At 66.8% G+C, this 57,042-nt stretch carries 50 protein-coding genes and 1 tRNA gene (2 of these 51 cut by a window edge); 23 read left to right on the forward strand and 28 right to left on the reverse strand.

Annotation, left to right across the window (positions count from 1 at the left end; all coding sequences use genetic code 11):
- From ACSQ19_RS02425 to ACSQ19_RS02440, 4 genes are all read left to right on the forward strand, one after another.
- Positions 1–1,966, forward strand: the 3' portion of a protein-coding gene (locus ACSQ19_RS02425) for a M13 family metallopeptidase (RefSeq protein WP_435999765.1). 53 nt of this gene lie to the left of the window's left edge; only the last 1,966 of its 2,019 coding nucleotides appear in the window; its start codon lies beyond the left edge, outside the window; it ends in the stop codon at positions 1,964–1,966.
- A gap of 154 nt (positions 1,967–2,120) precedes the next feature.
- Positions 2,121–3,458 carry an AAA family ATPase gene (locus tag ACSQ19_RS02430; RefSeq protein WP_435999767.1) on the forward strand — a complete coding sequence of 446 codons (1,338 nt, stop codon included), beginning with the start codon at positions 2,121–2,123 and terminating at the stop codon, positions 3,456–3,458.
- A complete protein-coding gene (locus ACSQ19_RS02435; protein WP_435999769.1) occupies positions 3,455–3,931 on the forward strand; it encodes a hypothetical protein in 477 nt (158 codons plus the stop codon). Before ACSQ19_RS02430 ends, ACSQ19_RS02435 begins: the two co-directional genes overlap by 4 nt.
- Positions 3,928–4,851: a tetratricopeptide repeat protein gene (locus tag ACSQ19_RS02440; RefSeq protein WP_435999771.1), complete on the forward strand. Its 924-nt coding sequence runs from the start codon at positions 3,928–3,930 to the stop codon at positions 4,849–4,851. The genes ACSQ19_RS02435 and ACSQ19_RS02440 overlap by 4 nt, the downstream gene beginning before the upstream one ends.
- A gap of 3 nt (positions 4,852–4,854) precedes the next feature.
- Here ACSQ19_RS02440 and ACSQ19_RS02445 read toward each other — a convergent pair whose 3' ends face one another.
- Together ACSQ19_RS02445 and ACSQ19_RS02450 are read right to left on the reverse strand one after the other, a co-directional pair.
- A complete protein-coding gene (locus tag ACSQ19_RS02445) occupies positions 4,855–5,517 on the reverse strand; it encodes a rhomboid family intramembrane serine protease (protein WP_435999773.1) in 663 nt (220 codons plus the stop codon).
- Positions 5,518–5,560: 43 nt separating this feature from the next.
- Positions 5,561–5,899, reverse strand: a complete 339-nt coding sequence (locus ACSQ19_RS02450) for an MGMT family protein (RefSeq protein ID WP_435999775.1) — start codon at positions 5,897–5,899, stop codon at positions 5,561–5,563.
- A gap of 41 nt (positions 5,900–5,940) precedes the next feature.
- Between ACSQ19_RS02450 and ACSQ19_RS02455 the strand changes: the two genes are divergently transcribed.
- Positions 5,941–6,351, forward strand: coding sequence for a hypothetical protein (locus ACSQ19_RS02455; RefSeq protein ID WP_296282565.1), 411 nt, complete (start codon positions 5,941–5,943; stop codon positions 6,349–6,351).
- 81 nt (positions 6,352–6,432) lie between these two features.
- Here ACSQ19_RS02455 and ACSQ19_RS02460 read toward each other — a convergent pair whose 3' ends face one another.
- Together ACSQ19_RS02460 and ACSQ19_RS02465 are read right to left on the reverse strand one after the other, a co-directional pair.
- Positions 6,433–7,554 (reverse strand): anion permease, encoded by a 1,122-nt coding sequence (locus ACSQ19_RS02460; RefSeq protein ID WP_435999777.1) that lies wholly within the window; start codon positions 7,552–7,554, stop codon positions 6,433–6,435.
- Positions 7,555–7,566: 12 nt separating this feature from the next.
- On the reverse strand, positions 7,567–8,193 hold the full coding sequence (locus ACSQ19_RS02465) for a DUF47 domain-containing protein (RefSeq protein WP_056878267.1): 627 nt from the start codon (positions 8,191–8,193) through the stop codon (positions 7,567–7,569).
- A gap of 280 nt (positions 8,194–8,473) precedes the next feature.
- Here ACSQ19_RS02465 and ACSQ19_RS02470 point away from each other — a divergent pair, with 280 nt between their 5' ends.
- Together ACSQ19_RS02470 and ACSQ19_RS02475 are read left to right on the forward strand one after the other, a co-directional pair.
- Entirely contained in the window at positions 8,474–9,778 is a 1,305-nt protein-coding gene (locus ACSQ19_RS02470) for a hemolysin family protein (RefSeq protein WP_435999784.1), read from the forward strand.
- A 1-nt stretch (position 9,779) separates the two neighbouring features.
- Positions 9,780–10,406 carry an exopolysaccharide biosynthesis protein gene (locus ACSQ19_RS02475; protein WP_435999786.1) on the forward strand — a complete coding sequence of 209 codons (627 nt, stop codon included), beginning with the start codon at positions 9,780–9,782 and terminating at the stop codon, positions 10,404–10,406.
- Between the two features lie 102 nt (positions 10,407–10,508).
- Here ACSQ19_RS02475 and ACSQ19_RS02480 read toward each other — a convergent pair whose 3' ends face one another.
- Genes ACSQ19_RS02480 through ACSQ19_RS02490 form a run of 3 tightly spaced genes read right to left on the reverse strand, consistent with a single transcriptional unit; the run spans position 10,509 to position 14,412 of the window.
- Positions 10,509–12,629 (reverse strand): putative bifunctional diguanylate cyclase/phosphodiesterase, encoded by a 2,121-nt coding sequence (locus ACSQ19_RS02480; protein WP_296282531.1) that lies wholly within the window; start codon positions 12,627–12,629, stop codon positions 10,509–10,511.
- Positions 12,626–13,555: a phosphate/phosphite/phosphonate ABC transporter substrate-binding protein gene (locus ACSQ19_RS02485; protein WP_435999788.1), complete on the reverse strand. Its 930-nt coding sequence runs from the start codon at positions 13,553–13,555 to the stop codon at positions 12,626–12,628. The genes ACSQ19_RS02480 and ACSQ19_RS02485 overlap by 4 nt, the downstream gene beginning before the upstream one ends.
- Positions 13,556–13,605: 50 nt before the next feature.
- Positions 13,606–14,412 (reverse strand): RNA methyltransferase, encoded by an 807-nt coding sequence (locus ACSQ19_RS02490; protein ID WP_435999790.1) that lies wholly within the window; start codon positions 14,410–14,412, stop codon positions 13,606–13,608.
- 95 nt (positions 14,413–14,507) lie between these two features.
- On the opposite strand from ACSQ19_RS02490, the gene ACSQ19_RS02495 reads away from it, so the two are divergent.
- Positions 14,508–15,329: an inositol monophosphatase family protein gene (locus ACSQ19_RS02495; protein ID WP_296282533.1), complete on the forward strand. Its 822-nt coding sequence runs from the start codon at positions 14,508–14,510 to the stop codon at positions 15,327–15,329.
- Positions 15,330–15,547: 218 nt separating this feature from the next.
- Here ACSQ19_RS02495 and secF read toward each other — a convergent pair whose 3' ends face one another.
- The 6 genes from secF to ACSQ19_RS02525 all read right to left on the reverse strand — a co-directional run bounded on the left by secF (position 15,548) and on the right by ACSQ19_RS02525 (position 21,807).
- A complete protein-coding gene (gene secF / locus ACSQ19_RS02500; RefSeq protein WP_296282534.1) occupies positions 15,548–16,531 on the reverse strand; it encodes a protein translocase subunit SecF in 984 nt (327 codons plus the stop codon).
- Between the two features lie 16 nt (positions 16,532–16,547).
- A complete protein-coding gene (gene secD, locus ACSQ19_RS02505) occupies positions 16,548–18,431 on the reverse strand; it encodes a protein translocase subunit SecD (protein ID WP_296282535.1) in 1,884 nt (627 codons plus the stop codon).
- A 98-nt stretch (positions 18,432–18,529) separates the two neighbouring features.
- Positions 18,530–18,868: a preprotein translocase subunit YajC gene (gene yajC / locus ACSQ19_RS02510; protein ID WP_296282536.1), complete on the reverse strand. Its 339-nt coding sequence runs from the start codon at positions 18,866–18,868 to the stop codon at positions 18,530–18,532.
- Positions 18,869–19,148: 280 nt separating this feature from the next.
- Positions 19,149–20,285: a tRNA guanosine(34) transglycosylase Tgt gene (gene tgt / locus ACSQ19_RS02515; protein ID WP_435999794.1), complete on the reverse strand. Its 1,137-nt coding sequence runs from the start codon at positions 20,283–20,285 to the stop codon at positions 19,149–19,151.
- Positions 20,282–21,316 (reverse strand): tRNA preQ1(34) S-adenosylmethionine ribosyltransferase-isomerase QueA, encoded by a 1,035-nt coding sequence (queA, locus tag ACSQ19_RS02520; protein WP_296282538.1) that lies wholly within the window; start codon positions 21,314–21,316, stop codon positions 20,282–20,284. Before queA ends, tgt begins: the two co-directional genes overlap by 4 nt.
- Positions 21,317–21,375: 59 nt before the next feature.
- Positions 21,376–21,807 (reverse strand): Lrp/AsnC family transcriptional regulator, encoded by a 432-nt coding sequence (locus ACSQ19_RS02525; RefSeq protein WP_192269829.1) that lies wholly within the window; start codon positions 21,805–21,807, stop codon positions 21,376–21,378.
- 118 nt (positions 21,808–21,925) lie between these two features.
- On the opposite strand from ACSQ19_RS02525, the gene ACSQ19_RS02530 reads away from it, so the two are divergent.
- A complete protein-coding gene (locus tag ACSQ19_RS02530; protein ID WP_435999796.1) occupies positions 21,926–23,422 on the forward strand; it encodes an aminotransferase class III-fold pyridoxal phosphate-dependent enzyme in 1,497 nt (498 codons plus the stop codon).
- Positions 23,423–23,534: 112 nt separating this feature from the next.
- Here ACSQ19_RS02530 and ACSQ19_RS02535 read toward each other — a convergent pair whose 3' ends face one another.
- The 3 genes from ACSQ19_RS02535 to ACSQ19_RS02545 form a co-directional block, all read right to left on the reverse strand.
- Positions 23,535–24,116: an inorganic diphosphatase gene (locus tag ACSQ19_RS02535; RefSeq protein ID WP_436001064.1), complete on the reverse strand. Its 582-nt coding sequence runs from the start codon at positions 24,114–24,116 to the stop codon at positions 23,535–23,537.
- A 65-nt stretch (positions 24,117–24,181) separates the two neighbouring features.
- Positions 24,182–25,570: a metallophosphoesterase gene (locus ACSQ19_RS02540; RefSeq protein WP_435999798.1), complete on the reverse strand. Its 1,389-nt coding sequence runs from the start codon at positions 25,568–25,570 to the stop codon at positions 24,182–24,184.
- Positions 25,567–26,721, reverse strand: a complete 1,155-nt coding sequence (locus tag ACSQ19_RS02545; protein WP_435999800.1) for a phytase — start codon at positions 26,719–26,721, stop codon at positions 25,567–25,569. Before ACSQ19_RS02545 ends, ACSQ19_RS02540 begins: the two co-directional genes overlap by 4 nt.
- A gap of 168 nt (positions 26,722–26,889) precedes the next feature.
- Here ACSQ19_RS02545 and ACSQ19_RS02550 point away from each other — a divergent pair, with 168 nt between their 5' ends.
- Together ACSQ19_RS02550 and upp are read left to right on the forward strand one after the other, a co-directional pair.
- A complete protein-coding gene (locus ACSQ19_RS02550; RefSeq protein WP_435999802.1) occupies positions 26,890–29,265 on the forward strand; it encodes a TonB-dependent receptor plug domain-containing protein in 2,376 nt (791 codons plus the stop codon).
- A 113-nt stretch (positions 29,266–29,378) separates the two neighbouring features.
- Positions 29,379–30,011, forward strand: a complete 633-nt coding sequence (gene upp / locus ACSQ19_RS02555) for a uracil phosphoribosyltransferase (RefSeq protein ID WP_436001066.1) — start codon at positions 29,379–29,381, stop codon at positions 30,009–30,011.
- Between the two features lie 83 nt (positions 30,012–30,094).
- On the opposite strand, the gene ACSQ19_RS02560 is transcribed toward upp, so the two are convergent.
- From ACSQ19_RS02560 to rsmD, 6 genes are all read right to left on the reverse strand, one after another.
- Entirely contained in the window at positions 30,095–30,985 is an 891-nt protein-coding gene (locus ACSQ19_RS02560; RefSeq protein WP_435999804.1) for an MBL fold metallo-hydrolase, read from the reverse strand.
- 19 nt (positions 30,986–31,004) lie between these two features.
- The gene (gene ggt, locus ACSQ19_RS02565; protein WP_436001068.1) at positions 31,005–32,705 is read right to left on the reverse strand and encodes a gamma-glutamyltransferase; all 1,701 of its coding nucleotides are present in this window, start codon (positions 32,703–32,705) and stop codon (positions 31,005–31,007) included.
- Between the two features lie 94 nt (positions 32,706–32,799).
- Positions 32,800–33,048, reverse strand: a complete 249-nt coding sequence (locus ACSQ19_RS02570) for a YfhL family 4Fe-4S dicluster ferredoxin (protein ID WP_055940809.1) — start codon at positions 33,046–33,048, stop codon at positions 32,800–32,802.
- A 145-nt stretch (positions 33,049–33,193) separates the two neighbouring features.
- Complete coding sequence (locus ACSQ19_RS02575; RefSeq protein WP_296282543.1) at positions 33,194–33,688, reverse strand: hypothetical protein; 495 nt, start codon at positions 33,686–33,688, stop codon at positions 33,194–33,196.
- Positions 33,689–33,732: 44 nt separating this feature from the next.
- Positions 33,733–34,242: a pantetheine-phosphate adenylyltransferase gene (coaD, locus tag ACSQ19_RS02580; protein WP_296282544.1), complete on the reverse strand. Its 510-nt coding sequence runs from the start codon at positions 34,240–34,242 to the stop codon at positions 33,733–33,735.
- On the reverse strand, positions 34,239–34,883 hold the full coding sequence (gene rsmD, locus ACSQ19_RS02585; RefSeq protein WP_435999807.1) for a 16S rRNA (guanine(966)-N(2))-methyltransferase RsmD: 645 nt from the start codon (positions 34,881–34,883) through the stop codon (positions 34,239–34,241). The genes coaD and rsmD overlap by 4 nt, the downstream gene beginning before the upstream one ends.
- 168 nt (positions 34,884–35,051) lie before the next feature.
- Here rsmD and htpG point away from each other — a divergent pair, with 168 nt between their 5' ends.
- Positions 35,052–36,950 (forward strand): molecular chaperone HtpG, encoded by a 1,899-nt coding sequence (gene htpG / locus ACSQ19_RS02590; protein WP_435999809.1) that lies wholly within the window; start codon positions 35,052–35,054, stop codon positions 36,948–36,950.
- A 208-nt stretch (positions 36,951–37,158) separates the two neighbouring features.
- On the opposite strand, the gene ACSQ19_RS02595 is transcribed toward htpG, so the two are convergent.
- The gene (locus tag ACSQ19_RS02595; protein WP_299342711.1) at positions 37,159–37,458 is read right to left on the reverse strand and encodes a hypothetical protein; all 300 of its coding nucleotides are present in this window, start codon (positions 37,456–37,458) and stop codon (positions 37,159–37,161) included.
- Between the two features lie 120 nt (positions 37,459–37,578).
- Here ACSQ19_RS02595 and ftsY point away from each other — a divergent pair, with 120 nt between their 5' ends.
- The 3 genes from ftsY (at position 37,579) to ACSQ19_RS02610 (ending at position 40,194) form a co-directional block, all read left to right on the forward strand.
- A complete protein-coding gene (ftsY, locus tag ACSQ19_RS02600) occupies positions 37,579–38,775 on the forward strand; it encodes a signal recognition particle-docking protein FtsY (protein WP_435999812.1) in 1,197 nt (398 codons plus the stop codon).
- Between the two features lie 96 nt (positions 38,776–38,871).
- Positions 38,872–39,921: an A/G-specific adenine glycosylase gene (gene mutY, locus ACSQ19_RS02605; protein WP_435999814.1), complete on the forward strand. Its 1,050-nt coding sequence runs from the start codon at positions 38,872–38,874 to the stop codon at positions 39,919–39,921.
- Between the two features lie 3 nt (positions 39,922–39,924).
- Positions 39,925–40,194: an oxidative damage protection protein gene (locus ACSQ19_RS02610; RefSeq protein ID WP_296282550.1), complete on the forward strand. Its 270-nt coding sequence runs from the start codon at positions 39,925–39,927 to the stop codon at positions 40,192–40,194.
- Between the two features lie 13 nt (positions 40,195–40,207).
- On the opposite strand, the gene ACSQ19_RS02615 is transcribed toward ACSQ19_RS02610, so the two are convergent.
- Positions 40,208–40,657: a DUF6491 family protein gene (locus ACSQ19_RS02615; protein ID WP_435999817.1), complete on the reverse strand. Its 450-nt coding sequence runs from the start codon at positions 40,655–40,657 to the stop codon at positions 40,208–40,210.
- Positions 40,658–40,835: 178 nt separating this feature from the next.
- Here ACSQ19_RS02615 and ACSQ19_RS02620 point away from each other — a divergent pair.
- The 3 genes from ACSQ19_RS02620 to ACSQ19_RS02630 all read left to right on the forward strand — a co-directional run bounded on the left by ACSQ19_RS02620 (position 40,836) and on the right by ACSQ19_RS02630 (position 42,786).
- Positions 40,836–40,911, forward strand: a tRNA-Phe gene (locus ACSQ19_RS02620).
- Positions 40,912–41,030: 119 nt separating this feature from the next.
- Positions 41,031–41,741 (forward strand): rRNA pseudouridine synthase, encoded by a 711-nt coding sequence (locus ACSQ19_RS02625; protein WP_435999819.1) that lies wholly within the window; start codon positions 41,031–41,033, stop codon positions 41,739–41,741.
- A gap of 724 nt (positions 41,742–42,465) precedes the next feature.
- A complete protein-coding gene (locus ACSQ19_RS02630) occupies positions 42,466–42,786 on the forward strand; it encodes a hypothetical protein (protein ID WP_436040760.1) in 321 nt (106 codons plus the stop codon).
- A 7-nt stretch (positions 42,787–42,793) separates the two neighbouring features.
- On the opposite strand, the gene ACSQ19_RS02635 is transcribed toward ACSQ19_RS02630, so the two are convergent.
- The 4 genes from ACSQ19_RS02635 to ACSQ19_RS02650 form a co-directional block, all read right to left on the reverse strand.
- Positions 42,794–43,837, reverse strand: a complete 1,044-nt coding sequence (locus ACSQ19_RS02635; protein ID WP_435999821.1) for an alpha/beta hydrolase — start codon at positions 43,835–43,837, stop codon at positions 42,794–42,796.
- A gap of 147 nt (positions 43,838–43,984) precedes the next feature.
- The gene (locus ACSQ19_RS02640) at positions 43,985–45,439 is read right to left on the reverse strand and encodes an MFS transporter (protein WP_296282555.1); all 1,455 of its coding nucleotides are present in this window, start codon (positions 45,437–45,439) and stop codon (positions 43,985–43,987) included.
- 124 nt (positions 45,440–45,563) lie between these two features.
- Positions 45,564–48,107, reverse strand: coding sequence for a glycoside hydrolase family 3 N-terminal domain-containing protein (locus ACSQ19_RS02645; RefSeq protein WP_435999823.1), 2,544 nt, complete (start codon positions 48,105–48,107; stop codon positions 45,564–45,566).
- A gap of 126 nt (positions 48,108–48,233) precedes the next feature.
- Complete coding sequence (locus ACSQ19_RS02650; RefSeq protein WP_435999825.1) at positions 48,234–51,005, reverse strand: TonB-dependent receptor; 2,772 nt, start codon at positions 51,003–51,005, stop codon at positions 48,234–48,236.
- Positions 51,006–51,282: 277 nt separating this feature from the next.
- Between ACSQ19_RS02650 and ACSQ19_RS02655 the strand changes: the two genes are divergently transcribed.
- From ACSQ19_RS02655 to dxs, 5 genes are all read left to right on the forward strand, one after another.
- A complete protein-coding gene (locus ACSQ19_RS02655) occupies positions 51,283–52,671 on the forward strand; it encodes a glycoside hydrolase family 30 protein (protein ID WP_435999827.1) in 1,389 nt (462 codons plus the stop codon).
- Positions 52,672–52,754: 83 nt separating this feature from the next.
- Positions 52,755–53,228 (forward strand): LEA type 2 family protein, encoded by a 474-nt coding sequence (locus ACSQ19_RS02660; protein WP_436001070.1) that lies wholly within the window; start codon positions 52,755–52,757, stop codon positions 53,226–53,228.
- 40 nt (positions 53,229–53,268) lie between these two features.
- Positions 53,269–55,062, forward strand: a complete 1,794-nt coding sequence (locus ACSQ19_RS02665) for an acyl-CoA dehydrogenase C-terminal domain-containing protein (RefSeq protein WP_299342691.1) — start codon at positions 53,269–53,271, stop codon at positions 55,060–55,062.
- A gap of 94 nt (positions 55,063–55,156) precedes the next feature.
- The gene (locus ACSQ19_RS02670; RefSeq protein WP_299342689.1) at positions 55,157–55,810 is read left to right on the forward strand and encodes an HNH endonuclease; all 654 of its coding nucleotides are present in this window, start codon (positions 55,157–55,159) and stop codon (positions 55,808–55,810) included.
- A gap of 270 nt (positions 55,811–56,080) precedes the next feature.
- Positions 56,081–57,042: the 5' portion of a 1-deoxy-D-xylulose-5-phosphate synthase gene (gene dxs / locus ACSQ19_RS02675; RefSeq protein WP_435999829.1), read on the forward strand. The gene runs 946 nt beyond the window's last position; 962 of the gene's 1,908 nt are visible here — the first part of the coding sequence; it begins with the start codon at positions 56,081–56,083; the stop codon falls past the right edge of the window.

A 57,042-nucleotide genomic window follows, 5' to 3' on the forward strand; every position in this document is an offset into this window, starting at 1 on the left:
TGTCATCGCCCTGGGTGTCCCGGATGCCGATGCGCAGCGCAAGAAGCGCAATGCCGCTCCTGCGGTGAGCGCACAGTGCACGGACTTCTACAGCGCCACCAATGCGGACTGGCTGAAGAAGAATCCGGCGTCCGCCGAGGCCGGTGCAGTGAGCGTGCTGGGCGCCTTCCGCGAACGCACGCTGGATCAGCAGCGCGCCCTGCTCGATGCCGCCATGAGGGCACCACAAGGCAACGTGCAGAAGCTGCTGGGCGACTTCTGGGCCAGCGGCCTGGACGAAGCGGCGGTGGAGGCCGACGGCTCCAAGCCGATCGCGCCGCTGCTGGACCGCATCAATGCCATCAAGAAGCCGAAGGACGTCGCGCCGGCCATCGCCGCGCTGCACCAGGTCGGCGTGCCGGTTGCCTTCAACTTCAGTCCCGACGTGGACCTGCAGGCGCTGGACCGCCACATCGGCTACTTCATGCAGGGCGGCCTGGGCCTGCCCGATCCGGCCTACTACACCCGTACCGACGCGGACACGCGCGAACTGCTCGGCCGCTACCGCACCTACGTGAAGCAGGTGCTCGCGCTCACCGGCACGCCCTCCGCCCGCCTGGATGCCGATTCGGCGCTGGTGCTCGACGTGGAAACCAAACTGGCGCAGGTCTCCAAGCCGCTGGTCGACCTGCGCAGCCCGTTCGCCAACTATGCGCCGGTGCCGACCAAGGAACTCGGCAAGCAGTACCGCAACCTGCAGCTGGATGCGTTCCTGAAAGCGCAGGGCGTCAGCGACGACACCGTGTCGATGGCCGATCCGGCGCTGTTCAAGCGCCTCGACAGCCTGGTCGGCGGCCTCAAGCCCGAGCAGTGGAAGGCCTACCTGCGCTGGCGCGTCGGCGATGCGATGGCGCCGTACCTTGCCAAGCCGTTCCGCGACGCCGAGTTCGACTTCCGTGGCCGCGTGCTGCGGGGCGAAACCGCGCCGGCGCCGCGCTGGCGCCAGGTGTTGGATGCGATCAACCTGGCCGCAGGCCCGATGCTGGGCAAGGAATACGCCGAACGTTACGTGCCCGCCGACCACAAGCGCCGCGCGGAACAGATCGCGGGCCAGGTGCGCGATGCGCTGGGCCGTGGCATCGAGCGCAGCACGTGGTTGAGCGACGCCGCCAAGGCCGAAGCCAAGGCCAAGCTCGACAAGCTGAAGATCGAAGTCGGCACGCCGAGGCGCGATCTCGACTACAGCGTGCAGCCGATGGGTCGCGGCAGCTTCGGCGGCAACATCCTGATCGCCTCGACCTGGCGCCATCGCGAGGAGATGAAGCGCATCGGCAAGGGCAACGCCGACCGCCGCTGGGACGTGCTGCCTCAGCAGCCGGCGCTGGCCTACGACCTGGCGCAGAACCGCCTGATCGTCACCGCGGCCGTGCTGCAGGAAGAGATCTTCGACGCGAAGCAGCCGGCCGCCGTGCAGTACGGCGCGTTCGGCGCGCTGGTCGGCCACGAGCTGAGCCGCGGCTTCGACGTGAAGGGCCGCATGGTCGACGCCAAGGGCCAGCTGCGCGACTGGTGGACGCCCGCCGATGTCGCGGCGTGGAACGCACTGGGCGACAAGGTGGTCGCGCAGTACAACGCCTATGCCTTCCCCGATCTCAAGAACGTCAAGGTCAACGGTGCGCTGACGCGCGACGAGAACCTGGCCGACCTTGCCGGCGTCGAACTCGCATGGGATGCCTTCGCCACCGCCGAGCCGCAGGCCAACGCCGCCGCCAAGCAGTCCTTCTACAAGGCGTGGGCCACGCTGTGGGCACAGAATCTGTCGGAAGCCCAAGCCGCACAGCGTGCCGCCGTGGACGTGCACGCCCCGGGCCAGTGGCGCGCCAACGGCCCGCTGACCCAGCAACCGTCCTTCGCACAGGCGTTCACCTGCAAGGCCGGCCAGCCGATGCAGGCCAAGGAGGCGGATCAGGTCAAGATTTGGCGCTGAGCCTGCGTCAGCCGGATAACGGAACGGCGCGGAATCTCCGCGCCGTTTCTGTTTACGTCGCTCCCGCCGACGCCATGGTGGATTGCTCACCCCTCCCCTGAAATGACCCCCTCCGCTGGGCTATGCTGCGGACTGCCCCTATCGCCGTAACCGGATGACGACGATTCCCCTTGATGGCCTGTTCGCGGCGCTGCACGCCAGCCCGGAGAACCTCGCCCTGCGTGCCGTGGTGCTGCAGGCATGCCTTGAGCGACAAGAGAGCACGGCACTCGTGCGCTTGCTGGACCTCTGCGGCGACCTCGACATGGACGCGGCGCAACGACGTGCGGCGCGCTCATTGCTCGCGGCCTGCGACCGTATTGATCTCCGTCAACGCCTGGAAGCGCCGGATCCTGCCGAGGACCTGTTGGAAGAGGCGCGACGGCTGGCCGATGGTGGCCACCTATCCGAGGCGAGCGACGCATATCGCCGTGCGCTCGCCCTCAACCCCACGCTCGATGATCCGGTACTGAGCGCGCGCCTGACCGGAAAGATCGTGCCATTCGGCGCGGCTCGCGGCCGCGAGCCCGTGCCCAGCCTGGCCAACGACGATACCGATGCGCTGGATGCATCCCGGCTGCTGCAGCCTGCGGCGGCACGGGTGGTGTTCGACGACGTCGGCGGACTGGAGGCGGTCAAGCAGGAAATCCGCCGGCGCATCATCACCCCATTCCTCAAGCCTTCGCTGTTCCAGCGTTTCAAGCGCCAGGCGGGCGGCGGCATCCTGATGTACGGTCCTCCCGGCTGTGGCAAAACGCTGCTGGCGCGCGCGACCGCTGGCGAATGCGGCGCACGCTTCTACAACGTCGACGTCACCGATGTGCTCGACATGTACATCGGCGAATCCGAGCGCAAGCTTCATGCGATCTTCGAGCAGGCACGCCGCACGGCGCCCGCCGTTCTGTTCTTCGATGAGATCGAAGCGCTTGGCGGCAAGCGCCAGCATGCCCGCGAGGCGACGTCGGCCAAACTTGTCAGCCAGTTCCTGACTGAACTCGATGGCTTCGCGCAGAAGAACGAAGGCGTACTGATTCTCGGCGCAACGAATGTACCTTGGGCGGTAGATCCGGCCTTCCGTCGCTCCGGCCGCTTCGACCGCGTGTTGTTCGTGCCGCCGCCGGACCTGGCTGCGCGACGCACGATCCTGGAACGCTTGCTGGCGGAGCGTCCCGGATCGGAAGACATCGACGCGAAGGAGGTCGCGAAGCGAACGTCTGCGTTCTCAGGCGCGGATCTGCGCAACATCGTCGACAGCGCAGCGGACGAGGCAATCGAGCAGTCGATCGAACGCGGGCTGGAAGTGCCGATATCGATGGCACACATCGGCGCCGCCCTCCAGCAGGTCCGTCCGACCACGCTGGAATGGCTGACCACGGCCCGCAACCACGCCCGCTACGCCAACCAGGGCGGGCAGTACGACGCGGTGCTCGACTTCCTCAAGGATCATGGATGATGCAGGCACGCTATCGACTTCCCGACGAACCGCTGCCGTCGGGGCTCTCACGGTTCGCCGTCGACCCGATGTGGCCCCTGCTCGCGTTGATGCTGGCCGGCCGCGGCGTCGGACTTGCGTGGTTCGCCTTCAACAGCGCGGCCCTCGGCAGCCCCACCCGCACACGCGAGTGGCTATACGTCGCAGCCGCGTTACTCGGCAGCGCCCTGCTGTTGTTGTTCCTGGGCGTCGCGGCTTCGCAGGCATGGCTGGACCCCCGGCAACTCCGCTATGCCGCTTTGTCGCTGCTCGCCCTCAAGATCACGCTGGCCTACATGATCTACATGCTCCAACTGCGGCCGCACGAACTGTGGACCTACCACGGGGGTGAGTCCGCGAACGGCCTGCCGACACTGGTTCTGCTGGGCCTGCTGGCAAGGCCGTTGCTCGCCAGCACCGAGCTGCACCCGCTGCTTGGCGGAATGCTGCGATGAGCCAGCATCACCTGATGGAGCGCGCCCAGCGCCTGTACGACAACGGCCAGATCGACGCTAGCATCGATCTGCTGACGCGGTTCTTGGGCGAGCACCCGGACGATGCAGATGCGCATGCACTGCTCGCCCTCTGCCTCGTCCGTCGCAAGCGCTTGCATGCCGCACGGTCGGAGGCCGGCCTGGCTGCAACCCTGGACCCCGAAGCGGGATTCGCGCACTTGGCGCAGGGCGTCGTACTGACGGCATCACGCGATTTCCGTGCGGCCGAAGAACACCTCAAGACCGCATTGGCGTTGGAACCAGAGTTCTCATACGCGCACGTCGCACTGTCGCGACTGTACGACCTGTGGGGCGAGCCGAGTCGGGCTGCGGAGCACGCCGAGCGGGCCTGTGAGCTTGCACCGGATGCATCCGGTCATTGGGCGCATCGTGCCTGGCTTGTCTGGCAACGCGGCAACCGGCAGCAGGCCATCGCGTATGCCCACACTGCTCTGCAGCTGGATCCGGAGGACATCTCCGCCATCGTGCTGCTGGGCCAGTGCGAACTCGCCAACGGTAACGTCGATGCGGCACGCGAGCATGCCGCCTGGGCGTTGCAGAACGACGCCACCGACGAGGCCGCACTGGCCTTGCTGTGCGGCATCAAGGCCCGGACCAGCGTTGTGCTCGGGGCCTGGTGGCGCTTCCAGACATACGTGGCCGCCGGTTCGAACCGTCGCGCACTGCTGATGCTGGTAGGTATCTTCCTGCTCTATCGCGTGCTGCTGCTCGTGCTCGACGACACAGGGCTGCCGCAATGGGGTACCGCCGTCACCCTCGCGTGGATGGGCTTCTGCGTCTACACGTGGTTCGCACCGACCCTGTTCTGGAAATCGGTCAGGCGTGAGCTGGAAACCGTCCGCCTGCGCCCGGACTTCTGAAGGCTACTTGACCACCCGTAGCTGCGGCCCCTTCTTCTTCCTCGGGCCGCCGAACGGCGGCTGTCGCCGCCAGTAGCGGATCACCAGCCATCCGAACAACATGCCGCCGAGGTGGGCAAAATGTGCCACTCCGGCCTGTGTCCCGGTTATCCCGTAGAACAGCGCCAGCGCGCCATAGATCATCACCAGCGTGCGGGCAGGAATTTCGGCAGGGAAAGGAAACAACACCATGCGGCGGTTCGGGAACACCATCGCGAACCCCAAAAGCACGCCATATACGCCACCAGAAGCTCCCACCGTGCGGATGATGGAACCGTCCCAAGCGGCCATCCCGCTGCTCACCAGCAACTGGCACAGGTTGCTGCCAACCACGCAAATGAGGAAGAAGGTCATGAAGTCGCGGTATCCCCAACGCTCCTCCAGTGCCGAACCGAACATCCAGATCGCAAGCATGTTGAAGGCGATATGCATGACGCCGTCGTGCATGAAACCACTGCTCAGCAGCTGCCATGGCTGGAATCCGTAGCCTGCCGACGACGCGAGCGCGCTCACTGGCCAGAGCTTGAAATACTCAAGAGCCTGGTCCGCAAGGAAGAACTGCAGCAGGAACACCGCCGCGTTGGCGATAAGCAGGGCCTGTACGGCAGGCGTCAGTCGGGGAAACATGGCAAACCTCGAAACGGTCGCGTTACATCATACGGGCAGCGCATCACCGCGCACCGGGACCCCACAGTGCCGCATCCAGATCGTCCGCCTTCGGCGGGCGCTTCACGCGTCCGTTCTCCACCTTCACGCCCTCGGCGCGCAGGCGCTGGCTCTGTTCGCGGAACGCTTTCGAGCCCTCGGGGAAGGCGATGCGCCCGTCCGAGCGCAGCACGCGATGCCACGGCAGCGAAGGGTCGGCGTTCTGGCTGAGGATGCGCGCGGTCAATCGCGCACGGCCCGGCAAGCCTGCCCGCTGCGCCACTTCGCCGTAGCCGGCGACCTGACCGTGCGGTATCGCACGGATTGCGGCAAGAATGCGATCTTCGGGAGACTTGGCGCCCATGCGGGATTAGCATAGCGGTATCGGCAACAGGGGAGCATCCCATGCAGAACTTCGAACAGGTCCGCGGCCACCTGAGTTCCTCCGGCTACAAGGTGACCATGCACGACCCGTATGTCGCCTGCGTGGAGTTGTCGCTGGACAATGGCAAGCGCCACCAGACGATCTACCTGTCCGAACTGGGCAACGATGACGAACGCGGCTATCTGCGCGTGAGCACGGTGATCGCCCCGATGACCGGCATCGACGCCAGGCGCGCATTGAAGTTCAACTGGCAGAGCAGCGTCGGCTACCTCGCCATCGGCGAACTCGATGGCGTGCCCTACCTGCAGCTGTGCGAGAACCGTCCGTACGAAAGCCTCAGCCCGGCCGAGGTGGACCGCCTGGTGCTGGAGATCGGCGGCTTGGGCGACAGCATGGAGCGCGCCCTCTCCGCGGAGGGCGATCTGCTGTAGCCCCGGCCCGCCATCGCGGCACCGGAAAGAAAAACGCCGCGCAAGCCCGGCGTTTTCTGTTCCAACGGATGCGGGGCCACGTCACGCCCAGCCGATCGATTCCAGCAACCGCAGCAGGCCGTAGGCGATACCGCCCGCGGCGGGAATCGTCAGCACCCACGCCCACAGGATGCGCTCGATCACGCCGAACTTCAGCGCGCGCGGGTTTTTCGCGAAGCCCACGCCCATGATCGCGGTGGAGATGCTGTGCGTGGTCGAGACCGGCATGCCGAAATGCGCGGCAACGGTCAGGATGGTGGCCGAGCTGGTCTCCGCGGCGAAGCCGTTGATCGGATGCAGCTTCACCATCTTGTGACCGAGCGTCTTGATGATCTTCCAGCCGCCCGACGCGGTGCCCAGCGCCATCACGATGGCGCAGGTGATGACGATCCACATGGCGATGTCCTGCTCGCCCGCACTGCCCGGATGCAGGAACGCCAGCCAGCCCGGCAGGTTGTCGAGCGCGCCGCTTGCCTCGGCACCGAACAGCGTCAGCGCGATGATGCCCATGGTCTTCTGCGCATCGTTGTGACCGTGCGCGTAGCCCATGTAGGCAGCCGACAGGATCTGCGCCTTGCCGAAGAACTTGTTGACGAAGTGCGGACGCGCCAGCCGGCCCAGCCAGCCGCCGAGCTTCGACAGCAGCACGATCAGCCCCCACAGCAGCACCATCACCACGATGCCGAGCACGAAGCCCGCCACCGGCGACGAGATCATCGGCAGCACGACCTTCCACAGGATGCCCTTGTTCTGCGTCCAGTCACCGGCCGCCTGCGACCAGATCAGCGCGCCCCAGTCGTTGTGCGCGGCGGCCAGCGCGGCGCCGCACAGGCCGCCGATCAGCGCATGCGACGACGACGACGGCAGGCCCTTCCACCACGTGATCAGGTTCCAGATGATGCCGCCGAGCAGGGCGCAGAGGATCACCTGCGAGGTCACCTGCACCACGTTGGTATCGACCAGGCCGGAAGCGATCGTCTTCGCGACGGCCGTACCGGTCAGCGCGCCGATCAGGTTCATCACCGCGGCCAGCATCACCGCCTGGCCCGGCGACAGCACCTTGGTGGCGACGACCGTGGCGATGGAGTTGGCGGTGTCGTGGAAGCCGTTGATGAACTCGAAGACGAGCGCGGCGAAGATCACCACCAGCACGAGGGTAAGCATGGGCGCGACCCGTCAGCTGTTCTTGAGGACGATCTGGTACGCCACCACGCCGGCCTCGCGGCAGCGGTCGATGGCCTTTTCCAGGATCTCGAAGAACTCCTTCAGCAGGAACATCTGCAGGTGGTCCAGGCGACCGGAGTAGATGTCGCGGTACAGCTCCAGCATGAGCCGGTCGGCCTCGTTCTCGATCGCGCGCAGCTTCTCGTTGAGCGACGTCATGCGATCGATGTTCATCTTCTTGATCTCGTGGACCATCTCCACGACCACCGACGCCGCCTGCTCCAGCATCGCCGCGCGCGGCGCGAAGTCGATGCCGTCCAGGTGCTGGATGGCCAGCGAATAGCGGTCGGCGAACTTCTCCACCTGCTTCGGGATCTTGTACAGCGCCGAGCCCAGCGCCTCGATGTCCTCACGCTCGATCGGGGTGATGAAACTGTCCACCAGCGCCTTGCCGATCTTGTCCGAAGCCGCGCGCTCGCGCAGGCGCGCCAGTTTGAAGGCATCGAGCGCCGGCTGGCGGTCGGTGGCCTTCATCATGGTATGCAGGGCCTTGGTGCTGTCGTGGGCGGCTTGGGCGGCCTCGTCCAACAGCGTGTAGAACTGCTGGCCGGAGCCGAAGATCGTCTGGAGGGAGAACATCGGGCGGTCCCACCGTCACGGGATGGACGGCTTCAGGGGCGGAATTATGACCGTTCCGTGACGGTTGCGGACAGCCCGAGCCGGTGGCCAGCGCGCCCGAGGGACTCCCCATTAGCCGAATGTCTCGTTCAGCTTCACGCGTCCGCGCGTCGGTCGTTTGCTAAACTCGCGCCGCGCCTCCGGGTGCACCCTATGGACGACGACCCTACCTCCCCCCACTGTCCCCCGCGACAGACCCCGCCCGCCCTGCCGGCCCTCCCCGCTCTGAACGGAGGCTCCCGTGCTTGAGCTGCTGATCGTTTTTGCCCTGGTGCTGTTGAACGGCTTCTTCGCCATGTCCGAGATGTCGGTCATGACCTCGCGCAAGAGCCGGCTGAAGCAGATGGCCCAGACCAGCCATCGCGCGCAGCGCGCACTCGACCTGTCGGAGAAGCCGGAGAACTTCCTGTCGACCGTACAGATCGGCATCACGCTGATCGGCGTCCTGACGGGTACCTTCGGTGGCGATGCCATCGGCAGCGCGATCGGGGCATGGCTTGTTTCCACCGTTCCGGCCTCCGCGCCCTATGCGTCCAAGATCGGCGTGGGCGTGGCGGTCGCGCTGATCACCTATCTGACGCTGATCTTCGGCGAGCTGGTGCCCAAGCGTCTGGCAATCACCCGTCCGGAAACCATCGCGGGTTTCGTCGCCGTCCCGATGGGATGGCTGGCCAAGCTGACCGCCCCTGCGGTTGCGCTGCTTGCCTTCAGCACGCGCCTGGTGCTCCGCGTATTCGGCTTGGCGGACGACAACAAGGAAGCGGTCACCGAAGAGGAAATCCGCATGCTCGTGTCCGAAGGACACGAGGCAGGCGTGATCGACGCCGACGAACGCAACATGATGAACCGCGTGCTGCGCCTGGGCGATCGCACGGCCGACAGCCTGATGACCCCGCGCAAGAAGATCACGTGGCTGGATGCGGCGGCACCGTACGAAGACAACCTGCGGACGATGCATGATTCCGCGTTCTCGCGCTTCCCCGTGTATCGCGGCAACGACCAGGACGTGGTCGGTGTGCTGGAAGTGAAATCGCTGCTGGACCGCTTCGGCATCGCCCAGCCCGACCTGTTCATCAAGCTGCGCGAGCCGCTGTTCGTGTCCGAATCCACGCACGCGATGAAGCTGCTGGAAATCTTCCGCGAGGAACAGCAGTCGCTGGCGCTGGTGGTCGACGAGTACGGCGAAATTCAGGGCCTGGTCACCCAGAGCGACCTGATGGGTGCCGTGGTCGGCCGCCTGCAGGCAACGGAGAACACCGAAGACGCGCCGCTCGTCGTGGTGCGCGAGGATGGATCGCTGCTGGTGGACGGCTCGCTGCCCAACGACGACCTGCGCGAGTTGATGGGTGGGGTGGCGCTGCCGGACGACGACGAATACAACACGGTCGCCGGCCTGATGATCGAGCGCTTCGGCCGCATCCCGCATGTCGGCGAACGCCTGGACTGGGCCGGCTGGCGGTTCGAGGTGGTCGACCTGGACGGCGCACGCATCGACAAGCTGCTGCTGCAGAAGCTGCCTGAAATCGACGAAGACCTGGCCATCTGACATGGCCGTCGACGAAACACCGCACCACACCAGCACTGCCGCGCTGCTCGACGGCTTCGCGGCCGGCGACCCCGACGAGGTGCTGCGGATCGGCGACCTGCTCAAGGATTTCGGCCCGGCGGCGTTCGGCATGCTGCTCTTCATCGGCGTACTGCCGGCCTTCATCCCGGTGCCGGGCGTCGGCGGCGCCATCGGTGGCCCGATGGTGGTCCTGGTGGGCGTGCAGTTGCTGCTCGGCATGCGCAAGGTCTGGCTGCCGGCCTTCCTGGCCCATCGGGGGCCGCACCGCAGCACGATGATCCGCTTCCGCCAGCGCATGGCGCCGTGGCTGCGCCGCCTGGAGAAGCTGGTGCGACCGCGCATGGCAGGCTTCCTCGACAACCGCATCGCGCTGAGCTTCACCGGCTTGCTGCTGGTGTTGCTGGGCATCCTGCTGGCACTGCCGATTCCCTTCACCAACTACGTGTTCGGCTTCCTGCTGCTGCTGTTCGCGCTGGCGCTGCTCGAGCGCGACGGCGCGCTGCTGCTGGTGGGCTGGATCGCAGGCGGCATCGCGGTGGTCGTGTTCGGCTTTCTGTCGGGGAACCTGTTCGAATCGCTGGCCCGGCTGGTCGACAGCTGGTTCTGAACAAGTCGCGCTGCTGTGGGAGCGACGTAAGTCGCGAGCCTCTCCTCAGCGGCACGTCATCGCGACTGACGTCGCTCCCACGGCGGCCCCGGCGGACGTGCTTCAGGCGATCAGCTGCGCGAACTCCGCCGCAGTCACCGGATATCCCAGCCAGTAACCCTGTGCCAGGTCGCAGCCGCGCTCGCGCAGCAGGTTGAACTGGCCTTCCTTCTCAACACCCTCGGCGACGACGGTGATGCCCAGCGAGTGCGCCATGGCGATGATCGCGGTGGTCAGCGCCAGGTCGTCCGGGTCGCGCAGCATGTCGGCGATGAAGCTGCGGTCGATCTTCACGCCGTCCACGGGCACGCGGCGCAGGTGGCTCAGCCCGGAGAAGCCGGTGCCGAAGTCGTCCAGCCACACCTTCACGCCGGTGCGGTGCAGCGTGGCCAGCAGCGCGCTGGCGTGCGCCTCGTCGCTGATGACGGCGGTCTCGGTCAGCTCCAGGTGCAGGCGCGATGCCGCCAGGCCGGTGTCGCGCAGGCACTCTGCGACCACATCCGGCAGGTCGCCGCTGCGCAACTGGCGCGGCGACACGTTGACCGAGACGAACAACGGATCCAGCGCGTCGCGTTCGGTGCTCCAGCGCGCGGCCGCGGCACAGGCGGCACGCAGCACGCGCGGACCGATGCTCTCGATCAGTCCGCTCTGTTCGGCCACATCGATGAACACCGACGGCGCCACCATGCCAAGCTCCGGATGTTGCCAGCGCAACAACGCTTCAGCACCGACGATGCGGCTGTCGGCCATGCGGAATACCGGCTGGTACATCAGGCTGAGTTCGCCGCGCTCCCACGCGCCCCGCAGTTCCTGCTCCATGCGCACGCGGCGTTCGACGGCCTGGTCCATCGCGCGGCTGTAGAAGCGGTAGCAGTTCTTGCCCGCCACCTTGGCCTGGTACATCGCGATGTCACCGTTCTTCATCAGCGCGGTGGCGCCGGAGGCATCCTCCGGGAACAGCGTGATGCCGATCGAGGTGCCCAGGAATACCTGGCGTTCCTGCACGACGATCGGGCGACCCAGCTCCGCGACCAGTTTCTCCGCCAGGCGGGTCGCGCTGCCGCGCACGTCGCCGTCCTGGATCAGGATCACGAATTCGTCGCCACCGAAGCGCGCGAGCAGCGCATCGTCGCCGCCCATCAGTTCGACCGCGTCGCGGATGCGGTGCGCGAACTGCTGCAGGACCTCGTCGCCGGCCTCGTGGCCCAGCGTGTCGTTGACGCGCTTGAAGTCGTCGATGTCGGCGAACAGCAGCGCCAGCTGGCGGCCGGCGCCGCGCAACATCATCAAGCGATGGTCCAGGCTTTCACGGAACGCCAGCCGGTTGGTCAGACCGGTCAGCGAATCGGTGTAGGCCATGCGTCGCACGTCGCGGTCGTGCCGCGCGATGCTGTCGCTCATCGTGCCGAACGCACGGACGAGCTCGCCCACTTCGTCCTGGCGTTCGCTGGCCATGCGCTCGCCGTTGTAGTTGCCTACTTCGATGTCGTGCGCCGCGCGCGCCAGCTCGCGAATCGGCCTGACCAGCGTGCGCTGCGCGTACACCATGATGGTCACGCACACCGCCACCAGCGCGGCGAGCAACAACGCGATCCAGCCCAGGTGGCGCGCGCCGAGTTCGTTGAGGCGCTCGCGCGCGGCAGTGATCGCCTTTTCTTCGTACGCACGCACGGAGGCCACCGAATAGCCCACGCGCACGCCGCCGATGCGCTCGCTGCCGATCATGATCGGTTCGGACACGTCCACGATCTGCGCCGACCACTGCGTGTGCATGCTGCGCGCATTCACCGCTTCGTAGGCCAGCGGATCGGTCATGGTCTGCCCGTACACCGCGATGTCGGCGGTACCGTCGTGGATGATCCGGCCCTGGTTGTCGTAGACCAGCACGTAGCTGACGTCAGGCTCCTTCTGGGCGGAACGGACGATGCTGCCGATGGTGTCCAGGTCGAAGTAGTACAGCGGATTGGCCAGCGCATCGCCCAACTGGTCGACGGTGGCCTCGCCGTGGCGGCGCAGGCTGTCTTCGACCATGCCGTGCATCGCTTCGCGGCCGAGGTCCGCGACTTCCTGCTGCATCACCTTCTGGCGGTGCAGCAGCGTACCGAGCAGCGCGATCACCACCACCAGCATCAGGGCCATCGCGGCGAGGAAGCGCGCCTGCAGGCCGAATTTCAATGGCTTCATTCGACCTGCTCCCGGACGCGGGTCACGCCACGGCGCAGGTCGTCGAGCGCCTGCTGCGATGCAGGATCGACCGGCAGGAAGCGGGTGGTGCGGAAGAAGACGTTCAGCGCGTCGCGCGCAGCGGGATCGCTGGCCGCCTCCAGCAGCACCTCGCGCAGTCGCGCCTCCACCCGGGGGTCCAGGTCGCCACGCACCATCTCGAGCGCGCGCGGGAAATCCTGCGTCTCGTGGATCACGCGGAAGTCGCGGCGGAATGCCGGCGGCATGCGTCGCACATCGTCCCAGTCCAGGTTGCTGACCACGCCGGCATCGACCAGGCGCTTGTGCACCCAGGCCGCGATGTTGAGCTCGGAGCGGGCGAACACATAACCGACCGAGTCGGCCGAGGGCCGGTCCATCGGCGAGAGCAGGATCTCCATCCGCTGCCCCGCATCCAGCAAGGCGACCGATGGCGCGAAGTAGGCACTGGTCGATGCGGTGTTCTGGAACGCCACCGTCCGCCCCTTCAGGTCGGTCAGGCGCTCAAGTCCGCTGTCGCGCCGGACGAAGAACACGCCGTGGTAGCGGCTGACGCCACCCCGCTCGGTGAGCAGCAACGGCCGCGCGCCGGCGCGCTCCTGCAGCCGCATGCCGGTACCCGCCGTCTCGGTGACCCAGTCCACCCGGCCGCGGCGCAGGTAGCTGGTCATCTGCTGCGCGTCGCGCGCCATCAGGATGCGGCCTTCGGTGATGCCGACATCGCGCATGCGCGGGACCACATAGTCCAGCAGCGGCTTCAGCTGTTCGTAGTGCGCCTTCGGATCGTCGCTGATGCGGCCGAGGACCAGGACGCGCTCATCGCCCGCGGCGTTGGCCGGGACGATGGTGGCGGGGAGCAGGGCTGCGCCGATCGCGGCCAGCGCCAGGCTGAACCAGGTTGTACGCAACGATAGGCGCCCGCCAGAACGATGGCGGCAGCCTATCGGAAAACGTGAGCTCAAGACAGTGATCCGGTCCCGCGATCGCCCGCCAGTCGGGCCATGCGCTGCGCGTCGGCCAGGATGCCGCGCAGCAGGCGCACCTCCTGCTCGTTCAGGTCGGCCTTGGCGAACAGGCGGCGCAGCTTGCGCATCGCCGAATCGGGTGTGCGCCCCTTGTGGAAATCGATCGCGTCCAGCGTGTCGCCCAACTGGCCGAAGAACCCCTCCATGTGGGCATGGCTGGCGGGCACATCGTCCGGGTGACGCGGTTCCGCAGGCGTCGGCACCGCGCCTTCCAGCAAGGCGAGCCTGAGCTCGTAGGCCAGGACCTGCACGGCGGCCGCCAGGTTCAACGAGCTGTAGGCGGGATTGGCCGGGATGTGCACGGCGGCATGGCAGAGCTGCAGCTCCTCGTTGCTCAGGCCGGTACGCTCGCGACCGAACACCAGCGCCACTTCGCCGCCTTCGGAGGCCCGGCCGACCGCGAGCGCGGCGGCCTGCCGCGGCGCGTGCTCCTCGAGCTGCACGCGGCGGCTGCGCGCGGTGCACCCCAGGACCAGGTGGCAATCCGCCACGGCCTCGGCCAACGTGGCCACGACGGGGGCATCGCCGAGCAGGTCATCGGCGCCGGCGGCGCGCCGGTAAGCCTCTTCGGCCGGATAGTCCTCGGGGGCCACCAGCACAAGCCGGGCGAGGCCCATCGTCTTCAGTGCGCGCGCGGCGGCGCCGATGTTGCCGGGGTGCTGGGTGCCGACCAGCACGACGCGCAGGCGGGCGGCCGTGGCCGGGGAGACGGAATCGGGAACGGAAACGGGCGTGTTCATGGAGGCAAATGGTAAACTGCGCGGGCCGGCCACTGCGCCGTGCTGCTCTTTTCCACTCGTTTGCCCCACCCCACGCCTGTCCGAGGTTCGTTCGCATGCAGAAGCCCGTCGTCACCGTCATGACCAAGGCCGCCCGCCTGGCAGGCAACGTGCTGTTGCGCAGCATCAACAAGCTGGATGCGCTGAACGTGGTGCAGAAGGAGCGGATGGACTACGCAAGCGAAGTCGATGCCGATGCCGAGAAGGTCATCATCAAGGAGCTGCGCCGGGCCTACCCGGATTACGGCTTCGTCGGCGAGGAAAGCGGCGCCCAGATCAACGGCCGCTACACCTTCGTGATCGACCCGCTCGATGGCACCAGCAACTACCTGCGCGGCTTCCCGCATTACTGCGTGTCCATCGCGCTGGTGGACAACGGCGAACCCACCGATGCGGTGATCTTCGATCCGCTGCGCAACGACCTGTTCACCGCCAGCCGCGGCGCCGGCGCCCAGCTCAACGAGCGCCGCATCCGCGTGGCCGACCGCAAGGACCTGGCCGGCACCGTCATCACCACCGGCTTCCCCCCGCGCGAGCGCGCCCGTGCCGGTGCGCAGCTGGAATGCGTGCGCGAGTTGCTGGTGCACGCCGAGGACATCCGCCGTACCGGCTCGGCCGCGCTCGACCTGGCCTACGTGGCCTGCGGTCGCGTCGATGCCTACTTCGAGGCCGGCGTGAAGGACTGGGACATCGCGGCCGGCGTGCTGCTGGTGCGCGAAGCCGGTGGCAAGGTCTGCGACTTCCGTGGCGCCGCGCTCGGCAAGATCGACGGACGAACCGCCCTGCCCCGCCAGATCGTGGCCGGCAACCTCAAGGTGGCCGAAGCGCTGCAGAAGACGATCGTCTCGTCGGGTTACGCGGCTTCGTTCAACGGCTGATCGCCTGCTTGTACCTGTAGGAGCGACCTGAGTCGCGACCGGAAACCGGAACATGCGGGAAGCGTCGGCCAAGCGTTCGCCTGACCTGATCGACCGTCGCCGGACCATGTGATCCTTTCGATCTGGCCGTGCGGTCGCGACTGACGTCGCTCCTACAGAAGTCGCCCAAAGAAAAGGCCACGCATTGCGTGGCCTTTTTCGTACCTGAACGACGCCGCTTACGGGCGACGCGCCAGCAACGCTTCGTCCTTGGCCTTCGGCATCAGGTCCTGCTTGGTGACCTTCAGGAAGCCGAGGGTCAGCAACGGGCAGGCCACGAAGATCGAGGAGACCGTGCCGATCACGATGCCGATCATCTGCGAGATCGCCATGCCTTCCAGCGAGCCGCCGCCATACAGGTACAGCGCCAGCACCGTCAGGAACGCGACGAACGAGGTGATGATCGTGCGGGACAGGGTCTGGTTGACCGAGCGGTTCAGCACTTCGACCGGCTCCACGCGCAGGCTGCGGAAGTTCTCGCGCACGCGGTCGAACACGACGATGGTGTCGTTGATCGAGAAGCCCATCACCGACAGCAGGCCGGCCAGGATGGTCAGGTCGAACTCGCGGCCGGTCAGCGCGAAGAAGCCGGCGCAGATCAGCACGTCGTGCAGGGTGGTGACGATGGCCGCCACGGCGAACTTCCATTCGAAGCGCGCGGCGATGTAGATCAGGAACCCCACCACCACGAACAGCAGCGTGTACAAGCCGTTCAGCGCCAGCTCCTTGCCGACCTGGGGGCCGACGAATTCGCTGCGCATCACCGTCGCCTGATTGTCCGGGCTGGATGCCAGGCGGACGACGTCCTGCGCGGTGCGGTTGGTGGCATCCAGGCCGGCGGGGCCCTCTTCGGCCGCCGCTTCTTCCCGTGGCTGCAGGCGGACCAGCAGGTCGCTGCCCGTGCCGAAGGTCTGGACCTGGGCGCTGCCGTAGCCGGCCGTCTCCAGGCGCGAGCGCACGGCATCCACATCGGGCGCCTTCTGGAAGCGCAGTTCCACCACGGTGCCACCGGTGAAGTCGAGCGCGAAGTTGAATCCCTTGAAGGCGATGGCGCCGATCGCCACCACGGCCATGATCACGGCGATGGAAATCGAGATCCAGCGCAGCCGCATGAAGTCGATGCGGGTGTCGTTGGGGACGAGATGCAGCGGGAAGAGTTTCATGGTTCGGTTGCTCTCGTCAGATGGCCAGCGACTTCAGCTTTCGGCGGCGGCCGTAGATCAGGGTGGCCAGGCCGCGCGAGACGGTCACGGCGGTGAACACCGAGGTCAGGATGCCGATCACCATCGTGATGGCAAAGCCCTTCAGTGGGCCGGTGCCGAACGCGTACAGCGCCACGCCCGCCAGCAGCGCGGTCATGTTGGAGTCGAAGATGGTGCCCGACGCCTTGTCGTAGCCGGTGGCGATGGCGGCCAGCGGCGGCACGCCCGCCCGCAATTCTTCGCGTATGCGCTCGTTGATCAGCACGTTCGCGTCAACGGACATGCCGATGGTCAGGGCCAGGCCGGCGAAGCCGGGCAGCGTCATGGTGGCGCCGAACAACGACATCACCGCGACCACCATCACCAGGTTGAGCAACAGCGCCACGCAGGTGATCACGCCGAACATCCGGTAGTACACCAGGAAGAACGCGAGCGCGAAGATGAAGGAGTACACCACCGCCTTGGTGCCGCGGGCCACGTTCTCGGCGCCCAGGCTGGGGCCGACCACGCGCTCCTCGATGAAGTCCATCGGCGCGGCCAGGGAACCGGCACGCAACAGCTTGGCCAGGTTGTCGGCCTCGGTCTTTTCCAGGCCGGTCGTCTGGAAGTTCTTGCCGAACACGCCGGCGATGCGGGTCGGCGCCAGGGCTTCCTCGCGCACGCGCACGCTGCGCACTTCCTTGCCGTCGACCATCGTCACCGTCGGGACGCGCTCGATGTAGACGACCGACATCAGCTTGCCGACGTTGGCGCTGGTGTAGTCGAACATCCGCTGGCCGGCGATGTTGTTGAGGGTCACGTCGACCGCGGGCAGGCCGTTGTTGTCGACGCCCACGCGGGCATTGACCATCTCGTCGCCCGAAGCGAGCACGCGCTTGTTGAGCAGCACCGGACCGGCGTTGTCGCGCAGCTGGTAGACCTTGGCTTCCGGCGGGATGCGGCCGCTGGCCACGGCGTCGGCAGCATTGCCTTCCACCACGGCGCGGAATTCCAGCGTGGCGGTGGCGCCGATCAGGCGCTTGGCTTCGGCGGTGTCCTGCACGCCGGGCAGCTGCACGACGACGCGATCGTTGCCCTGGCGCTGGATGATGGGCTCGGCGACACCGATCTCGTTGACGCGATTGCGCAGGGTGGTGAGGTTCTGCTCGATCGCCTCGGAGGCGATCTGGTCCAGCTCCGCCTGCGGCAGTCCGATGGTGATCTGGTTGCCGCTCGCCTGATAGGTCAGGCCGGCGCCTGCCGCGAGCGTGCCGGCGTTGCCACCGCGCGCACTCAGGGTCTGCGCCAGCGCCTGCTGCGCCGCGGCCACGTCCTCGCCATCCGCGAGCGTCACGAGCAGCGTGTTGTCGGGGCGCCGCTCGACCGCCGTATAGCGGATGCGCTTGTCGCGCAGGGTGACGCGCACGTCTTCCAGATAGCCATCGATGCGCTTGTCCAGCGCAGCCTTCTGGTCGACCTGCATCACGAAGTGCACGCCGCCCTGCAGGTCCAGGCCCTGCACCATCGAACGCGCACCGAGCTTGCCCAGCCAGTCGGGCACCGTGGATGCCAGGTTCAGCGCCACCAGATAGTCCTCGCCCAGTGCCTGGCGCAGTGCGTCGTTGGCCTTGGTCTGCGCGTCCAGGCCGGGCAGGCGGACCAGCAGGGTGCCGTCGTCGACCTCGACCTGCTTGGGCTGCACGCCCGCCTGCTTCAGTGCGGTATCGACGCGGGCACGCAGCGCGTCATCGACGGCGAAGCCGCGATTGGCGGTGATCTGCACGGAGGGGTCCTGGGGGTAAAGGTTGGGAAGCGCGTACAGCGCGCTCGCCAACACGACGATCAGGATCAGGACGTATTTCCAGCGAGGGAATTCAAGCATCGTGGCAACCCGCGCAGACCCTTCCCGGGCATGCGCTCAGCGGTGGTTCGGAACAGCGGGAATCGCGCGGGCCAGACCCGCCGGCGCGAGGAAACGGATCAGGCGGACTTCAGGGTGCCCTTCGGCAGCACATTGCCGACGGCGGCCTTCTGCACGCGGACGCGCACGTTGTCGGCCACTTCCAGGGTCACGAAGTTGTCGCCGATGTCGGTGACGGTGCCTGCGATGCCACCCGAGGTGATGACTTCGTCGCCCTTGGACAGCTTGTCCAGCATGGAGCGGTGCTCCTTGGCGCGCTTCATCTGCGGGCGGATCATCAGGAAGTACATGATGGCGATCAGCGCGATCGGCATCAGCAGGCCGAAGCCGCCCATGCCCTGCTGGGCCGGGGCGGCCTGGGCGATCACGGGGGCAACGAAGAACTCAAGCAGATTCATGGACTTGTCCATTGGGTATGAAAAGCAGCCGGGGATTATGCCACGCGCCGGGAAGGCCCGCCCGGCCTCCCCAGTCAGCCCGGACCGGAAAAGACCGCGTCGGCGCCGGATGGTTCCCGGCCGGCGGTCCGGACATGCACCGCAGAGGACTTCGCCTCCGCCACGAAGCCTTCAGGAGCGCCCCACGGGCGCGATGCCCTTCCGGACGGCCGAAGGAGATCATCGCGGGCATGGCCCGCCCCTACAGAAGCCTCTGGCGGCGTGCGGCCCGGTATCCGGACTACGGCGCCGGAACGATCCCGCGGGCCGCGTAGAAAGCGGCCCGGAAGTCGGCGAATCGTCCTTCGGCGATGGCCGCGCGCATCTGCGCCATCACCTGCTGGTAGTACCAGAGGTTGTGCAGGGTGCCGAGCATGGGAGCGAGCATTTCATTGCAACGGTCCAGGTGGCGCAGATAGCTGCGGGTGAAGCCGTTGCGGCAGGCATAGCAGCCGCAGCCGGGCTCGATCGGCTGCAAGTCGTGCTCGTACTTGGAATTGCGGATGCGTACCGTGCCGAACGAGGTGAAATAGTGGCCGTTGCGCGCGTTGCGGGTCGGCATGACGCAGTCGAACATGTCCACGCCGCGCGCCACCGCTTCCACCAGGTCCTCCGGCCGGCCCACGCCCATCAGGTAGCGCGGCTGGTCCGTCGGCAATTGCGGGCACGTGTGGTCCAGCGTGGCGTTGCGCTCCTGTTCGGTCTCGCCCACCGCGAGTCCGCCGATCGCGTAACCATCGAATCCGATCGCCTTCAGTCCATCCGCCGATCGCGAGCGCAGGTGATGGTGCACGCCGCCCTGCACGATGCCGAACAGCGCAGCGTCGTTGCCTTCATGTGCGCGCTTCGAACGCTCGGCCCAGCGCAGCGACAGTTCCATCGACCGTTCGATCACCCGCGGGTCGACCGGCTTGCCATCGACGTTCACCGGCGGGCACTCGTCGAAAATCATCACAATGTCCGAGCCCAGCACGCGCTGGATGTTCATGCTCTCTTCGGGGCCCAGGAACACCTTGCTGCCGTCCACCGGCGAGGCGAACGTCACGCCCTGCTCGGTGATCTTGCGCCGGTGCGCCAGCGAGAACACCTGGAACCCGCCCGAATCGGTGAGGATCGGCCTGTTCCAGCGAGCGAAGCCGTGCAGGCCGCCGTGCGCACCGATCACGTCCAGGCCGGGCCGCAGGTACAGGTGGAACGTGTTGCCGAGGATGATCTCGGCGCCCAGGTCCTCGACATGCTCCGGCAGGATGCCCTTCACCGAGCCGTACGTGCCCACAGGCATGAACGCGGGCGTTTCGATGGTGCCGCGCGGGAACGTCAGGCGTCCGCGGCGCGCGGCACCGTCGGTGGCCAGCAGGTCGAAGGACATGCGGCTCATGCGGCCGTCTCCGGGAACAGCAGCATCGCGTCTCCATAGGAAAAGAACCGGTACTGCTCGCGCACCGCATGGGCATAGGCGGCCATGATCCGGTCCTTGCCGGCGAACGCGCTGACCAGCATCAGCAGCGTGCTTTCCGGCAGGTGGAAATTGGTGACCATCGCATCGACGCTGCGGATGCGGTAGCCGGGGAAGATGAATATCTGGGTCTCGCCGGCGAAGGGGTGCAGTTCGCCGTCCCGCATGGCGGATTCCAGCGCACGCACGACCGTGGTGCCCACCGCGATCACGCGCCCACCGCGGGCACGCGTCGCACGCACCTGCTCGACCAACGCCGCACCCACGTTCAGCCATTCGCTGTGCATGTGGTGCTCGTGGATGTTGTCCACGCGCATCGGCTGGAAGGTGCCGGCACCGACATGCAGGGTCACGTGGCCGAACTCCACGCCTTGCTCACGCAACGTGGCCAGCAATGCGTCGTCGAAGTGCAGGCCGGCGGTCGGCGCAGCGACCGCGCCCAGTTCGCGCGCGAACACGGTCTGGTAGCGCTCGTCGTCGTCCTGGCCGGGCTCACGCTGGATATAGGGCGGCAACGGCAGGCGACCGGCCTTCTGCAGCCAGCTTTCGAGTGCGCCGGGCACATGGAAGCGCAACTGGTAGAACTCGCCGTCGCGGCCAACCACCTCCGCCTCGCCGCCGGCATCCAGCTGGATGCGGCTACCGGGCTTGGGCGACTTGCTGGCACCGACCTGGGCGCGCGCCGCGTTGTCCGGCAGCAGGCGCTCGATCAGGATCTCGACCCGTCCGCCGCTTTCCTTCTGCCCGAACAGTCGCGCCGGGATCACGCGCGTGTCGTTGAACACCAGCAGGTCACCGGGCCGCACCCACTCGGGCAGGTCGCGCACGTGGCGGTCCACGAACGGCACTTCGCCCGGCGGCACGACCAGCAGCCGGCTGGCGGAACGCTCCGGCAGCGGCGCCTGGGCTATCAGCGCCTCGGGCAACTCGAAATGGAAATCGGACTTCTTCACGTGCGGGGCCTTGCGGGGGCGTGCATTGTACGTGACCGGCCCGCGCGGCCCGCGCCCACTCAGCGCTCGAACTTGGTCGACAGCACGATGGACGAGGTGGTGCGCTCCACGCCATCCAGCGCGCCGATGCGGTCGGTCAGCACGTCCATGTCGCCCACGCTCGGCACCGCACCGATGGCGATCAGGTCGTGGCTGCCGCTGACCGAATGCAGCACGCGCAGTTCCGGCATCGCGCGCAGGGCGGCGACCACCGAGGTCATCTGCTTCGGATGCACGGCAATCATGATGTGCGCGCGCAGGTGGCTGCGGTCGTACTCGTCATGGACGCGGACGGTGTAACCGCTGATCACGCCCTCCCGTTCCAGCCGCTCGATGCGGCTCTGCACCGTGGTGCGCGACAGGTTCAGCCGGCGGGCAATCTGCGCCGTGGAAGCACGCGCGTTCTCACGCAGCATTGAGAGCAGTTGCTGGTCGGCATCGGTGAGCTTCATTGATCAGGCGCGCTTCGTCGAATCGACGAAATATCCTCTAAATGCGCGCAGTTCACAACTGTCAAATGACGAATTATTCCCGATAATACGGGTTTGCCGCCTGCAGCCGGAGATTCCCATGGCCCTCACCGATGCCCTCGCCCCCCTGCGCGCCCACACGGGCCAGCGCCTGACCCTCGGCCTGGACGATGCCGCCATCGAACGCCTGGCCAAGGGCCATCCGGACCTGGCCGCCGTGATCGAGGCCGCCGCCGCCGAACACGCGCGCCTGAAGGACGAGTTCTCCGAGCTGTTCGACCTGGACGAAACCGAGCAGCTGCGCGCCGTGCAGGCCGGCTATGTCAACTTCTATGCCGATGACGCGATCAACCCCTATATCGCACTGGCCGCGCGTGGTCCGTGGGTGGTCACCCTCAACGGTGCGGTGCTGTACGACGCGGGCGGCTACGGCATGCTCGGCTTCGGCCATACCCCGGCCGCGGTGATGGACGCGATGGCCCGTCCGCAGGTGATGGCCAACATCATGACCCCCAGCCTGTCGCAGCTGCGCTTCGATCGCGCCCTGCGCAAGGAGATCGGCCATACCCGTGGCGGCTGCCCGTTCGCGAAGTTCCTGTGCCTCAACTCGGGTTCCGAATCCGTCGGCCTGGCCGCGCGCATCGCCGACATCAACAGCAAGCTGATGACCGACCCGGACGGCCGCCACGCCGGCCGCACCATCAAGCGCATCGTGGTGAAGGGCAGCTTCCATGGCCGCACCGAACGCCCGGCGCTGTACTCGGATTCCTCGCGCAAGTCCTACCAGCAGCACCTGGCCAGCTACCGCGGCGAAGATTCCGTCATCGCCATCCCGCCGTACGACGTGGATGCGCTGAAGCAGGCCTTCGCCGACGCCGAGGCCAAGGGCTGGTTCGTCGAAGCCGTGTTCCTGGAGCCGGTGATGGGCGAAGGCGACCCGGGCCGTTCGGTGCCGCCGGCGTTCTACGCGGCCGCCCGCGAACTGACCCGTAGCCACGGCAGCCTGTTCCTGGTGGATTCGATCCAGGCCGGCCTGCGCGCGCATGGCGTGCTGTCCATCGTCGACTACCCGGGCTTCGAGGGCCTGGATGCGCCGGACATGGAAACCTACTCCAAGGCGCTCAACGCCGCGCAGTACCCGCTGTCGGTGCTCGCCGTGAACGAGCGCGCCGCCGGCCTGTACCGCAAGGGCGTGTACGGCAACACGATGACGACCAACCCGCGCGCGCTCGACGTTGCGTGCGCCACGCTGTCCCAGCTGACCCCTCAGGTGCGCGAGAACATCCGCAAGCGTGGCGTCGAAGCGGTGCAGAAGCTGCAGCAGCTGCAGGCGGAGCTCGGCGGCCTGATCACCAACGTGCAGGGCACCGGCCTGCTGTTCTCGTGCGAGCTGTCGCCGGCGTTCAAGTGCTACGGCACCGGTTCGACCGAGGAATGGCTGCGCCAGCAGGGCCTGAACGTCATCCACGGCGGCGCGAACTCGCTGCGCTTCACCCCGCACTTCGCCATCGATGGCGAAGAGCTGGACCTGCTGGTCGGCATGGTGGGCAAGGCGCTGCGCGAAGGCCCGCGCATCAGTCAGGCCGAGGCGGCCTGATCGGCACGGCGGATGCGACGAAAAAGGCGAGCCTCGGCTCGCCTTTTTCTTTCGTAGGGTGGGTCTTGACCCACCGTTGATCGCGCATGTGGATGGTGGGCCAAGGCCCACCCTACGGTTGTGCGGTGAAGCGATCCAGCGAGGCCTGGATCAGCGCCTTCGCTTCCTTCGCATCGCCATAGCCGTTGAGCTGCACCGGATTGCGGCCCTTGGGCAGGTCCTTGTAGACACGGAAGAAGGCCTCGATGCGTTGCCGTTCGATCTCCGGCAGGTCGGACAGGTCGCGGATGCCGGCATAGGTCGGATCGATCTTGTCGGTCGGCACGCCGATGATCTTTTCGTCGTGCCTCCCATCATCGAGCATGCGCAGCACGCCGATCGGCCGGAACTTCACCAGCACGCCCGGATGCAGGGGCTCGCGCGTCAGCACCAGCGCATCCAGTGGGTCGCCGTCGCCGGCCAGCGTGCGCGGCATCGAACCGTAGTTGGCCGGATACGCCACCGGCATCGACTGGAAACGGTCTACGAAGACCAGGCCTTCGTCGTTGATCTCGTACTTGGTGAAACTGCCCGCGGGAATCTCCACGGCCAGCAGCACCTCGTCCGGCGCGGCCTTCGGCTGCTGGGCGAGGAACGGATGGCGGATGTGCGCTTCGCGGGCGAAGGCAGTACCCGCCGATACGGCGAGCACCATCGCGAGCAACAGCGGCGTCGTGCGCTTCGACATGGCGAAAGTCCTTGGATGGTCGGAGGAAGGATTCATTCCCAGCACCGGTCGGCGCGACCCTTCAGGGTCTCGGCGCGGGTGCAGGTACGTTCCTCGATGCGACCTTCCGCATGTTCGAGGACCCGTTTGCCCGCGGCGCCGCCATCGACAAGGTCGAATGCGTCGTAGAGACGGCCGGTCGCCGTGCGTGCCTCATAGCGCAGGCGCGGACCATCGAAGCGGAGCACCTGGAACAACTGCGTGTCTTCGGCGACAGGACGCATGGTCCTGCGTGCTTCGTCCGAAAGCCGGTACTGCTTGGCGCCGGTGACCGACACGACGAACACCGGTGTCGGTGCTTCGTTCTTCAAACGACCATAGACGTGGTCGTGTCCCTGCAGCACCAGGTCGACCTTGCGCTTGCGGATCACCGGCAGCAGGTGCTGGCGCAACAGCACGTTGTCGCGCCCCTCGCGCGGCGAGAAGAACGGCTGATGGGTCAGCACGATGCTCCAGCGCTTGGGGCTGCTCGCCAAGACACCATCCAGCCATGCCGCCTGCGCCTTCGCGGTGCCGAGGTCGAGTGCCGAAGTGCCGTCGATCACCACCACGCGCACGTCCTGGTAATCGAACCAGTACGTGGTCCGCTTCGCCTGCGCCACGCCGTTGCCCGGCAGCGCGAACGTCACCGGCCAATGCGCACCCAGTACGCGACGTTCCTGCGGGGTGTCCTCGAACTCCTCGAAATACTCGTGATTGCCCGGCGCCGGCGCGACCACCAACGAGGTCGGCAGCACTTCGTTGGCCTCGAACCACTCGCCCCACTCGTTGTCGTCCTCGCCGTCACCGCCACTGACCAGGTCGCCGGCGAACAGCGCCAAGCGCGCATCTGGCGCCGCGCGCATCGCTTCGCGGACGACGCGGGTAGTGAGGCTGACGTTCTTGTTCTGGGTATCGCCGAAGTACAGCAGCGTCAGCGGTGCGCTTGCGGCAGCCGCTGTGCGCGTGTGGTGCCAAGCGCTCCAGGTGCGGTCGCCCTGCACGCGCCACGCGTACAAGGTGTCCGGCTGGAGGCCCGTGACATCCGCGCGATGGTGATGGGCTTCGCCATTCTCGGTCTTCAGCGGCGTGCTGGTCGCCGCGATGCTGCGCGACTCACCCATTTCGGGCGAATCGCCTGCGACGACGATCTCCAGCGAGGGCGTGTCGATGCGCGCATCGGTGCGCCACGCCACCGAGAAACCCGTGGCGGCGTCCTGCGCGGGCGAGGCCACGATGCGATCCGGGAAGCCGCTCGGTGCGTAGCGCACCACGCCCTGCGGCACGCGTGTGTTCGGTTCGGGCTGGCGCGCCGTCGCATCCTGCGCGAGCGATGCCGCGCAGGTCCCCAGCAACAGCGCGGCCAGCACCCACTTCATCCCCGCATCCCCTGCGTTCTTCATTCGACGCGGCACTCCGGCAGCGACAGCGCCTTGGCGATGTCACGCCAGTCGAACGCCGCCACCGCCTGGTCGTCGTCGACGGCATAGAACGCACCCTGCGGGAAGCGCGCATCGGCGCTCTGGTCCAGCCACACGCCGTCGGTGTTCGCGGTCTTGTTGCCGGCGAACGCGCCCTTGTACGCCAGCGTGATGCGCTCGAACACGTGGAACACGCTGCGGTCCTTGAACTGGTCGGTGGCGATCCAATAGCCAGTGCCACCCGCGCACTGCGCCAGCGCCATGCCTTCGGCCTGTGCCTTGAACAGATCCGCGCCGATGTCGCGGCCGCGGTAGGTGCCGTCGAGGCCGTACTCGCGCAGGCCCGTGCCAACGGCGACATCCTCTTCCGCGAGCAACAGGCGGTCGTTCTCCGCATCGCCGAACACGGACTCCGCGATGCGAATCGCGCCGGCCTCGCCGGTGTCGCCGAACGTGCCGGCGAGCGTGGCCTTCCAGCCGCTCTCGGCGCGCTGCAGGTGGTAACGCTTGAAGCGCTGGCCCAGTTCAGCGAGCGGCGGTGGCACGTCTTCGTTTTGTGGCGACATGTAGTTGTCGCTGACGATCACTTCGTACGCGTCCTTCTGCGGTCGCACCCACAGGCCATACGGTTGCTTCAGGTCTTCCGCACCGAACACGAGCAACGGCGTGAAATCGGGCAGCTGGAAGACCTGCACACGACGGTTGTCGCGCTCGACCACCAAGGCCAGATCATCGATCACGGCGATGCCGTTCGGCCGCTGCATCTGCCCCAGCGCGTTACCCGGACCGGAAACGGTGCGCAGCTGCTTGCCCGTACTGCCGTCGTAGACGACCAGGCGATGCGTGTCCTTGGCGGTGGCGATCAGCAGGCGACGCCCGTCGGCCGCACGCCAGCTGGCCGGAGAATCCACGTTCTCGGCCGGCGTGGCCGCAGTGATGAAGGCTTCCGGCACCACGACATGGGCGACCTTCGCCTCGCTCAGCAGCGGATCCTTCTCTACGTGTTCGTCCGGCTCTTTCTCGCGCGCCTGCAGCGGCGCGTCGACGGCGGGTGCGGCAGGCTTCACGCCGCAAGCGACGAGCAGGAAAGGAATAGCGAACAAGGCAAGACGTGGTTTCACTGGGTTCCCCATGACATGAAGGCGTCAACAAACTGCCATGTTCTACGCAGGCCCCATGACATTTTCGTGTCAGTGCACTGCATGCGGATACCTGTCACCACACGGGAACCTGCGTGTCATGTTTCCGCCATGTGACGTGTTTACAAAGTGCCGTTTACTTTCGTCACGGGGACGACACACATGAAACGCAACATTCTGGCCGCCTCGCTTTCGCAGGCGCTGTTCTGCGCTGCGCTGATGCCGGCGAGCTTCACCGCCATGGCGCAGAACCAGGCGCCGGACGCCGGCACGGCCGGCGACCCGAAGCAGCTCGACACCGTCGTGGTACAGGCCGAGATCGCCTACCGCGACCGCACCGACGACATCGCGCCCACGCTGGTCTACGACCTGGAATATTTCCAACGCTTCGAGCCGAACACCGTGGGCGACATGCTCAAGCGCGTGCCGGGCGTGGGCTTCGTCGGTTCCGACATCATGGAATACGACGGCGTGCAGCTGCGCGGCCTGGGCGGGGGCTACACCCAGGTGCTGATCAACGGCAAGAAGGTGCCGGGCGCCGGTGACGACCGCTCGTTCTACGTCGATCGCATCCCCGCGGAGATGGTGGACCACATCGAGATCAAGCGCAGCGCCAGCGCCAATCGAAGCGGCGATGCGATGGCCGGCGCAATCAACATCGTGCTGCGCGATGCCTACGAGTTCACCGGAAGCTACATCCGCGTCGGCGTGAACCGCTGGGACGACGGCGAGATCAACCCGACCTTCGGCGCCGTGACGTCGTTCGAAGCGCTCGGTGGCCGCCTGTTGGCCGGCATCAACGTGCAGGACCGTTACCGCGCGAAGTCCAAGCGCTCGGACCGCTTCACCGACAATACGCGTGAAGAGAAGGTCAGCTGGGAAGACCAGACCGAGGTCAAGGACGGCCGAGACTATTCGGCCAACCTTTCGTACACCGCGGACGTGGGCGACAACGGCCGCTTCAGCATCGACGGCTTCTACGTCAAGACCGATCGCGACGTCACCGAGGTCTCGTTCGAAGAGGAACTGGACGACGACGAGACGATCAACATCCGCGTGCCGGGCCTGGACCCGTACGACCAGAAGAACTACGGCGTCGGCGCCGAATACAAGTTCGACATGGCCGGCGGTACGACGGCCGTGAGCGTCGACCATGCGCGCTTCGAGAATTCGCAGGCCACCACCGAGGGCGAGCAGGTCTACGTCAGTGGTGCGGAGAACTGGGACGACACCTGGAGTATTCCCGCCGACGCAGAATGGGACGAGACCGTCTACAGCGCCGAATCCGTCACCGCCAAGGATTCCGAAACCGGCTTCAGGCTGACCCATGCGCGCCCGCTGGGCGGCGCCGAACTGGAGTTCGGCCTGGATTACCGCACCAAGAAGCGTGAAGGCCTGGTCGTCAGCTACGAATGGGAAGCCGACGAAGATGGCCAGACGCCCACCTCCCTGGCGGACTACGACCTCGACGGCAGCGTCGCCTCGGTGATCGAGGAGAAGCGCCTGGACCCGTACATCATGCTCAGCGGCAAGGGCGAGGCCTTCTCGTGGGAAGCGGGCTTGCGCTACGAGACCACGGAGTCGAAGGTGGAATACCTCGAAGACGAGGAAAGCGAAGGCCGCGTCAGCAAGGACTACAACGAACTGCTGCCGTCGGTGAACCTGCGCTGGAACCTGGGCGATGCGGACCGCATCAGCCTGTCGCTGGCCAAGACCATCAAGCGTCCGAACTTCAACGAACTGCTGCCGGCCCTGCTGGACGGCGAGTTCGGCGACAACGATTACATCGGCAACCCGGAACTGGACCCGGAGACCGCCAACGGCCTGGACCTCGGGTTCGAACACCGCCTCGGCCGCAAGGGCGTGGTCGGTCTGAATTTCTTCTATCGCGACGTTGAGGACCTCATCGAGATCGTCAACACCGGCGAGCCCAGCGAAGAGATGCAGGACACCTGGGAAGAGATGATCGAGGATGGCGACGCCGTCGACCTGGCCGATGCGATGGCGCAGGAACCGGCTTCGAGCTGGCTGTACACCTCCTCCAACGTCGGCGACGGCAAGGTTTACGGCTTCGAATTCGATGTGTCCACGCCGCTGTCCGCCATCGGTCTGGAGAACACCGGCGTCTTCGCCAACTACTCGTGGGTGAAGTCCAAGGTGGACGACTTCCTCGGCGAGCGCCGCTTCAACGACCAGGCCAAGTCTGTCTACAACATCGGCTTCATCCAGGACCTGCCGACGCTGGGCGCCAGCTTCGGCGCAACCTACCGCAAGCAGGGTGACGCGTACACGCGCCTGCTGGGTGAAGAAGTGCTGATCCGCTACGGCGGCGAGCTGGATGTGTTCGTGGAGAAGCGCTTCGGCAAGAGCGTGTCGGTGCGCCTGAGCGCCAACAACCTGCTGGATGCGAGCAAGGACGAGTTCTTCGACAAGTTCGACACGCTGCAGGACCAGATCGACCGCGACTACGACGAGTACGAGCTGGAAACCGAAGAGGCCGGCCCGAGCTACCAGCTGGTCATGCGCTGGGCGTTCTGATCCGCGACGTCTCCACGCTCCAGGCAGAAAGCCGGCTCACGCCGGCTTTTTGCTTTGTAGGGTTGCGGAGTTTGATGCAGACTTCCCTCATCACCTGCCGCCCTGCCCTCGCCATGAAGACCGTCGAAGTCCGCCACCCGCTCGTCCAGCACAAGATCGGCCTGTTGCGGAACGCCGGCCTCAACACCAAGGATTTCCGCGAACTGGTGACCGAGCTGGGCACCCTGCTGGCCTACGAGGCCACCGCAGACCTGGAACTGACGACCGAAACGATGGCGGGCTGGGCCGGGCCGGTGACGGTGAAGAAGATCGCCGGCGCCAAGATCACCCTGGTGCCGATCCTGCGCGCCGGCCTGGGCATGCTGCCGGGCGTACTCGCGCTGATCCCCACCGCGCGCGTCAGCGTGGTCGGCCTGCAGCGTGACGAGGAAACGCTGCAGCCGGTGCCCTACTTCGAGAAGCTGACCGGACGGCTGGAGGAGCGCGATGCGCTGATCCTCGACCCGATGCTGGCCACCGGCGGCACGCTGATCGCCACGATCGACATGCTCAAGCGCGCCGGGGCGAAGCGGATCAAGGGCATCTTCCTGGTCGCCGCACCCGAAGGCCTGAAGGCGCTGGAAGCGGCGCACCCCGATGTCGAGGTCTACACCGCGGCCATCGACGAACGCCTCAACGACAAGGGCTACATCCTGCCGGGCCTCGGCGACGCCGGCGACCGCATCTTCGGCACGCGGATCGGCTGAAATCCCGCTGTTGCGGGAGCGATGTCAGTCGCGACGGCAAGCCGCCGCGTCGCGACTGACATCGCTCCCACCGCCTTAACCGGTTATGCGGCCAGCGGGCGCGCGTGCAGTTCGGCGACTTCGTGGGCGACGCCGAACTTGCCCTTCTCGTCGCGGGTCACCTGCGCCAGTGCGCAGCCCGGGTCGTGGGTGAAGAACAAATGGACGTTGCGCGCCAGCTTGTCTTCCAGGAAGGCGCGCTTCTCGTCGATCAACAATTCGGCATTGCGGTCGTAGCCCATGGTGATGGGCACGTGCACCCACGACCGGCCCGGGATCAGGTCGGCGCAGAACACGACGCCACCCTGCGGCTGGCCGTCCACGCCCGCTGCACCGACCACCTCCGCCAGCATCAGCCCCGGCGTATGGCCATCGCTGAAGCTGAAACGGACCGCGCGGCCCAGCGCAACGGAGTGCTCGCCGGATACAAGTTCCAAGCGCCCACTGGCTTCCAGCAATGGCTGCAACTCCGGGATGAAGCTCGCGCGATCGCGCGGATGCGGCTTCAGCGCGCGCTGCCAGTGATCGGCGCCGACGATGAAGGTCGCGTTGGGGAACAGCAGTTCCGGCGCATGCCCTTCCTGCCACGGCGCCAACAGGCCGCCCGCGTGGTCGAAATGGAGATGGCTGAGCACCACGACATCGATGTCTTCATGCGAAAAGCCGGCGTCGCGCAGCGAATCGAGCAGCACGTGGCGCTCTTCCTGCACACCGAAGCGCGCGCGCATCTTCGGTTCGAAGAAGGCGCCGATGCCGGTCTCGAACAACACGGTCTTGCCGTTGAGCGGCTGCACCAGCAGCGCGCGGCAGGCCAGCTCGATGCGGTTCTCCGCATCGGGCGGCGACCACTTTTCCCACATGGCGCGCGGCGCGTTGCCGAACATCGCGCCACCATCGAGTTTCTGGGAATTGCCCAGCAGCGACCAGAGCTTCATGGCCCCGATTCTACGCCTCTCAGCGTGACGGGGCTGACTCGACGACCTTGGCTGCGCCGACAGGATTGCGCGGGTCGCTGCCACCCATCAGGGTGTTGGTGGTCTTGTCCCACTCCACCGTCTGCAGGTTGCCCCACACGTGGCTGGAACCGCGGCCGCCCTGGGCGCTGTTGCCGGGCACCTTGAAGCGGTGCCCCATGGCTTCCAGTGTCTGCTGCGTGGCCTGGCTCAGCGCGTCGGTCTCCATCTCGATCAGGTCCGGCATCCACTGGTGATGGAAACGTGGCAGCGCAGCGACGGCCTGCGGCTCGAGCCCCGCGTCGTAGCCGAGGATGCCCAGCAGCACCATGGTGATGATGCGGCTTCCGCCCGGCGTGCCGAGTACCGCGACCTTGTCCGGCGACTCGAGGAACGTCGGCGTCATCGAGCTGAGCATGCGCTTGCCGGGCTTCGGCGCGTTCGCGTCGTAGCCCATCACGCCGAAGGCATTCGGCGTGCCCGGCTTCAGCGCGAAATCGTCCATCTCGTTGTTGAGCAGCACGCCCGTGCCGGGCGGCACCAGCCCGGAGCCGTACAGCAGGTTGACGGTCTGGGTGCCGGCGACGCGGTTGCCTTCGGCATCGATGATGGAGAAGTGCGTGGTCTCTTCGTCCTCGAGCGGCGTCTGCAGGCCGGACAGCTGATCGCTGGGCGTCGCCTTCTGCGGATTGATCGTGGCGCGCAGCCCGGCCGCGTAGTACGGGCTGGTCAGCGTCTTCATCGGGATCTCGACGAAGTCGGGATCACCCAGGTAGAAGGTGCGGTCGCGGAAGGCGCGGCGCATCGATTCCACCACCAGGTGCGTGCGCTGCGCTTCGTCCAGCTCGGACAGGTCGTAGGCATCGAGGACCTGCAGCATCTGCGTCAGCGCCACGCCACCGGATGACGGCGGCGGCGCGGTGGTCACCTGCCAGTCGTTGTACGTGAAGGTCAGCGGGGCGCGCTCGCGCACGCTGTACCCGGCCAGCTCCTTCGCAGTCCATTGCCCGCCCTCGGCCTTCACGCCGGCCAGCAGCAGCTTGGCGGTTTCGCCGCGATAGAACCCGTCGAAGCCCTGCGCAGCCAAGCGTTCCAGCGTGCGCGCCAGGTCGGGCTGCCTGAAGACGTCGCCCTCCTTGATCGGCTTCCCGTCCACCAGATAGACGGCACGCGTGCCCTTGTAGCGCTCCATGACCTCGCGGCGCGCCTGGTAACCGCGTGCCATGCGTGCATAGACGGGGAAACCTTCGCGCGCGGTGCGGATCGCCGGCGCCAGCGACGCCTTCAGCGGCAGTCGTCCGTATTTCTCCGCCAGGTGCACGAAAGCGGCTGGCAAGCCGGGGATGCCGGCCGCCCACGGGCCGTTCTCGGCGCGATCACGGTTGAAGTCGCCATTCGGCAACAGGTACCTGTCGGGCGTGGACGCGGCCGGCGCGGTTTCGCGCGCATCGATGAAGACGTCCTTGCCGGTCTTGCCATCGTGCAGCAGGAAGAAACCACCGCCACCGAGGCCTGAACTGATCGGCTCCACCACGGAAAGCGTCGACGAGACGGCGATGGCGGCATCGAACGCGTTGCCGCCCTGCGCAATGACGTCCAGTCCCGCCTGCGTGGCGAGCGCATGGGCGCTGGCGATGGCGGTGCCAGGGGGGTGGGACGGAGCGGAGCTGCGGACTGCGTCGGCAGCCAGCGCGGCGGGCACGAACGCGACGAAGAACAACAGCACGAACAGACGGCGAGGAATCACGACTTCTCCTGGAACGGCTACCGGGGCGAAGCGCGTGCGTACATGGCGATCAGCCGGCCTGCAGCCTCAGCATCTTCGCCAGCAGGGCTTCGTGGGTCTCAGGATACGCCGGATCGGGGTCGATGCACTCGACGGGGCACACGACGACACATTGCGGTTCGTCATGATGGCCGACGCATTCGGTGCAGCGCGCCGGATCGATCACATAGATCGTCTCGCCCATCGAGATGGCCTGGTTGGGGCAGGCCGGCTCGCAGACATCACAGTTGACGCACAGTTCATTGATCTTGAGGGACATAAGGTTGCCGTCATCCCGGCGCAAGCCGGGACCCAGCGACTTCATCGCGGCATTCGCCGGGGTACCGAACCACTGGATCCCGCCTTCGCGGGGATGACCTTTCCGCCGAAGCGTGGCCGCCCAAGGGCGGCCACGCGCCGGAAGATCACTTGGCTTCGACGAACACGTATTCGGCGCTGCTCGGGGCCACGGCGGCCTTCACGCGCTCGCTGTCCTCGGCCTTGCCGATGAACAGCACGCGCACGCCCTTGAACGCATCGGTCTCCACACCGGTGAACGCGGCGACCGCCAGGTCGGCGATCTTGGCGCTGTTCGGCGAGCCGAACGCGATCAGGTTGCCGCTGCTCACGCCGCGCGCGACGGCGCCCTTGGCCTGCTCCAGCTGGCGGCCATACTTGGCCTCGAACTCCGGATCGGTGTCGGCCGGCAGGTAGTACACGTAGGGCGTGTTGGTGATCGTGCCCATGTTGGCGTCGACCACCTTGCTCAGGTATTCCTTCCACGGACCGTCCTCGGTCGTGGCCGGCGCGACCAGGGCGACTTCGGCCGGCTCGGCCGGGGCTTCTTCCTGCTTCTTGCACGCTGCGAACGGCAGCACGAGGCAGGCGGTGAGCATGATGCGGCTTGCGAACTTCTTCATGGGTAATCCCCCTCTTGGTAAAGCGGTTATCGGAATCGTGGCGCTCAGGCGCCCTGCTTGTGGTGCTGCCACTGCGCCTTGAGCGCGGCGGTGACGGCCGGCGGCACGAACCCGGACACGTCGCCTCCCAGCCGGGCGATCTCGCGCACCAGCGACGAGGAGATGAAGCCGTACTGCTCGGCCGGGGTCAGGAACAGCGTCTCGACCTCGGGGATGAGGTGGCGGTTCATGCTGGCCAGCTGGAATTCGTACTCGAAGTCGGATACCGCGCGCAGCCCGCGCAACAGTACGCCGCCGCCCACGTCCTTGACGAAATGGGCCAACAGGCCGTCGAAGCCGCGCACCTCGACGTGCGGATGCCGGGCCACTGCGTCGCGGGCCAGCTCGACGCGCTGGGCGAGCGGCAGCGCCGGGCCTTTGCCCGGGCTTTCCGCCACCCCGATGATCACGCGCTCGAACAGCGGCGCAGCGCGGTCGATCAGGTCGATATGGCCATTGGTGATGGGGTCGAACGTGCCGGGATACACGGCCGTCCGGGTGCGCGCCACAGTCATTCAGTCGTCGCCGGCGGATCGTCGGGACGCAGTGTAGCAGCGGGCTGCGGGGCCGGGGTCCGGTACAGGGCGTAGCGCACGTCCCGGGTGCGGCCTTCCCGGTGCAATATCCAGCCCGCGGGGACCGTCGGCACCCGGTCCGCCGGGGACTCCACGTAGATCCACGCATCCGCCGCCAGCCGGGGCACGAGCGCGGCCAGCGCGCGCTCCCACAGGCCCTCGGCGAAGGGCGGATCCAGGAAGACCAGGTCGAAGGTGTCGGCGCACCCGGCCAGCCACGCCAGCGCTTCCGCCGCATGGACCTCGGCATCCGCCGAGAGCTTCGCCACCGCCTCGCGCAACGCCATGGCCAGGCCGGGATCGCGCTCCACCAGCACCGCCTGTGCGGCCCCGCGCGACAGCGCCTCGAGCCCCAGCACGCCGGTCCCGGCGAACAGGTCGAGTGCGCGAGCGCCCGGAAGCGCCGGCATCAGCCAGTTGAACAGCGTCTCGCGTACGCGGTCGCCGCTGGGCCGCAAGCCCGGGCGGTCCGGCACCGCCAGCTTCGTGCCGCGCCAGCGCCCGCCGATGATGCGCACGTAGCCGAGGCCACGCGGCGCGGGGACGGGAGCGGAGGGTGGCCGGCGGGCGCTGCGGGACATCGGGGAAGGGGGCGACGGAAGGCTCCGCATGATACGGCCCGGCCATGACCGGCGGGGCTTGGCCCCCCTCCGCGGCCCCGCCAGGTTGAGAAAGCCACGACCGGCCCATACACCGGACGCATCGGCCGCTGCGCGCGGCCCAGACGAATGCCATGGAGCACGACCGCGATGACCGTTGAAACCCGCAAAGAAACCCTGGGCTTCCAGACCGAGGTGAAGCAGCTGCTGCAGCTGATGATCCACTCGCTGTATTCGAACAAGGAAATCTTCCTGCGCGAACTGGTGTCCAACGCTGCCGACGCCGCCGACAAGTTGCGCTTCGAGGCGCTGAAGGACCCGAAGCTGCTGGAGGAAGACCCCACCCTGCGCATCCGCGTCGGCTTCGACGCCACCGCGCGCACGGTGACCATCGACGACAACGGCATCGGCATGAGCCGGGAAGAGGCCATCGCCCACCTCGGCACCATCGCCAAGTCGGGCACGGGCGAATTCCTGCACGCGCTGTCCGGCGACCAGAAGAAGGACGCCAACCTCATCGGCCAGTTCGGCGTCGGCTTCTACAGTGCCTTCATCGTGGCCGACCGCGTGGACGTGTTCAGCCGCCGCGCCGGCCTGCCGGCGAACGAAGGCGTGCACTGGTCCAGTGCCGGCGAAGGCGATTTCGAGGTCGCCACCGTCGACAAGCCCGAGCGAGGCACCCGCATCGTGCTGCACCTGAAGGACGGCGAGGAAGGCTTCGCCGACGGCTGGAAGCTGCGCGGCATCATCAAGAAGTATTCCGACCACGTCGGGCTGCCGATCGAGATGCCGAAGGAACAGCACGGCGACGACGCGCCGGCTCCGCCGGCGTGGGAAGCCGTCAACAAGGCGAGCGCACTGTGGACGCGCGCCAAGTCCGAGATCAAGGACGAAGAGTACGCCGAGTTCTACAAGCACATCGCGCACGACTTCACCGATCCGGCCGCATGGGCGCACAACAAGGTCGAAGGGAAGCTCGAATACACCTCGCTGCTGTACGTGCCGGGCCGCGCGCCCTTCGACCTGTACCACCGCGACGGCGCCAAGGGCCTGAAGCTCTACGTGCAGCGCGTCTTCATCATGGATCAGGCCGAACAGTTCCTGCCGCTGTACCTGCGCTTCCTGCGCGGCGTGGTGGACTCGTCCGACCTGTCGCTGAACGTGTCGCGCGAGATCCTGCAGTCGGGCCCGGTGGTGGATTCGATGCGTTCGGCGCTGACCAAGCGCGCGCTCGACATGCTGGAGAAACTCGCCACGGAAAAGCCCGAGGATTACAAGGCGTTCTGGACGAACTTCGGCCAGGTGCTGAAGGAAGGCCCGGCCGAGGACTATGCCAACCGCGAGAAGATCGCCGGCCTGCTGCGTTTTGCCTCCACGCGCGATGCCTCCGGTGCGCCCAGCGTCTCGCTGGCCGATTATGTCGGCCGCCTGCAGGAAGGCCAGGACAAGCTGTATTACCTGACCGGCGAATCGCATGCGCAGATCAAGGACAGTCCGCACCTGGAGATCTTCCGCAAGAAGGGCATCGAGGTGCTGCTGCTCACCGACCGCATCGACGAGTGGCTGATGGGATACCTGACCGAGTTCGACGGAAAGTCCTTTGTCGACATCGCGCGTGGCGATCTGGACCTGGGCGCGCTGGAGAGCGAGGACGACAAGAAGGCGCAGGAAGAAAGCGCCAAGGCGAAGGAAGCGCTCACCGGCCGCATCAAGGCCGTGCTCGGCCATGACGTGGCCGAGGTTCGCGTCTCGCACCGACTGACCGACTCGCCGGCCATCCTCGCCATCGGCCAGGGCGACCTGGGCCTGCAGATGCGCCAGCTGCTGGAAGCCAGCGGCCAGCAGGTACCGGAAAGCAAGCCTGTGTTCGAGTTCAACCCGGACCATCCACTGATCGCCAAACTGGATGCCGAAAGCGACGCGAACCGCTTCGACAGCCTCACCCGCGTGCTGTTCGACCAGGCCGCACTGGCAGCGGGCGAGAGCCTCAAGGACCCGGCCGGGTACGTGAAGCGGCTCAATGCGTTGCTGCTGGAGCTGTCGGCGTAAGCGACGCCCTCTCGCTGCTCCCCTCTCCCCGTGCAACGGGGAGAGGGTGCCGAAGGCGGGTGCGGGGCGAGCGGAGGCAGCGGGCTCTGGCGCCTTTAACCGGTACCAGACGCAGCCTACGGTGGGCGCAGCGTGCGACCGAGAAAAGCGCCCCTCATCCGCCCTCCGGGCACCTTCTCCCCGCGCGCGGGGAGAAGGGATCGCATTCCTACGCGCTGATATCCAGCAGGCTGCCCAGCGTCTGGTCTGCCACCTTGAGCACGAACAGGTTGGCGCCGGCCATCGCCTTGTAGGTCAGCATCGCGGCCACGTCCTCGATCGGCGCGGCCGGATCGGTGGATGCCCCGACCACGTGCGCGGACACACCGCCTGTCGCTTGCGCGGACAGCACCACGGCCTGCCGGGTGGCATCGGGCGTGGCCAGATTGGCGAGATTGTGCGCCGCAGCCTGAAGACCGGTCGAGGCGGCCCGCAGGCCCGAGTTGGCGATACCGGTGATGGCGTGCATGCGGGGATTCCGGGTTGTCCGCCCTCGATATCGGCCGTGCCTGGCCCCACTTGAGTTCCCGTGCCCGGGCGTCCGACAGCCGGGTGGTAGCATGTCGCCCTCCTCGAGATACCCCCCGCGATGATCGGTTTTTTCCGCCGCAAGAAGCCCCAGGACGGCCCCGACGCCGCCCAGACCCGCCCCAGCACCGAAGAGCTCGCCGCCGCCTTCCCGCGTGCGCCCGGCGAGCCGATGCCGACCGACAGTGGTCCGGCGTCCGTCCCCGCCGCGGACGACACCGCGCCCCAGGCGGATGCAGCGGCCGACGACATCGCGCCAGTTTCCGTCCCCCCTGCCCCGCCCGCCCCCCATCCGGATGAAGAAGCGCGCACGGACGCGGCCCCCGCCGCCGCCGCGGGCAAGTCCGGCTGGCGCGACCGCCTGCGCCGCACGAGCGCCGCGCTGGGCCTGGCTGGCCTGTTCACGCGCAACCCGCGCCTGGATGACGACCTGCTGGACGAGATCGAGACCGCGCTGCTGACCGCCGACGTCGGCGTGCCTGCGACCACCGCGATCGTCGAGGACCTGCGCAAGCGCATGAAGGAACGCGAGTTCGCCGACGCGCAGGCGCTGCTGAAGGCGCTCCGCGCGGACCTGATCGCACTGATCACGCCGGTCGCGAAGCCGCTGGTGATCGATGCCGGTCGCAAGCCATTCGTCGTGCTGACCGTCGGCGTCAACGGTGTCGGCAAGACCACGACCATCGGCAAGCTCGCGCGCCGTTTCAAACAGGACGGCCACAGCCTGATGCTGGCCGCGGGCGATACGTTCCGCGCTGCCGCGGTCGCGCAACTGCAGACGTGGGGCGAACGCAACGGCGTGCCCGTCATCGCGCAAGGCCAGGATGCGGACGCCGCCTCGGTAGCGTTCGACGCACTGCAGTCGGCCAAGTCGCGCGGTTTCGACGTGTTGATTGCCGACACTGCCGGCCGCCTGCACACCCAGACCGGCCTGATGAACGAGTTGGGCAAGATCCGCCGCGTGCTCGGCAAGATCGACGCGGATGCGCCTCACGAGGTGCTGATGGTCATCGACGGCACCACCGGGCAGAACGCGCTTTCGCAGCTTCGCCAGTTCCACGCGGCCGTCGGCGTGACCGGCCTGGTGGTCACCAAACTGGACGGCACGGCGAAGGGCGGCGTGGTGTTCGCGCTCGCACGCGAATTCGGCATTCCGATCCGTTATGCCGGCATCGGCGAGCGCGTGGAAGACCTGCGCGTATTCGATGCGGAATCCTTCGTCGACGCGCTACTGCCGGAAGCGCTGGGTGGCGGCTGACATCGGAGCCTCTGCTGTTGTGGGAGCGACGTCAGTCGCGATGACGCCATCGCGGTGGCCGATCGCGACTGACGTCGCTCCCACAGGACGCTGCACGTGAGCGCTGACTCGTTCGCGCAACGCCTGCTGGCCTGGTTCGACGGGCACGGTCGCCACGACCTGCCGTGGCAGCATCCCCGCGCGCCGTATCGCGTGTGGCTGTCGGAAATCATGCTGCAGCAGACGCAGGTCACCACGGTCATTCCGTATTTCCTGCGCTTCGTCGAGCGCTTCCCCACCCTGCCCGATCTCGCGGCCGCATCCACCGACCACGTGATGGCGCACTGGGCGGGACTGGGCTACTACGCCCGTGCCCGCAACCTGCATGCCGCCGCGAAAACCTGCGTCGCCAACCATGACGGCGACCTGCCGCGCGATTTCGACGCGCTGCATGCGCTGCCCGGCATCGGCCGCAGCACCGCCGGCGCGATCCTGTCGCAAGCGTGGAACGACCGTTTCCCCATCCTCGACGGCAACGTCAAACGGGTGCTCACGCGTTTCCACGGCATTGCCGGGTGGCCCGGCCTGCCAGCGGTGGAAAAGCAGCTGTGGGCGCTGGCTGAAGACCATTTGCTCAACGTCCCCGACGGCCGGCTCGCCGACTACACGCAGGCGCAGATGGATTTCGGCGCCACGCTGTGCACGCGCGCCAAGCCTGCATGCGGGATATGTCCGGTACAGGACGACTGCGTGGCGCGTCGCGAGGGGCTCACCGGCGCGCTCCCCACCTCCAAGCCGTCGAAAGTGCTGCCGGAACGCGAAGCGGTGGCGCTGTGGCTGGAAAACGCGGATGGCGAGATCCTGCTGCAGCGGCGTCCGGAGACCGGCATCTGGGCCTCGCTGTGGACGTTGCCGCAAGCCGACACCGATGCCGGCCTGCGCGAATGGTTCGCGCGCGAGATGAAGGGCGCGTACGACAACGTCGAAGAACTGCCCGTGGTCGTGCACACCTTCAGCCACTACCGCCTGCAGCTGCAGCCGCTGCGCCTGCGCAAGGTCGCCCTGCGCGCCGTGGTGCGCGACAATGACGACCTGCGCTGGGTGGCTCGCGGCGAGCTCGCCGCGCTGGGCCTGCCCACGCCGATCCGCAAACTGCTTGGGAATTGACTGATGTCGCGCACCGTCTTCTGCCAGTACGAACAACGCGACACCGAGGGGCTCGATTTCGTCCCCTATCCCGGCGAGCTGGGCAAGCGCATCTACGCGGACATCGGCAAGCCCGCCTGGTCGGCCTGGCTGGCGCACCAGACGATGCTGATCAACGAGAACCGGCTGTCGCCGCGCGACCCGAAGCACCGCGCCTTCCTGGAAGCGGAGCTGGAAAAATTCCTGTTCGGCGGTGGCGCGGACAAGCCGGCGGGCTACGTCCCGACGCCCTGAGCCCGCATGCCCATCACGGCTCGGCCTGGCGCTCCACCGCCGACGCCTCGCGCAACTCTTTCTCGCTGGCACGCAAGGCCTTGACGTCCAGCGGACGGATGGTCTCGATGCGGCAGGGAATCTTGATGGGGGACGTGCCGGGACCGACCGGCAGGACGTCATCGAAACGCGCGTTCACCCGATTGGCGAACTGGGTGATGCTGATGGCGGCGGCGGACTCCAGGTCCTGGCAGCGGCCGGCGAACTCGAGCAGGTAGCCCTCCTTCGGCTTGGTCCAGACCGCGAGCGCCGAATCGCCCACCGGGGTCCAGCCATTGAGATGGCCGAGATAGCGGAAATCCTTGACGGGCTCACCGGCATGGTCGCGGTAGAGGGCCAGCCTCTCGGCCGGGCTCAGCTTGCCGGTGGCGCAGCCTGCCAGCAGTAGGGAGGCCAGCAGGGCCGTGGGAATCAGGCGTTTCATGGGCGGACTCCTGTCGTTCGGGAGAAGGGCTGTCGATAACGCCGATGATGCGCCGGCGGCGGACAGGCGGCGCAGGCCCTCCAAACCGCGTTCAGCCCGGATGCGGCTTGCCATCCCCCACCCCGATCCGTATCATCTGCGGCCTTCGCACCGGCAGCGCCGGCCCGCGACCGTTCATGGCCTGGTAGCTCAGTTGGTAGAGCAGCGGATTGAAAATCCGCGTGTCGGTGGTTCGAATCCGCCCCGGGCCACCATATCGATTCCGGAAGGCCCGCAGCGATGCGGGCCTTCTTCGTTTGTATCGGCTGCCTCGCCCCCGCGCGGATCGCGTCCGCCACGAAGCGACCTCCTACCTCCGAGATATCCGGCGCCCATGTCCGAACCCATCCGCCTTGCCAAACGCATTGCAGAACTTACCGGATGCTCGCGCACGGAGGCCGAGCAGTACATCGAAGGCGGCTGGGTCACCGTGGACGGAGAAACCATCGAAGCGCCACAGCACCCGGTGACCACGGAACGCGTGGAGATCGATCCGGCGGCAGAACGGGGCGCGGTCGAGCCGGCCACCCTGTTGCTGCACAAACCGGAGGGCGTGGCGTGGCAGGACGCGCCGGCACTCGCGACGCCCGAGGCACACATGGACGGTGACAACAGCGGCGTGCGCCCGCTGAAACGCCACTTCCATCGCCTGACGCCGCTCGTGCCGCTGGACGACGAAGCGAGTGGCCTGGTCGTGCTCAGCCAGGATGGCCGGGTGTGGCGCCGCTTGTCCGAAGACTACGCGCAGATCGAGCAGGAGTTCGTGGTGGAGGTCCGAGGCGCGACCGACCCCTACACGCTCAGCCGCATCGGTCTCGTGGCGGCCTATCGGGGCCAGGGCCTCGCGCCCTGCAAGGTCAGCTGGCAGAACGAAGTGCGCCTGCGCTTCGCGATCAAGAACGTGCAGCCCGGCGAACTGCGCCACCGATGCCGCGAAGGCGGCCTGGACGTCGTCTCGATCCGGCGCCTGCGCATCGGCCGCGTGGCGCTGTCGAAGATGCCGGCAGGCCAGTGGCGTTACCTGCCGGCGGGTACGCGCTTCTAGCCGGCCGCCGCGTCGCGCGCGCGGCGGATTCGCATGCAACGAACCAGCGCCCGCATGCGTTGATGTTAGGCAATCGCAGCGTGCCGCGCCGCGGGTCGACAAGGATTACTAGGAGCTGCGACAGCGCGCCGTGGCCTCGCCTACCGAGAAGAACCGGCAGAGCCTGGCAGAAGCTGCAGCGGCAGGTGACGCTCGCGATGCGGCCGGAGCGGCGTGGGCCGAAGGTCGCTGCCCGCCGCGCTAGCGCAACGCGATCGCGGGAGACGTGCGGATCGGCAGCGATGCCGCTGTGATCGGCGCAGAGCGGGAATCTTGTCGCATCCGTTCCGCAGACGAGGGCTGCGTCATGCATCGTGATTGGCCGCGCTCGAAGCCCTTTCCATTGCCATGCAACCACGTCGCCAGCAGGATCAGGGAGGCACCGCAGATCCTGAGGATCGTGCGGGAATTCGCGTCGGGGGGCATGGCATCGGACTCGGTGAACAGATGGGACTGGGCGACCGGGGTGCTCTGTGGCGCGCGGCAGGCCGTCCGCTACCCCTATCGGCAAGCACGCCCTGTGCCGGACAGAAGACCTGAGCGGGCAGCATGCTCACGCGATCCAGACACGTAGTAGCCGACGCTGAACGCTGAAACGATGCTGCATGCCGGGGCACGGGATGTTGACACCGCCTCCACGTGCCTTGCCCCAACGTCTGCGGCATCTCAGCTCCGGAACACGCGCGTGAACATCGTCATGAAGACATCCCCGCATGTCCTTCCCGAACGCTTCGCCTGGCACCGCACCGACGCCGGCCACGAACTCCGAGTGGATGACACTGCGATTGCCGAGGTGCGACCCGTCAACGCGGGCCTGGTGCTGCGCGTGCTGGTCGACATGGGCGACATTTCGCCGTTCGAGATGGCGGTTCGCTGCGAGGAGCGTGCGATCGGCTGGGCTACCCAGTGGGCCCGCCAGCGTGCGGGACTGCTGTGCCGGTATGTGGACCGTCAGCCTGTGCAGCCGCCGCGCGGCGTCGACCCCGGGATGGCGCTGGCAGGGTGATGCGGCATCACGGCGCGTCGCGCGGGGACCGCGTCACGCGATCAAGGAAGGCGACGCTTCGCTCCATGGCCATGCGCCCGGCATCGCTGTCGAGATTGAACTGGTATTCGTGGCCCAGTGCGGGAACATGGTCCTTCGGAAAGAACAGGGCGTCCACGGCGACTCCCTGCTCTTCCAGCGCGGCGGCCAGCGCACGTGAGTGCGGTTCCAGAGGATCGGCGTTGCCTGCGCTGATGAAGGTTGGTGGAAAGGCCGGGGTGACGTGGTGCACGACAGAGAACGTGTGCAACCGGGGATCGTCTCGGAAGTCCTTCCGGCCAAGGTACGACCACAGGACGGTACGCATGAAGCCTGCGAACGGGCTGCCCCACTCGACCAGGCCGGCATCGTAGGGACCGCAATACAGCAGTGTGCCCGCGAGTTGTCCCGCTCGCAGGGCCGGGGTGATGCCGACACGACTGGCGTGCTCGGGTGAGGTGGTGATGGTCGCCACTTCGGCCGCGATCTGCGCGCCTGCCGAGTCCCCGGCCAGCACGATGCGGCTGGCATCGACATTCAGATCGCCTGCATTCTCCTGCACATAGGCCAGCGCCGCATTCAGCTGCCGCGCAGGCGTGGGCCACGTCGCGCCGGGCGCGATCGAGTAGTCCACGTTGACGACCACGACGCCCCGTGCGGCGAGGATGCGCAGGTAGTTGGCGACGTCCTCCCGGCGACCGGACACGAAACCCCCGCCGTGCACCCACACCACCGTGGTCAGCCGCCGGGTGCTTCCCTGCACGTCCGCGGGGAAGTAGACGTCGAGCAGCGCATCGGGATCCGTCGCATCGTAGGACAGGGCGCGCTTCTCGGTGACGCCCGGGGGCAGATGCTTGCGCAGGGCATCGGACGCATCGGCCGCGCCGCGATCGAACGCCCAGCGGATGAGCAGCACGGAGGGCAACGGGCTCAGCTGGAACGCGGTCCATGTCCCCACCCCTACGAACACCACCGCCAGCGCGATCCGTATCGCCCACCGACGCGTGCCGCCACCCCGCCTCTCGGTCGCCATCGCCGTTCCCGCTTTCCCAGCCCGGCGCCGATGGTGCGCCTTTACGGCCGCGGCGCAAAGGGGAGGCAAAAAAAAGAAAAGCCACCTGGCTGGAGAGTAGCCAGGTGGCTGGGGACACGCGCCGGCCTCTCTCCGGCGCGCATGCACTCAATGACCGTTGCCGGCCGCCAGCTTGTCCAGATCGATGCCCTGGTTGCGCAGTGTGCGGGTCGCGGCAATGGCGTAGTACGCCAGGTAGGCGAAGCACAACACGCCGACGATGAAGCTGTAGTGGATGCCGACCTTGTCGGCCAGCGCGCCCTGCGCGATGCTGACGAAGCCGCCCCCCATGATCATCATGATCAACAGGCTGCTGCCCTGGTTGGTCTTGTCGCCCAGGCCGGTGATGGCCAGCGCGAAGATGCACGGCCACATGGTGCTGCAGAACAGGCCCACGCTGATGAAGGCCACCACGCTGGTCCAGCCGGTGGTGAACATGCCGATCAGCAGTGCAGCGATGCCGCAGAACGCGAAGTACAGCAGCATGCGCGCCGGATTGCCCTTGCTCGCCAGCGTGGCCAGGATCATCAGCACGATGACGGCGGCGTAGCCGAAGAACTGGGACACCTCGTGGCGCATGATGGCGTTGACGGCCAGGAATACGCCGAACGCCAGGTAAGGCAGCAGCAGCGTCAGCCAGCGCTTGGCTCCGGAACTGACATTGAACGCGCCCGCCGCACCGCCCCAGCGCCCGATCATCAAACTGGCCCAGTACAGCGACACGAACGGCGCGATCTGCGAGGTATCCAGACCCAGCCCCTCCGGCGATTCAAGATATGCCGGCAGGTTGCTGATGGTGGAAACCTCGACGCCGACGTAGACGAAAATGGCGATCATGCCCAGCACCAGCTGCGGGTACGCCAGCGCCGACTTCTTGTGGATCAGCTTGCTGCTGTCCTGCGCCTCGGTCTCCGAGAGCTTCTCCAGGTCGATGTGGTTGGGCACCGAGGAGAACTTCAGGAAGACGGCCACCAGGATGAAGGCGACACCCAGCACCAAGTACGGCGTCTTGACGCTTTCGATGCTGGCTTCGGTGTTGCCGCTCAGCACGCTGCCGAAAATGGCCAGGCTGACCAGCAGCGGGCCGATGGTGGTGCCGAAATTGTTGATGCCACCCGCCATCGTCAGGCGCTGCGCACCGGTCTTCGGATCGCCCATGACGATCGCCAGAGGATTGGCGGCGATCTGTTGCAGTGAGAATCCGAGGCCGACGATGAACAGACCCGACAGCATCAGGCCGAACGAACCGGTGTTGGCGGCCGGATAGAACAGCAGCGTGCCGAGCGCCGAAATGACCAGCCCCAGGCAGATGCCGTTCTTGTAGCCGATCTTGTTGAGCAGATCGAGGCCGATCAGCTTCGAGACCGCCACGTAGATCAGGGACCCCACGGTGTAGGCCACGTAGAACGCAAAGGCGACGTACTGGCTCTGCGCCTGCGTCAGGTTGAACGCTTTCTTGAACACCGGGATCAGGATGTCGTTGCTGGCGGCAACGAAACCCCAGAAGAAGAACACGGTGATCAGCACGCCGAACTGCGACCATCGGGTGGTTTGTGTGGTCATGGATTGGTATGCCTGCTTGAAGAGGATCCGGACGGAGCGGCCAGCCTACGGAGCGGCCGCGCGATTGCAACTTGCACTGCGTCAGCCGCGCCCCGGGGCCCTGCGGCCATGGGGCGTGGCTGGATTACCGGGCGCACTTCACCACATCGGCGCCGTCGGCGGCACCGGCCACCACCTGGATGTTGGTGAAAGCGGCTGCGAACGGCGCATCGGCGCTGATGCTGAAAGGCGTGTCGACACCGGTCAGGTCAGCTCCGAGCTTGCCGAAGCAGGCCAGCGGAACCTTGACCGTCTGCTTCTTGCCGATGGCATCACCGGAGAACGTCGCGGTCAGATCGAGGCTGGCGCCGCAGTTCGCACCGCAGCCGACGGTGAACTGTACCGGCTTGGTCGGTGCCTGCTTCACCACGACATCGAACTGCACCACGCCACGCGCGGTCGCCATCGCCGCCAGGTTGTTGTTCGACGGATTGCGGGCGAAGAAGCGCGCGGGCGCCAGCCAGGTCACTTCCTTCGCGTCCTGCTGGGTGTTGACCTGCACGGTCGCCACCTGCAAGGCCGGCTTGGCCTGTGGCCAGCGCTGGACGGTGTTCATGTCCGAGCCCACCGCCTTCTCTTCATTACCCGCCGCCATCTGGAGGCTGAAGGGCGCGATGTCGGACTGCTTGAAGATGCCCAGCGCAGTTGCATCGCCGCAGCTGGCCGTCGCATCTTCCGGCAGCTTGCCGACCGTCTTCGTGTCGCCGTAGCGCAGGCCGCTGTCCAACGCGAACTGCGGCGTGCTGTCCGCCTTCGGACAGGCGACGGCGGGCCACGGGAACGTCAGCTTGCCGCGGAAGTCGTGTGCCGCCTTGCCGTCCGCTCCCGCTACCAGAACGTCGGTGACGCCCTTGCCTTCCGTGCCCGGCAGCCAGGCCGCGACGAAACTGTTCGACAGGTTGATCAGGTCGTTGGCGTACAACGCGCGCCCGGACAGGAACACCGTGACCACCGGCTTGCCCGTCGCCGCAGCGGCCTTCAGCACCGCCAGGTCTTCGGGGTGGCGCCGGCTGTGGGCCATCGAATCGGACGGCACGATGTCGCCGTTGGTCTCGGCATACGGCGTTTCGCCGATCGCCGCGACGATGACGTCGTAGCTGGTCGGGTCAACACCCTCGGCGCTGTCGCGCAGGACGACGTTGGCGTCGCCGAGTTGCTCGCGCAGGCCGGCCGCGATGCTGTCCGCGTTCGGGAAATCCGCATTCGTGTTGTCGGTACCTTGCCAGGTCAGCGACCAGCCGCCGGTCTGGTTGGAGATGCTGTCGGCGCTCTTGCCGACCAGCAGCACGCGCTGCCCCTTCTTCAGCGGCAGCGTGGCGCCGTCGTTCTTCAGCAGCACCAGCGACTCCCGCGCAGCGCGACGTGCGAGATCGCGGTGCACCAGCGATTCCGGCTTGCCGGCGAACTGGCTGGCGGATGGCTTGTGTTCCCACAGGCGTGCGCGCAGCTTGACGCGAAGGATGCGGGTGACGGCGTCGTCGATGCGCGCCTGCGGGATCTCGCCCGACTTCACCTGCGCGATGGTATTGGCGATGAAGGTCTTCCACTTGTCGGGGACCATCACCATGTCGATGCCGGCGTTGATGGCCTGCGGGCAGCTGTCGTCGCTGCAGCCGGTCACCTGGCCGATGCCGTTCCAGTCCGACACGACGAAACCGTCGAAGCCCATCTTGTCCTTCAACGCCACCGTCAGCAGGTCGCGTGCGCCATGCATCTTGCCGTAGTCCTTGCCGGCAGCGACGTCGTTCCAGCTGTTGAACGACGCCATGACGGTCTGCACGCCGGCCTCGATGGCCCCGTAGTAGCCTTGGCCGTGGACGTTGATCATCGTGGACTGCGTGACCGTGGCGTTGCCCTGGTCCTTGCCGCCGTCAGTGGCGCCATCGCCGATGAAATGCTTGGCAGTGGCGACGACATTGCCGTCCTTGTCCAGCATGCCCTGCATGCCCTTGACGTACGCGGCGGCGTACTCGCGGATCAATGCCGGCTGCGAGGAATAGCTTTCATACGTCCGGCCCCAGCGCGCGTTCTGCGCGACCGCGACCGTCGGGGCAAACGTCCAGGTCACGCCAGTGGCACGCGTGGACTGTCCCGTGGCTTCGGCGATGCGCTCGATCAGTTCGACGTCGTGCGCGGCACCCAGGCCGATGTTGTGCGGGAAGATGGTCGCGCCGTACACGTTGCTGTGGCCATGCACGGCATCGGTCCCCCAGATCACCGGCACGGGGATCTTCGCATCGGTCGACATGGATGCGTCGTAATAAGCGTCCGCCAGCTTGACCCAATCCTCCACCTTGGCCCGCTTGTTCATCGCCGGCCAGGAGCCGCCGCCATTGAGCACCGAGCCGATGTAGTACGTGCGCACTTCGGCGGGCGTGATCGCCTTGATTTCAGGCTGCACCATCTGGCCGATCTTCTGCTCCAGCGTCATGCTGGCCAGGATCTCGGCCACGCGCGCTTCCACGGCGGCATCCTTGGCGAAGCTGCTTTTCAGCGCCGGCCAGTCCTTCAGTTCCGCCGCATCGCGCGGTGTCGCCGCGGCGGCTGCCGGTTCGGGTTGCTTCTTGTCCGTACACGACATGCAGGCCAGAAGACTGGCTCCGAGCAGGGTCATTCGGATCGGATTCACGCACTTCTCCTTGGTGGCGGCGCGCAGGGACTCCCGACAGGATCCGCGCCTGGGTGACAGCCCGGCGGGACGCAGGCATTGCGCTGCGTCCCGCCAGGTACGGCGATGGTCAATACGGCCCGGGGATCACAGCTTGTAGCGGAAGCCCAGCAGGTACTGGCGGCCGTACTCGGTGTATTCCTCCGGGAAGAAGAGGTTCGGATGCGTGCCGGAGCTGACTTCGGTGCGGAAGGGCTCGTTGTTGACGTTGTTCACCTGGAACAGAATCGACAGGCCCGACAGACGGCTCGACTCCGGGAAGTCGTAGCCCAGCTGGAGGTCGATGGTGCGTTCGTTCAACGTGTAGCGGTAGGTGCGCTGGTTGAAGATCGAGCCGTACTCACCACGGTAGGGATCGCGGAAACGCTGGCTGACACGCGCCGAGAAGCCGTGCTTCTCGTAGTACACCGTGGCGTTGGCGACGATCTTGGACAAGCCCGGGAACGTATCGGTGCCCGATCCGATGCCCGGGCCGTCGGGATCGATCGACGACTCCGTGTACGACGCATTCAGCAGCAGGCCGAACCCGTCGAGGGCATCGTGCAGCAGCTCGCCGCCCAGCGCGGTCGAGAATTCGTAGCCGCGCATGTAGCCACCGGTGCCATTGGCGGGTGTGGAGAACACGCCCAAGGGGGAAGCCGGTGGCTCGGTGCCTTCGTAGTCGTAGCCGGAGAAGTCCCAGGGAATCTCGCGCGTGTAGATGTACGAGTCCATGTCCTTGTAGAACGCCGCCAGGGCGACATAGCTCGCTTCGCCGAAATACTTTTCGATCGAAAGGTCGTAGGCGTTCGCACGATAGGGCTCCAGCGCCGGATTGCCGCCGCTGCCGCGCCATTCGGACGGCCCGCCCTGCGACGTCTGCACGTAGACGCTGGCGCGCGCGCCCATGTCGTTGATGCGTGGGCGCATCATCTCGCGGGCCGCGCCGAAGCGCAGGTTCCAGCCGTTGCCGAAGTCGGCGACCAGGTTGAGGCTGGGCAGGATGTCGCCATACGAGGCGCCCGCCGTGCCGGCCACCAGTGCCTGTCCGTTCTCGTTCTGCTGGATGACGATGCCCTGGGACGTCTGGTCCGTGCGGATGTACTGCACGCCGGCATTGCCCCGCAGGCGCACCGTATCGGTGAGGTCCATGTCGAGGTTGGCCTTGAAGTAGAACGTCTTCACGTCCTCCTCGGTGATCGCGTCCTTCTGCAGGTCGTCGTTGGACTCGCTGATGTACACGTCGTAGTAGCGCGACAGCAGCGCGCGCGGGTCGTAGGTGATGACGTGACCCATGCCGGCGAAGCCGAGATCGGTGGGCGAGGACAGCAGCGAAGGGTCGATCAGTGTCGGCGTGCGGCCCGGCAGGTCGGCGAAGTACACCTCCGCGCTCTTCTCCTTGGTGCGCTTGCTGACATGGAAGCCGGCATCCCAGCTGCGCAGGAAGTCGGAGGACTCGATCACGTGGTTGACGGCCACGCGGAATGCCTTCATTTCGTCCTTCTGGTGGCTGTCCTCGAGGCGACCGTCATGACCCCAGTTCTGCGGATCGCGAAGGTAGACGGCGGAGGGATCCGACATGTCGGGCAGTGCGTAGTAGCCGTAGCCGGGCGACAGGCGCACGCGGAAGTCGGCCGAGACGCCCCCCAGCCGGCCCGCGTAGGTTTCGAGCTTCGATTCCTCGACCTTGGCGCGCGAGTAGCTGAGGTCGCTGGTCAGCGTCCACGTGTCGCTGATCTTGAACTCGTTGTTCCAGCCCGCCGAGAACAGACGCGACTCGCGGGTGTTGTTGTCGTTGCGGATCGCCGGCTGGATGCCGCTCAACGTGCCGCCGGTGACCACCGGGGTGCCGTGGTAGTCCGTCGTGCTGACGTTGCTGTAACTGACCGCGCCGCCGTTGAACCAGGGGTCGTTGCTCCACATCGCACCGCGCATCCACTCCTCCTGGTCGAAGCGCGACGCGTACACGTCCAGCACGCTGTGCCAGCGGTCGTTCGGCTTGAATTCCAGGACCGCCATGACGCCGTCGCGCGTGGTATCGCGCGATTTCACCCACGCTTCGGCGCCCTGCAGGGCGATCGCGTCCACCGGCTTGCCGGGCTGTGGTGCGCCCCACATGTCGGTATTGGCCCACCACCACGACTTGTAGTGCTTTTCCTGGAACGGGGCATCCATCCGCGCAACGCCGATGGCGAAACCGATGGTGTCGTCGGCGAACTGGTCCACGTACGACGCCGAGACGCGGTAGCCCTTGTTGTCGCCGCCCTCGGTGAGCTGGTCGAAGGAATTCGTTTCGCCCTGGCCGGTGAACACGATGCGCCGCTCATCGAACGTCAGCGGCCGGATGGACTGCAGATCGACCGTGCCGGAGATGCCCTGCCCGATCAGCGACGCATCGGGCGTCTTGTAGACCGTGACGCCATTGATCAGCTCGGCAGGGTACTGGTCGAGTTCCACGCCGCGGTTGTCGCCGGTGGTGACCTGCTCGCGGCCATTCAGCAGCGTGCCGGCGAACTGTTCGGACATGCCGCGGATGTGGATCACCTGGCCGCGTCCATCGAGGCGCTGCATGGTCAGGCCCGGCAGCCGCGAAATCGAATCGGCGATGCTGATGTCGGGCAGCTTGCCGATGTCTTCCGCGGAGATCGCCTCGACGATCGAGGTCGATTCATTCTTGGTCTCGACGGCATTGGCGATCGCGGCGCGGATGCCGGTGACCTTCACCGTATCGAGGGTTTCGACGGTCGGATCGACCGGCGCTGCCGCCTGTTGTGCGCTTGCGATGACAGGAAACGCCAGCGCGAGGGCGCAGGCTGCAGCGAGATGCTGCTTGCGCGGCACACGGCGCGCGCAAGAATTCGTGGGGTGGTTCGCGTGCATCGTCTGGTCCCTCTCCGACCATGGTTGACAGCGCTGTCATATAGAAGCTTCAATGCACTGTCAACAAATTCCTAACAACCGTGACACGTTGACGCACGCACGAGCGAATCTGCGTGCTGCGCGACCGCTGCAACCGAAAATCACGCTGCGATGCAGCACCCGCTTTGCGTGGATTCCGGGAGGGATTCGCGACGCTCCGCGAGAGGACTCCGCCATGACGCGACACCCGCTTCGACGCCTGCATTCTTTCTTGCTGCTCGCCTGCACAGCGCTTGCGATGCCGGCCACGACCCGCGCGCAGGACGTCGCCGTATGGATCACGACCGCGGACCACAAGACAACGCTCGCCGCATCGACGCCGGCGACGTTCGGAGCCGCCGGATCGACAGAGCGGCCGCGCATCCTCATCGACGAGCAGGCGCGGTTCCAGGAGATGGTCGGTTTCGGCGCATCGCTGACCGACTCGTCGGCCTGGCTGATCCAGCACAGGCTCGACCCGGTCCAGCGCGACGCCCTGTTGCGCGAGCTGTTCGGCCGCGCGCACGGCGGCCTTGGCCTGAGCTTCTCCCGCCTGACGATCGGCGCTTCCGATTTCTCGCGCCGTCATTACAGTCTCGACGACACGCCCGATGGCAAACCGGATCCGGCGTTGGCGCATTTCAGCATCGAGGCGAATCGCGGCGATGTCATCCCGGTCGCGCGCGCGATGCTGGCGATCAATCCGCAGCTGAAGATCATGGCGTCACCCTGGAGTGCGCCGGCGTGGATGAAGGACACCAACAGCCTGATCCAGGGAACGCTGCTGCCACAGTACTACGATGCCTTCTCCCGCTACCTGCTGAAGTACGTCGATGCCTATGCCGCGGAAGGCATACCGGTCTTCGCGCTGACCGTGCAGAACGAGCCCGACTACGAACCGAAGGACTACCCCGGCATGCGCCTCAATGCGCCGGCGCGCGCGCGATTGATCGGCGACCACCTCGGCCCGATGATCGCGGCGCGGGGGAACGGTCCATTGATCTTCGACTGGGACCACAACTGGGATAAACCGCAGGAACCAATCGGCGTGCTGGCCGATGCGAAAGCGAATCCCCATGTGGCGGCCGTGGCATGGCATTGCTACGGGGGCAACGTGGCGGCCCAATCCCCCGTGCACGATGCGTTCCCGGACAAGGATGCATATATGACGGAGTGCTCGGGGGGCGACTGGGAGCCCGTGCGCAGCGGCGGACTGCCCTTGCAGATGAAGAACATCATCATCCGCAGCGCGCGGCACTGGGCGCGCGGCGCCCTGTTCTGGAACCTGGCGCTGGACGAGAACAACGGGCCGTACGCGGGTGGTTGCAGCACGTGCCGTGGCGTGGTCACCATCGATTCGCGCACGGGGTCCGTCACCCGAACGGACGAGTATTACGCGCTGGCGCACGCGAGCCGCTTCGTGCGCCCCGGTGCGCATCGCATCGCATCCAGCGAGGCCACCCACGACCTCGACAACGTCGCGTTCCGCAATGCGGATGACGGCTCGCTGGTGCTGCTGGTCGCCAACGCCGCGACCCAGGCACGCCAGTTCAGCGTGGGCCAGGGCGGACAGGCGTTCGACTACACCTTGCCCCCACGCAGCGTCGCCACCTTCGTCTGGAAACCTGCTGCAACGCAGCACGACTGACCCGGATGGCGTAGCGCGCGTCGGCATCCCGCCCGCCATACGCCGTAGTATCCTGCCGCATCCCCTGACGGAGCCGCGGCATGATGCGACGTACTTCCCTGCTGGCACTTCTCGCCGTGGCCACTTTGCTGGCCGGATGCGGCGATGGCGTGATCAGGCGGGTCTCCGACCCCGCGGTCAGCGTGCAGCAGTTGACGGTGAAGGCGGATGGCCAATGGGCCGTGGACCTGCGACTGCAGAACTACAGCAGCATCCCGATGCGTTTCGACACCGTGGAGGTCGAGGTGCAGATCGGCGACCAGGACGCGGGCACGTTGCGCGCGACCCCCGGCCTGTCGGTCGGTCCGGAATCGGCCGATGTCGTCACCGTCGCGTTCTCGCCCAGCAGCGCCGCCCGCATCGTGGTGGCGGATGCCCTCGCCAGCCGCCGCACCCTTCCCTACACGCTCAAAGGCAGCGCCGGCGCGACACCGGAAGAAGCCAAGCAGCGCACGTTCGACATCGATACCCGCAACACCCTCAACCCCGTCCCCGGCCTGGACGGTGTGCTGCGCTGAGCGCGGCCCCACCCTCCCCTACGCGCCTCCGAGAAACCGCATGCCCGCGTCCTACAAAGCTCCCCTTACCGATCTGCGCTTCGCCCTGTACGACGTCCTTGGCGTCGAACCCCTGTTCCAGCGGCTCGGCTATGCCGACGCGACCCGCGACATCCTGGATGCCGTCCTCGACGAGGCCGCCCGTTTCACGGAGACCGTGCTCGCACCGCTGAACAGCGTCGGCGACGAGATCGGCAGCCAACTGGACAAGGCCACCGGCGAAGTCACCACGCCGCCCGGGTTCAAGGCCGCGTACACGCAGTTCGTCGAGGGCGGCTGGACCGGGCTGACCTCGGCGCCCGAGTTCGGTGGCCAGGGCTTGCCGCACACGATGGGCGTCCCGCTCAATGAACTGGTCAACGCCAGCAACCTGGCCTGGGGCAACTTCCCGCTGCTGTCGCATGGCGCGGTTGAAGCGCTGAAGCACCATGGCGAAGCGTGGCAGCAGGAGGTCTTCCTGAAGCCCCTGGTGGAAGGCCGCTGGACCGGCACCATGTGCCTCACCGAGCCGCACTGCGGTACCGACCTGGGCCTCCTGAAGACCAAGGCCGAACCTAACGCGGACGGCAGCTACGCCATCACCGGCACCAAGATCTTCATCACGGCGGGCGAGCACGACCTGACCGACAACATCGTGCACCTGGTGCTGGCCAAGTTGCCGGATGCACCCGCCGGCGCGAAGGGCATCTCGCTGTTCGTGACCCCGAAGTTCAAGGTGGCGAAGGACGGCACCGTGGGCGAGCGCAACACGCTGTCCTGCGGCTCGATCGAGCACAAGATGGGCATCAAGGCGTCGGTGACCTGCGTGATGAATTTCGACGGTGCGCAGGGTTACCTCGTCGGCCAGCCGCACAAGGGCCTGCAGGCCATGTTCACCATGATGAATACCGCGCGCCTCGGCGTGGGCCTGCAGGGCGTCGGCCTGAGCGAGCGCGCGTACCAGAACGCGCTGCGGTACGCGCGCGAGCGCCTGCAGACGCGCGCATTGAGCGGACCGAAGTTCCCCGACAAGCCGGCGGATCCGATCATCGTCCACCCCGACGTGCGCCGGATGCTGCTGACGATGAAATCGCTGATCGAGGGCAGCCGCCTGCTGGCGCTGCACGCGGGCAGCCTGATCGACGTGGCCAACCATGCCGAGGATGCCGCGGAGCGCGAGCGGGCCGACACGCTGGTGAGCTTCCTCACTCCGATCTCGAAGGCCTGCCAGACCGAGTGGGGCATCGAGAACACGTACCACGCGCTGCAGTGCTTCGGCGGCCACGGCTACATCCACGAACACGGCATGGAACAGCTGGCGCGCGATGCCCGCATCACCACGCTGTACGAGGGCACCACCGGCATCCAGGCGCTGGACCTGATGGGGCGCAAGACCGCCGCCACCCAAGCGGCGGGCCTGAAGCTGTTCCTGGCCGACGTGCATGCCTTCGTCCAGCAACACAAGGACGACGCGTCGCTGACGGAGTTCATCGATCCGCTTCAGCAGAAAGCCGCGGAGTGGGCGGGGCTGACGAAGAACATCCTGCAGCGTGCGGCGGCGAACCCGGAGGAAATCGGTGCAGCCAGCACCGACTATCTGTTCTACTCGGGCTACGTCGTGCTGGCCTACTGGTGGGCACGCAGCGTGGCAGCCGCCGACGCATCGACGCATGGCGATGCCTTCCGGCAGGCCAAGCGTGAGACTGCCCGGTTCTACTTCGCCCGCATCCTGCCGCGCACGCTGGCCCATGCCGCCGCCATCGAATCCGGCGCGGACACGCTGATGGCGATGGACGACATCCGCTTCGGCGAGTGATCCGGTACTGGAGGAGCGCGGGCGTCGCGCTCCTCCGAACAAAAGCCGCGCCGGATACACATTTCGTCAACATTTGGGTATAACCTGCTTCTCCATGGAAGCAGACAGAGCTCAGCTTCACCTGGTACAGACCGGTTCTCTTTCCTCGCCGGTTCCGTCTCCGTCGTCCCCCCGTCCCCACCCCGCCGCCCTGCGACTGCTGTCGCTGGATGCGCATGGCCGCGTGCTGGACTGGATCAACTGGCAGGACGCAACCTGTCTGTACGCGCGCGGTGCAGTCGCATGGACGCTGGGCGACCCCTGCCTGCATGTGCACGGCGGCGTCTCCCGGCTGACCGGCGAGCAGAGCCTGATCGAACTGCACCCGATCGTGGCCTCGCGCGGCCATGCCCGCGCGCATGCCCTGTCGCCCACGCCGACGCTCACCAACACCGCGCTGTTCGCCCGCGATGCCCATCTGTGCCTGTACTGCGGGCATGAGTACGCGCGCCCCCACCTGACCCGCGACCACGTGCTGCCCCTGTCCAAGGGCGGCAAGGACATCTGGGAAAACGTGGTGACGGCCTGCTTCCACTGCAACTCCCGCAAGAGCAACCGCACCCCGCAACAGGCGCACATGCCGTTGCTCGCGGTGCCGTACCGGCCGAGCTGGATCGAGCACCTGATCCTCTCGAACCGCAACATCCTGGCCGACCAGATGGCATTCCTGAAGGCCCAGCTGCCGAAGAAGTCCAAGCTGTCCGCTTGATTCACGGGCAGCATGCCCGGCCCACACGCGCGGAAAGGCGGTCGCCGACGCGAACCACGAGAGGTCGATCGCAAGCGCACGCGGCCATGCTGCCCGACCCGGGGACGCCCTGACGCACCCGCTGGCGAGGAACGCAGGGATGATGCCTGCCCGACCCTCGCCACGACCTTCCTGAACCGCCGTGGGGGACCCCACGCCGGCTTCACGCGCTTGCTTGCCCCACTTCACATCAGGGGGGGACAATGACGCCTCAGAAGAAGCCTGCTGCCGATGATCGCCCCCGACCGCTATCCCCGCCTTTCACGCATCCACGTTCCGGCCGACCTGCGCCAGTTCGACGAATCCGAACTGCCTGCCATCGCCGAGGAGCTGCGGGGCTACCTGATCGAGTCGGTGGGCAAGAGCGGCGGACACTTCGGCGCCGGCCTGGGCGTGATCGAACTGACGGTCGCCCTGCACTACCTGTTCGATACACCGCGCGACCGCCTGGTGTGGGACGTCGGCCACCAGACCTATCCGCACAAGATCCTGACCGGCCGACGCGACACCATCCACACGGTCAAGCAGAAGGACGGCGTGGCGCCGTTCCCGAAGCGCGACGAAAGCGAGTACGACACGTTCGGCGTGGGCCATTCGTCCACGTCGATCTCCGCCGCGCTAGGCATGGCGATCGCGCTGCAGCAGCAGGGCGACGACCGCAAGGTCGTGGCGGTGATCGGCGACGGCGCGATGACGGCCGGCATGGCCTTCGAAGCGCTGAACCATGCCGGCGGCATGGAGCCCGAGCCCAACCTTCTGGTGATCCTCAACGACAACCAGATGTCGATCTCCGAGAACGTCGGCGGCCTGACCAAGATGCTGGGCCGGCTGAGCAGCAGCCGCACGCTCAACGCATTGCGCGAAGGCGGCAAGAAACTGCTGGGCGACAAGAAGAAACCGCCGGCCCGATTCATGCGTCGCTGGGAAGAGCATTGGAAGGGCATGTTCGTGCCGTCCACGCTGTTCGAACAGATGGGCTTCCACTACACCGGTCCGATCGACGGCCATGACGTCGAAGCCCTGGTCGGCGCGCTGAAGACGCTCAAGACCCTCAAGGGTCCGCAACTGCTCCACATCCTGACCACCAAGGGCAAGGGATACGAACTGGCCGAGGGTGACCAGATCGGTTACCACGCCGTGGGTCCGTTCGATCCCGAGAAAGGCCTGGTCAGCAAGGGGGGTACGAAGAAGCC

The sequence above is a fragment of the Pseudoxanthomonas sp. LjRoot127 genome, from assembly GCF_964253495.1.
Lineage (GTDB): Bacteria > Pseudomonadota > Gammaproteobacteria > Xanthomonadales > Xanthomonadaceae > Pseudoxanthomonas_A.

Coding starts and splice junctions, on each gene's coding strand:
- ACSQ19_RS02530 (WP_435999796.1), top strand. CDS start 21,926: ATGGCCCTCACCGATGCCCTCGCCCCCCTGCGCGCCCACACGGGCCAG.
- ACSQ19_RS02615 (WP_435999817.1), bottom strand. CDS start 40,657: ATGAAACGCCTGATTCCCACGGCCCTGCTGGCCTCCCTACTGCTGGCA.
- upp (WP_436001066.1), top strand. CDS start 29,379: ATGAAGACCGTCGAAGTCCGCCACCCGCTCGTCCAGCACAAGATCGGC.
- tgt (WP_435999794.1), bottom strand. CDS start 20,285: ATGAGCCGCATGTCCTTCGACCTGCTGGCCACCGACGGTGCCGCGCGC.
- ACSQ19_RS02540 (WP_435999798.1), bottom strand. CDS start 25,570: ATGAAGAACGCAGGGGATGCGGGGATGAAGTGGGTGCTGGCCGCGCTG.
- ACSQ19_RS02435 (WP_435999769.1), top strand. CDS start 3,455: ATGATGCAGGCACGCTATCGACTTCCCGACGAACCGCTGCCGTCGGGG.
- ACSQ19_RS02635 (WP_435999821.1), bottom strand. CDS start 43,837: ATGGCGACCGAGAGGCGGGGTGGCGGCACGCGTCGGTGGGCGATACGG.
- ACSQ19_RS02550 (WP_435999802.1), top strand. CDS start 26,890: ATGAAACGCAACATTCTGGCCGCCTCGCTTTCGCAGGCGCTGTTCTGC.
- ACSQ19_RS02660 (WP_436001070.1), top strand. CDS start 52,755: ATGCGACGTACTTCCCTGCTGGCACTTCTCGCCGTGGCCACTTTGCTG.
- ACSQ19_RS02575 (WP_296282543.1), bottom strand. CDS start 33,688: ATGAAGAAGTTCGCAAGCCGCATCATGCTCACCGCCTGCCTCGTGCTG.
- secF (WP_296282534.1), bottom strand. CDS start 16,531: ATGAAACTCTTCCCGCTGCATCTCGTCCCCAACGACACCCGCATCGAC.
- ACSQ19_RS02465 (WP_056878267.1), bottom strand. CDS start 8,193: ATGTTCTCCCTCCAGACGATCTTCGGCTCCGGCCAGCAGTTCTACACG.
- ACSQ19_RS02455 (WP_296282565.1), top strand. CDS start 5,941: ATGCAGAACTTCGAACAGGTCCGCGGCCACCTGAGTTCCTCCGGCTAC.
- ACSQ19_RS02450 (WP_435999775.1), bottom strand. CDS start 5,899: ATGGGCGCCAAGTCTCCCGAAGATCGCATTCTTGCCGCAATCCGTGCG.
- ACSQ19_RS02655 (WP_435999827.1), top strand. CDS start 51,283: ATGCCGGCCACGACCCGCGCGCAGGACGTCGCCGTATGGATCACGACC.
- ACSQ19_RS02560 (WP_435999804.1), bottom strand. CDS start 30,985: ATGAAGCTCTGGTCGCTGCTGGGCAATTCCCAGAAACTCGATGGTGGC.
- ACSQ19_RS02535 (WP_436001064.1), bottom strand. CDS start 24,116: ATGGTGCTCGCCGTATCGGCGGGTACTGCCTTCGCCCGCGAAGCGCAC.
- ACSQ19_RS02430 (WP_435999767.1), top strand. CDS start 2,121: ATGACGACGATTCCCCTTGATGGCCTGTTCGCGGCGCTGCACGCCAGC.
- ACSQ19_RS02490 (WP_435999790.1), bottom strand. CDS start 14,412: ATGAACACGCCCGTTTCCGTTCCCGATTCCGTCTCCCCGGCCACGGCC.
- ftsY (WP_435999812.1), top strand. CDS start 37,579: ATGATCGGTTTTTTCCGCCGCAAGAAGCCCCAGGACGGCCCCGACGCC.
- yajC (WP_296282536.1), bottom strand. CDS start 18,868: ATGAATCTGCTTGAGTTCTTCGTTGCCCCCGTGATCGCCCAGGCCGCC.
- ACSQ19_RS02495 (WP_296282533.1), top strand. CDS start 14,508: ATGCAGAAGCCCGTCGTCACCGTCATGACCAAGGCCGCCCGCCTGGCA.
- ACSQ19_RS02670 (WP_299342689.1), top strand. CDS start 55,157: ATGGAAGCAGACAGAGCTCAGCTTCACCTGGTACAGACCGGTTCTCTT.
- rsmD (WP_435999807.1), bottom strand. CDS start 34,883: ATGTCCCGCAGCGCCCGCCGGCCACCCTCCGCTCCCGTCCCCGCGCCG.
- ACSQ19_RS02570 (WP_055940809.1), bottom strand. CDS start 33,048: ATGTCCCTCAAGATCAATGAACTGTGCGTCAACTGTGATGTCTGCGAG.
- ACSQ19_RS02650 (WP_435999825.1), bottom strand. CDS start 51,005: ATGCACGCGAACCACCCCACGAATTCTTGCGCGCGCCGTGTGCCGCGC.
- secD (WP_296282535.1), bottom strand. CDS start 18,431: ATGCTTGAATTCCCTCGCTGGAAATACGTCCTGATCCTGATCGTCGTG.
- ACSQ19_RS02640 (WP_296282555.1), bottom strand. CDS start 45,439: ATGACCACACAAACCACCCGATGGTCGCAGTTCGGCGTGCTGATCACC.
- ACSQ19_RS02475 (WP_435999786.1), top strand. CDS start 9,780: ATGGCCGTCGACGAAACACCGCACCACACCAGCACTGCCGCGCTGCTC.
- coaD (WP_296282544.1), bottom strand. CDS start 34,242: ATGACTGTGGCGCGCACCCGGACGGCCGTGTATCCCGGCACGTTCGAC.
- ACSQ19_RS02545 (WP_435999800.1), bottom strand. CDS start 26,721: ATGGGGAACCCAGTGAAACCACGTCTTGCCTTGTTCGCTATTCCTTTC.
- ACSQ19_RS02480 (WP_296282531.1), bottom strand. CDS start 12,629: ATGAAGCCATTGAAATTCGGCCTGCAGGCGCGCTTCCTCGCCGCGATG.
- ACSQ19_RS02460 (WP_435999777.1), bottom strand. CDS start 7,554: ATGCTTACCCTCGTGCTGGTGGTGATCTTCGCCGCGCTCGTCTTCGAG.
- ACSQ19_RS02595 (WP_299342711.1), bottom strand. CDS start 37,458: ATGCACGCCATCACCGGTATCGCCAACTCGGGCCTGCGGGCCGCCTCG.
- ACSQ19_RS02610 (WP_296282550.1), top strand. CDS start 39,925: ATGTCGCGCACCGTCTTCTGCCAGTACGAACAACGCGACACCGAGGGG.
- ACSQ19_RS02445 (WP_435999773.1), bottom strand. CDS start 5,517: ATGTTTCCCCGACTGACGCCTGCCGTACAGGCCCTGCTTATCGCCAAC.
- ACSQ19_RS02525 (WP_192269829.1), bottom strand. CDS start 21,807: ATGAAGCTCACCGATGCCGACCAGCAACTGCTCTCAATGCTGCGTGAG.
- htpG (WP_435999809.1), top strand. CDS start 35,052: ATGACCGTTGAAACCCGCAAAGAAACCCTGGGCTTCCAGACCGAGGTG.
- ACSQ19_RS02665 (WP_299342691.1), top strand. CDS start 53,269: ATGCCCGCGTCCTACAAAGCTCCCCTTACCGATCTGCGCTTCGCCCTG.
- ACSQ19_RS02440 (WP_435999771.1), top strand. CDS start 3,928: ATGAGCCAGCATCACCTGATGGAGCGCGCCCAGCGCCTGTACGACAAC.
- ACSQ19_RS02625 (WP_435999819.1), top strand. CDS start 41,031: ATGTCCGAACCCATCCGCCTTGCCAAACGCATTGCAGAACTTACCGGA.